Genomic DNA, 56,048 nt, shown 5'->3' with positions numbered 1-56,048 from the left:
CGTACAGAGCCGCGCGGCAGGTGGGGTCTTCCGGGAGGGTTAATGGAGCTTGGAGAATCCCCCGAGGATACAGCTCGGCGTGAGGTGCTAGAGGAAACGGGTATACAGGTGAAACAGCTGCAGCTCATGAATGTCTACTCAGGGCCAAATTATTTTGTGAAGCTGGCTAATGGAGATGAATTTCAAACTGTAACGGCAGCATATTATACGCATGACTATGAAGGAGAGCTTACGGTGAATCAGAATGAGGCATATGCACTGCAATTCTTCGCCATCAACGAGCTGCCGGATGACATGATCGGCTCTCATAAACGAATGGTTGAAGCATATGCCTTGCTAGGAAAGAAGAACGAGTAATCAAAAAAGGTACAACCTATAATATGAAAAACCCACCTTTAATTTATGTATAACCCTAAATAAACATTGAAATCAAAAGCTTGTATCGACAATTACTAAGTAATTATTGATACAAGCTCTTTTTTATTTGGCTATGTTCATCTTATTTCTCGTTTTGCAATGCATCGCACCCTTCTTCACCCGTCCGGATTTTGATTGCATTCGCAATTTCATACACAAAGATTTTCCCATCTCCAGGTTGTCCCGTCTTTAATACTCGGCGAGCAGTATCAATGACTGATTGGACAGGTACTTTACAAACGACAATTTCAAGTTTAATGCGTTCATGCATATCCACTTCACGTTTGACACCACGATATAATTCCGTAAAACCCTTTTGCAAACCACATCCGAGCACATTTGAAACAGTTAAACCACTAACACCAATTTTTGCTAATTCTTGTTTTAATTCATCGAATTTGATAGGGCGTGTAATAATTTCAATTTTTGTTAACTTATCACTCATACAATCACCCTTTTCCTAAAATTTATTCGTGATACGCTTTTTCGCCGTGCAGTGTAATATCAAGTCCGAGCGCTTCTTCCTCATCACTTACACGAATAGGCATAAAAATGCTTACACCTTTAATAATAATATAAGTTACGACTGCAACAAATAGATATGTTGCAATAATTGCAATAATTTGTTTCCAAAGTAAGCTCGCATCACCATAAAATAATCCGTTTGCCCCAGCTGAGTTGACAGATGTAGTAGCAAATAACCCTGTTGCGATGGCGCCCCATGTTCCACCAATACCATGTAGTCCAAATGCATCTAATGCGTCATCATAGCCAAGCTTCGCCTTCAACGAAAAAATAGCCCAGAAACAGATAGCACCGCCAATAAAACCAATTAAAATAGAGGCAAAAGGTGTAACAAATCCACAAGCTGGTGTAATCGCAACCAGACCAGCTAATGCACCCGATACAGCACCTAGCATAGTTGGTTTTTTATTGATGAGCCATTCAACTAGAACCCAACCGACGATACCTGCTGCGGCGGCTGTATTTGTATTTACAAATGCGATCATTGCTACATCGTTTAACGATAACGCACTGCCAACATTAAAGCCAAACCAACCAAACCAAAGGATTCCTGCTCCTAGTACCGTGAGCGGCAAGTTATGTGGAGTTGTTGTGTTTGCATTCTTTCGTTTCCCTAATACGATAGCCAATACTAAACCTGCGACACCAGATGAAATATGAACAACGGCTCCTCCTGCAAAGTCAAGAGCACCTAGTTCACGTAACCACCCCCCTACTCCCCATACCCAATGAGCAACAGGAGCATATACGATGACTGTCCATAGTGATGTAAACAAAATAAAAGCTGAAAAACGCATGCGTTCTGCGAGAGCACCTGACATAATAGCAGGAGTTAAAACCGCAAACATCATTTGAAACATCATAAATAGGTTATGAGGAATCGTTCCGCTATAATCAGGATTTGGTTTAAAGGAAACACCTTTTAACCCTACCCAATCCAAGCCTCCAATCCAAGCATTCCCTCCTGGAGCAAATGAAAGAGAATATCCGACTATAATCCATAAAATAGAAACGATTGCAACGGAGCCATAACTGTGCATAGTTGTACTTAGAACGTTTTTACTTCTCACCATGCCACTATAAAATAAAGCTAAACCTGGTGTCATCAACATAACCATAACTGTTGCAAGAAATACAAAGATCGAATCACCCATTTGCATACTTTATTCCTCCATTTACATAAAAAGAAAATAAATTTTAACATAACTACGTTAGATTTTCTTACACGAAAGATTATATTACATATCATATAATCTTTATTTGTGCCTTTCAATCTTTTTCTAAATGTATATTTTCCCAAATTTATAAGGAGGAATCATCCATTGTTTTATTTTCAATTATACGAAAAGATACAAATTCTTAATTTTTACATTGTAAATTTTTTATTTTAATGCTCCCCCCTCTTTACAACAAAAATGAGGAAGAGTATAGTAACAAACAGAAACCAAATTATACCGCTGCAAAGCAACCTTATATCGCTAAATCCGTAAAGGAACGGGGGACCCAAATTATGTGCATCGTCACTTGGGGTGAATCCTTCTTACTGAAGGTAGGGCTACTCTTTAGGCCCGAATCCGACAGCTAACCTCGTAAGCGTTTGGAGAGGAGGTCTACTTTTGTGTTGCCTTTTTTAAAGGACACTGGGTGATACCTCAGTGTCCTTTTTACATTTAACAATTGGAAAAAAATAACTTTTTTTAAAAAAAGAAGAGAGTCGAATGTCATTCTGGTAGTGCATTCATTAGATTTATGATATCTAGAATCGATCTTAAAAAGTGGTCAGGTGTTGTAATCAAGGAAAATCAAAAACAATGATTGGCATGTGAGAACTTATGACAGCAATCGTCATTTGAGGAGCTTTATATTCTAGAGCTTCCCTCTTGTAATAGTTTTGCTAAAGCACATATTTTATATTCTATTTTTAGAAAATGCCATGTACGAGTTAAATTAAGAAGGATAAACAACAAGGTAATGGAGGATTCCAAAATGAATTATTGGAAAAGGTTGTTGATAGGAGCTCCTGTTCCTACCAAACAACTTTCAGAAGCGAAGCTAACAAAAAAGAAAGCATTAGCTGTATTTTCATCTGATGCACTCTCCTCTGTCGCGTACGCTACGGAAGAAATTTTACTTGTTTTAGTCTTAATTGGTACGCAAGCCTTTATGTATTCTCTTCCTATTGCGCTTGCTATCATATTGCTGCTATTAATTGTTACTCTTTCATATCGCCAGGTGATTCACAGTTTTCCATCTGGCGGGGGAGCCTACATTGTAGCTCGTGAGCATATAGGACGAAATACGAGTCTGACAGCTGGTGCAGCTTTAATGATTGACTATGTATTAACTGTTGCGGTAAGTATTAGTTCTGGAGTGGCTGCTTTGTTGTCAGCTTTTCCTGCTTTACTTCCCTATCGTGTCGAGTTAGCAGTGGTACTTGTCATTGTATTAATGATTATTAACTTGAGAGGGATTCGAGAGTCTGCCAGTATTTTTGCGTTTCCGACATACATCTTTGTAGCGTCAATCCTCATCATGATTGGAGTTGGAATTTGGAAGCTGCAAACGGGAGATTGGCATCATTTATCAGTCCCGCATGAAGCAGAGCACTTTTCCTTATTCTCTTCGCTGGGAACAAGCTTTTTGCTATTACGGGCTTTTGCCTCCGGCTGTTCAGCATTAACAGGTGTAGAGGCCATTAGTAACGGAGTTCCTGCTTTCCGTGAACCTAGCTCTAAAAATGCGATCATTACGATGTTTTGGATGTCATTTCTGTTAGGAATCATGTTCCTGGGGATTACGTTTTTAGCTAATGGATTTGGTGTTACACCAAAAGAAAATGAAACAGTTGTCTCCCAAATTGCGGATCATGTTTTTGGAAAGGGGTTCTTCTACTACTTTGTTCAAATCTTTACCATGATCATTTTATTTCTAGCTGCCAATACCGCTTTTGCTGGATTTCCGCAGCTTGTTTCCATTATTGCACAAGATGGCTATCTCCCAAGAAGTTTGACAACACGAGGAGATCGATTAGTATTCTCCAATGGTATTCTCTTTCTAAGTGTCTTGGCTATCCTTTTAATCATCTTTTTCCAAGGAGATACCCATGCACTCGTACCACTTTATGCCGTTGGTGTATTCTTGTCTTTTACGATTGCGCAATATGGACTGATTAAATACTTTTTAGAACGAAAGTCACAACAGAAGGTTTGGTCCAAAATCCTTGTTGTAGGGATTGGGATGATTATAACTGGAATTGTTACGATCATAACTGGTGTAGCCAAATTTCAAACCGGCGCTTGGATGGTAGTAGTGGCGATTCCATGTATAGTGTTTTTATTTCATAAAGTTCATCAGCACTATTCTGACTTGGCAAGTCAACTTAGTCTTCAAGGACAAGATCCAAAGCAATTGGTGAAGGTTTCTCCTTCTAAGGTGATTATTCCGATTTCCAGTGTAAGCCGTGTAGCCATTAACTCTATTGGCTACGCAAAAAGTATATCGAATGATGTTGTGGCACTGACTGTGTACTTTGATGAACAGCAAAAGGAACGGGCAGAGAAAAAGTGGCAAGAGATGGGACTTGATATTCCCCTCGTCGCTGTTCATTCCCCTTATCGAAGCTTGCTCATGCCGCTGCTTCAGTATATAGATGCACTGGAGGAAAGCGAAAGAGGAAAATATATTACGGTTCTTATCCCACAATTCTTTGTGAAAAAATGGTGGCATGTCTTTCTTCATAACCAAACAGCACTTCTTTTACGCACGGTTCTCTTATGGAGAAAGGATATTGTCATTGCTACAATCCCTTATCACCTAAAAAAATAACAAATCGAGTAAAAAAGTGTAAAAAAGAAGGGGCTCCTTAAATATATTAAGATGGTTAAACACTTATAAAATAAGACCTCTATCTTCGTTTACTAGGTAAGCAAAGATAGAGGTCTATTTTTGCTGCATGCTATGTTTTGCAAAGAGAGTTATTGTGGCAGTAGTCTGCCACAATAGGTCTTTCGTGTGGTCAATCATTAACGTAAGTGACTATATAGTTTATTACTTCTTATAGATAAAAAGGATGGTAAAGAGTATTGTTCTTTACCATCTTTACTGTTTAATTTAATGTAACTTTAAATTAAAGGTGTTTTTTGTATATATCTACATTTATGAAATGTTTCTGCATTATTTTAACACCTCGACAGTTTGAAGCAATTTCTATTTACTACCATACCTATTTTATAATAAACTTTAATTGTTAGATAGTTTTGAAAATTTAATCTCTTTGATTTAGGCTGAGTAAGGACAGACAAAGGGGGCGAAGGGATGGGGAAATGCACGTTCCAAGAGTTTGAGAATGTTAGCTATGAGGCATGGAAGCAGCTTGCCGAAAAAAACTTAAAGGGAAAGCCCTTTGACAGCACTTTTACTGATACGTATGAGAATATTACATTAAAGCCATTGTATACAAAAGAGGATGCGAACTCTGCAAGGCTCGCGCAAGCAGCAAGCTTATTTCCGGTATACAGGGATATGATTGCACAGGAAATTGTTGGGAATAGTCCGTCCGAGATAAATCAAAAGGTGCTGCAGGCGATCGTGCATGGGCAAAGTGTTTTACATTTGCTGCTTGATAAAGCTACGCGGCAAGGAAAGGATTCTGATATGGCCCTTCCAAATGAGGTGCTGCAGGCAGGGATTCCGATCAATTGTGTATCCGATCTTGAACATATTCTACAAGGGGTGCCATTAGAGAGGCATTCATTGCTCCTTTATACAGGCTATTGGGCTGCACCGATGCTTGCGATTGCAGCAGCTTACAGCAAGCAAACCGGCGCAGCGCTTTCGGGAACGATTGGAGCTGACCCGCTCGGCTGTCTTGCTGAGGAAGGAAGTATACCTTTTACACTAGAACAAAGCTTTGATGCAATGGCAGGTACAGTGAGATGGACGAAGCAGCATCTTCCGAATGTTCGAACGATTTTTGTACGTACAGACGGGTATCATAATGCCGGAGCAAACGCTGTTCAAGAATTGGCAGCAGCACTTGCAACTGCTGTCCAATATGTTCGTGAAGGCGTCAAACGAGGTGTAACGGCAGATGATATGTGCCGCCAGCTAACCTTTAGCTTTTCTGTCGGAACACAGCTATTTATGGAAATTGCGAAGCTTCGTGCTATTCGTGTGCTTTGGAAAAAGACGGCGGAGAGCTTCGGAGCAAAGGAAACTACTGTTTATCTTCATACACGCACATCAAGACGTACAAAAACATTGTACGACCACCATGTAAATCTCCTTCGCGCCACAACAGAGGCGTTTTCTGCAATCGTAGGCGGTACAGATACTCTCCATGTTAGTACATACAACGAAGCATACAGCATCTCAGAGGAAAACAGCGAACGCTGGGCAAGGAATATTCAGCACATTTTGTGCGGCGAGTCTCACCTGTTAAAGGTGTTGGATCCTGCGAGCGGTTCTTACTATATTGAGGCATTAACTGAGCAGCTTGCTGAAAAAGCCTGGGGGCTGTTTCAGGAAATCGAAGCAATGGGCGGCATGAGTGCGTCTTTACAGCAAGGCTGGCTGCAAACAAGGATTTCGGAGACAGCGAAGCAGCGTTATCGCAGCATTACGGCGCTTGAGCAAAAAATTGTTGGAACGAACGTCTATGTGAAAAAGGATGAGCCAAGACAAAGCGTAGAGCACGGACAAGGGGTGGAAAAGGTACAGTATCGCATATCCGAGATGATTACATACAAGGAGCAGCGGCTTTTGAAGGAGCATATGCGGCGGGATTTGCTGCTGCGCGATGAGCGAACGCTCACTGAGCTCGTGCACGCATGCTCTCTAGGTGCGACAATTGGTGAAATGACTGCAATGTTTGCCGGAGCAGGGGAAGGTATTGCCCCGCTTCGGGCTATGAGAGATGCAGAGCCGTTTGAGAGAATGCGTGAAGCAGCAGAAAAGTATGAGGAACGAACAGGAATGCGTCCGCAAGCGTTAATCGTACAAATTGAGAAGGAGATGAAAGATCAAGGACTGTCTCCTCTTGTTAAAGCAATGCTGGAGGCATGCGGATATCATGTTTCAACAGAGAGGAAAACAGCGGAGATAGCTATGATGGCCCGAGCGGACCACGCTGCATTATTTCTAGAGGGGGATCAGAGAACAGTAAAGGAAGCGCTTGCAACCGTTAGGCAAGCCGGATATCCTGGGAAAATATTTGTCATCGGGCAGTTTGCGGAAGAGGAAAAGCAATTGCTCTTGGAAAAAGGGGCAAGCGGTTTTTTACAGGAAGCAGAGCAGGTTCTTCCATTGCTATATGAGCTTCAAAATCAGCTGGAGGTGATTGTATGACTATGCCGAAGTTTACCGAAATGGACTTTGCCAGTATATTTGCAAATGAAGACTGGCAGGCAAGAGATGCGGCAGTAGCCTACACATCCAATGAGAAAATTGATATAAAAACGTTCTATACAAAGGAGGATGTCCAAAGCTTCGATTATCTAGATTTTAAGCCGGGTTTTGCTCCGTATCACCGCGGGCCGTATGCGCTGATGTACACCAACCGCCCATGGACCGTTCGGCAATATGCGGGGTTTTCCACTGCAGAGGAAAGCAATGCCTTTTATAAACGAAATCTGGCTGCAGGACAAAAGGGATTATCGGTTGCCTTTGATTTGGCAACGCACCGCGGCTATGATTCGAATCACCCTCGCGTTGTTGGTGATGTCGGCAAAGCGGGCGTAGCCATCGATTCTATTTTAGATATGAAAATTTTGTTTGATGGTATCCCGCTTGATCAAATGTCCGTTTCTATGACGATGAACGGTGCGGTGCTTCCAGTGCTCGCTTTTTACATCGTTACGGCTGAGGAGCAGGGCGTGAGGCAGGAGCAGCTGTCCGGGACGATTCAAAATGATATTTTAAAGGAGTATATGGTACGTAATACGTATATTTACCCGCCGGAAACATCGATGCGTATTATTGCTGATATTTTCTCGTACACGTCTAAGCATATGCCAAAATTCAACAGCATTAGTATTTCGGGCTATCATTTGCAGGAGGCGGGGGCACCAGCTGATTTGGAGCTTGCGTATACACTTTTAAACGGTGTGGAATATGTCCGTACGGGTCTTAAGGCTGGTCTTGCCGTCGATTCGTTTGCGCCGCGCTTATCCTTCTTTTGGGCGATTGGAATGAATTACTTTATGGAAGTCGCAAAAATGCGTGCAGGTCGTTTGCTATGGGCAAAGCTGATGAAGCAATTTAATCCAAAGGACAGCAAGTCGTTAGCATTGCGCACGCACTCGCAAACATCGGGCTGGAGCTTAACGGCGCAGGATCCATTTAATAATGTCGCACGTACGTGCATTGAGGCGCTTGCTGCAGCTCTCGGGCATACGCAGTCCCTGCATACGAACGCTCTAGATGAAGCGATTGCACTGCCGACCGATTTCTCGGCACGCATTGCCCGCAATACGCAATTATATTTACAGGAGGAAACCGGAATTTGTTCGGTAATTGACCCGTGGGGCGGCTCGTATTATGTAGAAACACTCACTGCGCAGCTCATGGAGCGTGCCTTAGAGCATATTGAAGAAATCGAGGCCTTAGGCGGTATGACAAAGGCGATCGAAAAAGGTATTCCAAAGCTTCGCATTGAAGAAGCGGCAGCGCGCCGGCAAGCGCATATTGATTCTGGCAAAGAGCCGATTATCGGCGTGAATAAGTATCGTTTAGAGAATGAGCAGCCGCTTGAAATTTTAAATATTGATAATACGGCTGTACGAAAGAAGCAAGCAGCAAGATTAGAGGAATTAAAACGCTCAAGAGACAAGCGGCGTGTGCAGCTTGCCCTCGAAGCCATTATAAAGGCAGCTGAAACAGGAAAAGGAAATTTGCTTGCTTTATCAATCGAGGCGGCGCGTGCCCGTGCCACACTTGGAGAAATTTCTGATGCGATTGAACGCGTTGCTGGTCGTCATAAAGCGGTCATTCAATCTGTAAGCGGCATATATCGTTCCGAGTATGAAAAGCAGGATGAGATAGAACGAGTCCGTAGGAAAATTGATGCATTTGCCGAGCATGAGGGACGCAGACCGCGCATTCTTATGGTAAAGCTCGGGCAGGATGGTCATGACCGCGGGGCCAAGGTCGTTGCAACTGCCTATGCTGACCTTGGCTTTGATGTAGACATCGGGCCGCTATTTCAAACGCCCGAGGAAGCCGCGCGTCAAGCTGTTGAAAACGATGTGCACTGCGTTGGCATGAGCTCGCTTGCCGGCGGACATAAAACGCTGCTGCCGCAGCTTGTTGAAGAACTGCATCGGCTTGGCCGCGAGGATATCGTTGTGGTTGTTGGAGGCGTCATTCCGGTGCAAGACTATAAGTTCTTATATGAGCATGGAGCTGCGGCTGTATTTGGACCGGGAACAATCATCCCATTAGCGGCTGAGAAAATGCTAGAGGAAATTCAGCAACGTCTTGGCGACGAGGATGTGGAATAGGCGATGGAGCAAAATAAGCGACCAGAACGGGTTCCGGAGGACGGGGACAATCAGGATGCTTTCACGACATCGGTTATGAAGGGAAGCGTGCAGCCGCAGCCGTCAAAGCGGGTATTCCGGAAAAAAACAGTGACGATTGAAGAGCTGGCAGAAGGAGTGAGGCAAAATAATCGCACGCTTTTAGCGCAGGCGATTACGCTTATTGAAAGCAACGCTCCGAGGCATCAGCAAAAGGCGCAGCAGCTAATTCAAAGGCTGCTGCCGCACACCGGACGGTCAATTCGCATCGGCATTACCGGTGTACCCGGCGCTGGAAAGAGCACATTTATTGAAGCGTTTGGAACGATGCTTTGCCAAGCGGGGCAGCGGGTAGCCGTTTTAGCGGTCGACCCAAGCAGTTCGTTAACAGGCGGCAGCATTCTTGGAGATAAAACGCGGATGGAGAGGCTTGTTCAGCAGCCAAACGCATTTGTGCGCCCGTCTCCTTCTAGCGGTGCGCTTGGAGGTGTGAATCGGCGGACCAGGGAAGCAATGCTTGTGTGCGAGGCTGCAGGATATAATGTCATTTTAATTGAAACAGTTGGCGTCGGACAAAGTGAGGGAATCGTTCGCGATATGGTTGATTTTTTTCTATTGCTTACGCTAACAGGCGCTGGGGATGAGCTTCAGGGCATCAAACGAGGCATTCTAGAGCTCGCCGATGGGATTTTAATTAACAAGGCGGATGGAGACAATGCTATTCGCGCGCAGCAAACCGTATCACTGTATAAGCAAATGTCCCGCCTCTTTCTCCCGGTCACAGATGGATGGGAGACGTATGTCGGCTCCTGCTCCGCACTTCACAGCCAAGGGCTTGAGGAGTTTTGGCGCGCTGTTCAGCAATTTAAAGACACAACCAAGGCGGCAGGTATGTTTGAAAAAAGACGAAATGCCCAAAAGCGAAATTGGCTGTACGCATCTATTCGCGAGCAGCTGGAGCAGCGCTTTTTTTCCAATCCATCCATGAAGGAGCGTCTTATATTAGCTGAGCGCGAGATTGCAGATGGAACGCAAACCGTAACGGCAGCTGCTCTGCGGCTGATGGATGAGTATGACGGCATCCAGCGTTCTGTCAACCGTCTGTAAGCTATGTGCGTTAAAGTTGTATTTCTCCTTTTACTATTGGTAATATAAGAAGAAGACCAGATTGTGCAGAGGAGGAAATGCAAATGGTAAATTTCAACTTTTTTATGAATGATGTTGTCCGACAAGCACGAGAAGAAATCGTAGCTGCTGGCTATACAGAATTACATGACGCAGAAGCGGTAGATACAGCATTCGCGCGTCCGGGTGTAACGCTGGTGATGGTGAACTCCGTATGCGGCTGTGCAGGCGGAATTGCTCGTCCTGCAGCAGCGCATTCTGTTCATTATGATAAACGCCCTGATCAGCTTGTAACGGTGTTTGCCGGCCAAGATAAGGAAGCAACAGCGCGTGCGCGCGAATACTTTGAAGGCTATCCGCCGTCTTCTCCGTCGTTTGCGCTGTTAAAGGACGGGAAAATTTTGAAAATGGTTGAGCGTCATGAAATTGAAGGACACTCACCGATGCAGGTGATTGAAAAGCTGCAAGGCTACTTTGATCAATATTGTGAAGAAGTGTAAAAGTCGGCTGTGCCGGCTTTTTTTTTATTCCACAAGAAAAAAGAATTAGAGCGGAACTATACCTTCGTTTATGACATTTCCTTCTCCTTTTTTACAAAATAAAATTCTTTTCGCCACCCCCTTAAAAAAATTGTCGAATCCGAATATGTATAATGACCAAAGCAAATAGGGGGAAGACATGATGAAACAGTGGTTAGTAAAAAGCTCACTTTCTGCGGTGTTAGCTTGCAGTCCGTTTTTGGTAACAACAGCAGCCTTTGCTGAGGAAGGTGTTTTAACAGTAGTTGAGCCAACTGAGCAAACGACAGATGCACCGGCGGAACCAATGCAAACGGTAGAGCCGGCAGAAACAACGGATCAAGCAGAAGTAACGAATGAAACAGAAGCAACGGACGAAGCCGAGAAAGCAGAACAAACAGAGGCAACGAACGAAGCTGAGCAAACAGAGGCGACAGACGAAGCTGCAGAGAAGCCAGCTTTAGTACAAGGTGACTTCTTCTATTTTGTGAAAACAACAGCAGAAAATATTCGCTTAGCGATTGAAACGAATGATTTAGAGAAAGCCAAGCTATTAGCTAAGATGGCGGCAGAGCGTATTGCAGAAGCGAAGGTGCTCATTGAAGAAGGAGAAGATGAGCATACTACTGATACATTAGAGAGAGCCGTAGAGCAAATCAAGCAGGCGGACGAGCTGTCTGAAGAAGCGGAAGGAAGCAAATCAGAGCAAGCCGAAGTGCATGTGAAGCTTGGATATAATGTAGAAGCATTGGCACGAGTGTTAGATAAAGTGAAGAATCCAAAAGCGCAAGCAGCGATTGCAAAGAACCTAGAGAAAAGCTTTACAAAGCTTGCAGCCAAAATTGAAAAAGAACAAGAAGAAAGCCTTACTGTAGTAGAAGGTGAGAAATCTGAGGATACAGCGCCTGAAACGGAAGTCGTGGCAAATACAGAGGCTGAAGCAGCTAATGAAGCAGCACAGACAGAGACTGCTTCGAATGAGGCAGCGACAGCTGCAGTACCTGCGGCAGCTGCTGCGGGCGTGAAACAAACAGAAAAAGCAGCTCCAGCTGTGAAGCACGAACAGAAAAAAGCAGAGCAAAAGGAAAAGCACGAGCAGAAAAAAGCGGAAAAGCAAGAAAGCAGTGAACAAAAAAAGTCTCACAAGGATGAAGAGCACGGTAAATATAAAGGAAAAGATAAAGAGTAAGATAGGCGGCAATGGTCACTTCGCAGCGAGGTGACCGTTCTGCCATTTTTTGAACAAGGGGGCGGTGGGAGCATGCTGAGCTTATTCTGGCAAGCGGTAAAACCGAAACAAACCGCAGAGGATACCGTAGCAGCGTTACAGGAAGGAAAAGGTGATAAGGAATCCTTTCTTCTTCAATATAAGCCGTTCATCCGAAAGTCTGTCTCTTCTGTGTGCAAGCGTTACATTACGGAGCAGGATGACGAATTCAGCATTGGATTGTTCGCATTCCATCAAGCGATTGAGCAGTATTCCTATAAAAAGGGAAAGTCCTTTTTCGCGTTTGCTGATCTTCTTATAAAAAGAGATGTGATTGACTATTTACGAAAAGAAGCTCGTCACAATTTTGTCTTTTTACAAGAAGACCAGCAAGAAGATGTGTACGAAATGCGAACGTCGCTGATGGAGTATCTAAGCAGTATGGAGAATGAAAATCGAAAGGAGGAAATTCTTCATTTTCAGCAAGTGCTAGGTCAATTTCGTATTTCCTTCTCAGACCTTGTAAATGACTCGCCAAAGCATCGTGATACACGCGAGCATCTTGCTGAAATCGCTCGAACGATTGTACGGGAAGAAGGAATGATTGAGGAGCTGTTCCAAAAGAAGCGCCTGCCCTTAAAACAACTAGAAACAAAAGTACGGGTTAGCCGTAAAACGCTTGAGCGGCATAGGAAATATATTATTGCCATGTGTATTGTGCTGCTTAATGATTATGCATATTTAAAGGAATATATAAAAGTGGGGGAATGACTATGAATCGAGGCATAGTTATGGAAGTGCAAAAACGGAGCGTACTTGTTCTAACTCCAGAGGGCGAGTTTGTTAAATGTAAGAAACAGCACAGAGAATATGAGGTCGGGGAGGAGATTTTGTTTCCGCAAGTAGAGAGAATCAAGCAGCGCAGCAAAATCTTGTTTTTTTCCTTGCCGAAGCGATTTGCTCTTGCTGCGAGCAGTGCACTCATCGCATGTTTATTTTTGTTTTTTTATGGCCCTGCCGAAGAAAAGGCAATGGCATATGTAGCTGTTGATATCAATCCGAGCCTTGAAATGAGCGTGGACAGCAAGCTGCATGTGATGAATATTGAGGCATATAATGAAGAGGGCCGGCGAGTACTGAGTAAGCTGCAGACATGGGAGGATGAGCCTTTGTCTGAGGTAATCCGCGCCATTGTCGGGCAATCCAAGCAAGACGGCTACCTAAAAGCGGATAAACAAGTGACAATTACATCCGTGGCGGCGAGTGAGGCGGACGAACAAACCGAGAAACGTATAGACGAGACCGTTACAGAAGTGCAAAAGGCATGCGAGAAAGAAGCGGTGACTGTTGTGTATCAAACGGGCACATTGCAGGTACGTGAGGATGCAAAGCGTGCAGGCATCTCGACCGGTAGATATATGAAGCAGGAAAAGGAACGATTACAGCAAAAGCAAGAGGCGAATCAGAAGCTGGAGCAAGCACCGGCTGCTGAGCAGGAACAGCCGAAGTCTGCACCAGTCCAACCGTCTGCGCCTGTTGAGCAACAAAAGAAGACACCTGCTGCTCCAAAGAATAATTCGGGCAACCATGCTCCGCCGCAGCAAAGGAAAACGGAAAAAGAGGAACAGAAGACGGAAAAGAAAACAAAGCGAGAAGCAAAAGAAGAGAAGAGGAAGGAAGTCTCCAAAAAAGAGGAGCGGAAAGATAAATAAAATAAGCATGACTAATAAGAGATAGAAGCAGATGGCATCTGCGAAAGTTGTCCTTTCGTATTCTAAAAAAGAGCGCAGAAAATAGAATGTTTTGCGCTCTTTTTTATCCTTTTACTTGCGTCGGGCAAAAATATTTATACATATTCAACATGATTGTCCATGAGAATGGAAGCTTATTAATTTCTTGGTAAATAATAAGTTTGATTTAAAACAAGTTTCTACTATAAAGTTCTTACGATTCCTAAAGCAATAAACAAATGAAGCCGAGATTCCTTAGCATACAAAATTCGCATTTTTTGTTTTAGCCTCCAGAAATATCGATACAACACGATAATTTCATTTATGGATTCGTATAAATATAAGTTCAAAAACCAGAACACATAAAAAATTTCAGTATAACCAAAATAAATATATTAATAAAACTCCTTTTATGGAATTTTTTTGTTTGAATGCTAAAAAAACAGTATTATCAGGCTAAAAAAAATTATAATTTAATATTGCATAAATATGTGCATGTGTTAAAATACGTTTTGTCGAATAAAAATAATAAACAACCCCTTTACAAACGAGGATAGATTTCTTTCGATGAAGAACAAGCATATTCAGAAAATTTAAAAGGAAACCGGGAGGAAGCAAAATGAAGAAATTCGTATCTATTTTTCTTGCAAGCTTACTTGTAATTGGCCTTCTTGGAGCTTGCACGAAGAAAGAAGAAACAACAGACAACAAAGAAAAGAAGGTTCTTGTGATGGGAACGTCCGCGGACTATAAGCCATACGAGTTTGTTGATTCAAAAGTAAGCGACGATGTTATCGGCTTCGACGTGGATATCGCGAAATACATTGGAAAAAAATTAGGCTACGAGATCCAAATTAAAGATATGGATTTCAGCGGCTTGCTAGCAGCAATGGAAGCAAAAAAGGTTGACTTTGTCATGGCAGGTATGACACCAACTGAGGACCGTAAGAAGAACGCTGATTTTACAGATATTTATTTCACAGCAAAAAACATTGTAATCTCCAAAGACGGATCAGTGAAGAGCATGGCTGACCTACAAGGCAAAAAGCTAGGCGTACAAACAGGATCCATTCAAGATGGAAAAGCAAAGGATTTACAAAAAACAACACAATTTACAATAGAAGGCCGCAACCGTATCTCCGAGCTATTTGAAGAATTAAAGGTAGGACGTGTTGATGCAATTTTAGTAGAAGATGCTGTTGCAGCTGGCTATTTGAAAAAGATGCCAGAACTAAAAAGCGTAACCATTCCAGAAGCTGCTGATGAAGCTGGCTCTGCAATCGCTCTTCCAAAAGGAAGCGACAAAACAGAACAATTTAACGCCGTGTTGAAAGAAATGAAAGAAAACGGCGAAATGGACAAGCTAGTAAAGAAATGGTTCGAGGGCAACGAATAAGTCTCGCCTAACCTGTAATATTGAGGAATCTCTCGGCAATGCGCTGGGAGATTTCTTTCTGTTGTTATATCGAATCACTTTTCAGCTGGAATTTTATAAATCCTTAAAGTATACAGAAACAATTTTTTGTATGCATAATACTGCCTATTCATGTATCATGTTTTGGTGGATACTAAAGATATTCAGATTTTATTGAAGAGGAGAACGGAACGATGAATCTTGATTTTTCGCAAATTGCTCCGTCTATGCCGTACATTCTAAAAGGTCTGCAAGTGACGCTGCAAATCGTGGCGGTTTCAGCTCTTTTAGGATTTGCGTTAGGGACGCTGCTGGCTTTATGTAAAATTGCGCGTATAAAGGCACTGGGCTTCTTTGCTGATGCATATACGTCCATTTTCCGCGGCACACCGCTTGTGCTGCAATTGATGATTATTTATTATGGCTTTCCGCAAATTACAGGCTATGATATTAGCGCGTTTTTGGCAGCAGTCATCGCGTTTGGATTAAACTCTGGCGCTTATATGTCTGAGATTATCCGTGCGGGCATTCAGGCAGTTGATAAAGGACAAACAGAGGCTTCCATGGCCCTTGGTATTCCATACAGAAAAATGATGAGCGATATTATTTTTCCGCAAGCGTTAAAGAATATTTTACCTGCGCTGATGAACGAGTTTATTACGCTTACGAAGGAATCAGCGGTTGTAACAGTTATCGGTGCTGCCGATTTAATGCGCCGTGCATACATTGTCGGCGGAGAAACGTATTCATACTTTGAGCCGCTTCTATTCGTAGGGCTTGTATATTATCTGCTGGTTATGGTACTCACACTCGTTGGAAAAGCGGTCGAAAGGAGATTGAGCAAAGGTGATTAAGATTGAAGGATTGCAAAAATCATTCGGCAAGCTTGAGGTTTTAAAGGGAATTTCTACAACAATTGAACAAGGACAGGTTGTAGCGATTATCGGTCCGTCCGGTTCCGGTAAATCAACATTTTTACGCTGCATGAACCTTCTTGAACAGCCAACGGGCGGGCGTATTTGGATTGATGGACAGGAAATCACAGATGCAAAAACGGATATTATGAAGGTGCGCCAAAATGTTGGCATGGTGTTTCAGCATTTTCATTTATTTCCTCATAAAACAGTGCTAGAAAATTTAACGTACGCACCGATAACGGTAAAAGGCGTATCTAAGCAAGCAGCAGAGCAAACAGGAAAGGAGCTGCTTCAAAAGGTCGGTTTGCTTGAGAAAGCGAACGAGTATCCGACACGTCTTTCCGGAGGACAAAAGCAGCGCGTTGCTATCGCGAGAGCACTCGCAATGGAGCCGTCTGTAATGCTGTTTGACGAGCCAACCTCAGCATTGGACCCAGAGATGGTAAAAGAGGTGCTGGAGGTTATGAAATCCCTTGCTCATACAGGCATGACGATGGCGATTGTAACGCACGAAATGGGATTTGCAAAGGAAGTCGCAGACCGTGTTATGTTTTTAGATGGGGGCTATCTCGTAGAGGATGCGCCTCCAAATGAGTTCTTCACAGCACCAAAGAGCGCGCGTGCGCAAGAGTTTTTACAAAAGATGCTATAATATAGAAGGGGGTGGCAAAATGCCGCCCCTTTTTTACAAGATAAGAAAGTATGGCTTTTTATAGGGAAAGACCTCCGCCCGCCGGGGCAAAAAGCACCTTTCATGCTGAAAAATAAACGGAATACTTCTTCCGCTAAAGCCGAGCTTTTGTGTCCGGATTGTTTGCCCGCCCTAGCTAAGCAAGGCGCTTGCGCTGAGGCTATAGCTTTTTAGGCAGGTGCCCGTAGCCCGTGCTTGTCCCGTGGCAGCCAGGTCAAAGACAAGGGGAGAAGTCGCTGTGCTGTACATATGTATGATGCTTATTGATTATTAACATTCCTTATTATTTACATATAAATAAATGGAAGAGGGTTAGGCCTATATGTTCAAAATTGGATATCGCACTGTAAAAACAGCTGCGGGAGCTGCGGCAGCCACTTTTTTGGCGCAAGCGCTGCATTTGCAGTTTTATAGCTCGGCCGGTATTCTTGTTATTTTATGCGTCCAAAATACAAAGCGAAAATCGCTAAAGGTTTCGTTGCACCGTCTTGCTGCCTGTCTTTTATCTATTCTGTTTTCATTTGTGATATTTGAAACGATTGGGTATAATGCGATGGCTATTGGTTTGTTGCTTCTATTATTCATTCCAACAGCTGTGATGCTGCGAATTGAGGAGGGGATTGTCACAAGCTCCGTTATTGTCATGCACCTTTACTCCGTAAAAATGGTAACATGGCCGCTTGTTTTAAATGAGGTGCGTATTTTGATTATCGGTATTGGCATTGCCCTTCTTGTGAATTTGTATATGCCTAGCGTGGAACGGGAGCTGCGGAAATATCAACAGCTGGTGGAGGGACACTTTAAAATTTTACTGCATGAGATGGCTGTTTATTTGCGGAGCCGCGAGAGTGATTGGGCCGGAAAAGAGATGATTGAAGCACATGAGCTGCTGCAGCGGGCCAAGGCACTTGCATTTCAAAAGCTGGAGAATCAATTTACAAGAGAAGATGATTATTATTACCGATACTTTACAATGCGCACCCGTCAATTTGAAATCTTGGAGCGTGTCATGCCGCTTGTTGCTTCCCTCTCCTGGACATATGAACAATCGGAAATGATTGCTGAATTTATTGAAAGCGTCGGAGCTGCGATTTGCCCTGAGAGCACTGGGCTCATTTCGCTCCGTTACCTTCACGATCTTAGAGAGCAGTTTCGTGAGATGCCTTTGCCGACAACACGAGAAGAATTTGAAACGAGAGCCATGCTGCTGCAGCTTCTCAATGAAATGGAGCAATATTTAATCATTAAAAGTGAATTTAAAGGGAAGCATACAGACATACAATCGGTATAAGAAAGAGAGGTATGCTATATGCTTCGTATTCTTTCCCTATTGCTTTTTGTTTCGATGTCACCGCTTTGGCCGCTCGGCGATAATCCAAGAGTCGGCGACCCATATATTATCGTCAACAAGCAAACAAATAAGCTCGCCTACATTAATCAAGGCAAAATTCAACGTGTATTCCCGGTTGCAACAGGCAAAACAAATGCTTTAACACCGGAAGGCGAATTTGATGTTGTAAGAAAGGCGAAAAACCCGTATTACATAAAAAAGAACATTCCTGGCGGCTCTCCCAAAAATCCGCTTGGATCGCGCTGGATTGGCTTTAACGCCCGAGGAACGGACGGAAGCAAATACGGGATACACGGTACGAACGATCCAAGCTCCATCGGCAAATATATCTCGCAAGGCTGCATTCGGATGTATAAGCAGGATGTCGAGTACTTGTACGACCGTATTCCAATCGGGACAAAGGTGCTAATTGTAAAGTCCAAACAATCATTTGAACAACTTGCGAAAGAAAAAGGCGCGATCGCAAGAAACGAACAGCCGGTTCCGTAATGGGACCGGCCGTTTGCGTTTTTCTTACATTTTAAGAAAGTATACATTCCCAGCTAGAAGCGAATTCGACGCAGCAGGAAATTTTAAGAATCAAGTGCAGGTGCAGCCGCGCCTCTGTCTTCGCCTAACGGCTCGCCAATCGGCGAGCTTTCTTTATCCGAACATGCTGATGCCAGCTAGAAGTGTTGTAATAATCATCGAAAGCAACATGATGTAGACAACGATTTTTTGCGTTCTTCTATTCATCGCTTGTCCCTCCTTTTACAGCTAATTCTATTTTAAGGGGAAACAGAGGCAAGGGCAAGAGAGACGGAAAATGACAATTTTCGAGGGCTAACATACAGAAAAGAAGGAATATTTTGAATTTACAGGGAATATAAAACATGTATGTCTACTATTTAAACCGTTTTCGCAACTCACGTTTAGTCAAGGAGAGAGGGACATGATTAAGAAAATCGATCATATCGGGATTGCAGTAAAATCTCTTCAGGAAGTCCTTCCCTTTTACACCGAGACGTTGCAGCTTGAGCTTTTAGGGGTGGAAGAAGTTGCTTCACAAAAAGTAAGGGTCGCTTTTTTTAAATTGGGAGAAAGCAAGCTTGAGCTGCTTGAACCAATATCAGCTGATAGTCCTATTGCACAATTTATCGAAAAGCGTGGTGAAGGCATTCATCATGTAGCGTTAGGGGTAAGCAAAATTGAAGAACGCATTCAGGAAATGCAGGAGAAAGGCATTCGCATGATCGATGCTGCTCCGCGTGCTGGGGCTGCCAGTTCGCATATTGCATTTCTGCACCCGAAGTCCGCGCATGGTGTACTGTATGAGCTTTGCGAAAAAAAGGTAGAGGCGGAGGGCTAACAGATGGTAGATATTTATGAAAAGCTAAACGAGCTGTATGACAAACGACGGGAAATTGAGCTTGGCGGCGGTGATGAAAAAATCGAAAAGCAGCATGAGCGCGGCAAGCTAACTGCTCGCGAGCGCATTGAACTGCTGTTGGATGAGGGTACCTTCGTAGAATTGAATCCGTTTATGGAGCATCGCTGTACAGATTTCGGGCTGGCAGCAAAAATTGGACCTGGCGATGGTGTTGTAACAGGTTACGGAAAAGTGAATGGGCGTCCGATTTACTTATTTTCACAGGATTTTACAGTGTTTGGCGGTGCGCTCGGCGAAATGCATGCAAAAAAGATTGCAAACGTAATGGATTTAGCGGCACGAAACGGCGCGCCGATCGTCGGACTAAATGACTCCGGCGGTGCGCGTATTCAAGAAGGTGTCTTATCGCTTGACGGCTACGGTCATATTTTCTATAGAAACGCGATTTACTCAGGTGTTGTTCCGCAAATTTCGGTGATTATGGGCCCATGTGCGGGCGGAGCAGTATACTCCCCAGCTATTACGGATTTTGTTATTATGGTAGAGAACACGAGCCAAATGTTTATTACTGGCCCGAAGGTAATTGAAACGGTAACAGGAGAAAGCATTTCACCTGAAAATCTAGGTGGGGCAAAGGTACATAACTCCATTAGCGGAAATGCCCATTTTGCGGCGGCGAATGAGGCGGAAGCGATGGAGCTGGTGCGCATACTTTTGAGCTATTTACCACAAAGCTGTGAAGAGCGCCCGCTTTTATATGGAATACCGGATGAGGACGATTACCGCCCTGATTTAACGGATGTGATTCCGTTCGATGCGCTCCGTCCATACGATGTGCGCAAAGTCATCGAACAGGTCGTTGATGATGGAACATTCCTTGAGATTCAAAAGGATTTTGCAAAAAATATTGTAATCGGTTTCGCGCGCATAAAAGGGGAGTCTGTCGGATTGGTATGCAACCAACCGAAGGTAATGGCGGGAAGCTTAGATATTGATTCATCCGACAAAGCGGCACGCTTTATTCGTTTGTGCGATTCTTTTAATATTCCGATCATTACGTTTGAGGACGTAACGGGCTTTTTTCCGGGGATTAAGCAAGAGCACGGCGGCATTATTCGTCACGGTGCGAAAATTTTGTATGCGTACTCCGAGGCAACTGTTCCGAAAATTACGGTTATTCTCCGCAAGGCTTACGGCGGGGCGTATGTAGCATTAAACAGTAAAGCAATCGGTGCAGATTTAGTCTTCTCCTGGCCGAACGCTGAAATTGCGGTGATGGGTCCGCAAGGTGCGGTTAATATTATTTTTGCAAAAGAAATCCAAGGAAGCAGGACGCCAGATACAACACGGACGGAGCTCATTGATGAATATCGGGAGAAATTTGCAAATCCATACGTTGCAGCAAAGCATGGCATTGTCGATGATGTAATCGATCCTCGTGAAACAAGGAGAAAGCTGGTTCAGGCACTGGAAATGCTGCGCACGAAAAAAGAGGAACGCCCGAAGAAGAAACATGGAAATATCCCATTATAGCATAAAGAAGCGAACGCTCAGTCGTTCGCTTCTTTATGTTTTTTGTATCCAAATCCCTTTCTTTTAACCGAGGGGAAAAGGGATACAAGCTGATTTGTCCCTCTTGATACTGGGAGGATATACAGTTGTCGAAAAATACAGGTAATTTACTCCTCGGTTATTGAACGTAAGAAACGGGGGTTTTCTTAAGAATTTTTATCTTAGCTGAAAAATAAATTAATAATGGGAATAAGAAATAATTGGAAATTGAATTGACAAAATCAAACATTCGTTCTTATTATTGATATGAGCGAAAAATTGTTTTCAGAAATGATTTTTTGTAACTGAAGAAAGGAATTAGTAGATTATGAAGAGAAAACAAAGTAATTTAAAAGTTGTGCTGGCAGGTCTCTTGTTAGCAATCTTAATGGCATCTATGGATAATACAATTGTCGCTACTGCAATGGGAACAATTGTAGGTGAGCTTGGTGGTCTCGACAAGTTTGTATGGGTTACATCTGCTTATATGGTTGCTGAAATGGCAGGCATGCCGATATTCGGTAAACTATCGGATATGTTCGGACGTAAAAAGTTTTTTATTTTTGGATTAATTGTCTTTTTATTAGGGTCCATTTTGTGCGGAACTGCGACAAGCATTGTCCAGCTTAGTGTATATCGTGCGATTCAAGGAATTGGCGGCGGGGCACTCATTCCAATCGCTTTTACCATTATGTTCGATACTGTACCTGTTGAACAACGCGGTAAGCTGGGAGGCTTATTTGGGGCTGTCTTTGGTTTATCCAGCATTTTTGGCCCGTTATTAGGTGCTTATATTACAGATTATATCAACTGGCGCTGGGTGTTCTATGTAAATATACCTTTAGGTCTACTAGCTTTAGTATTTATCGTCCTCTTCTATAAGGAATCAGCTGTTCACACCAAACAAAAAATTGACTGGTGGGGCGCCTTGACACTAGTTGGAGCTGTAATCAGCTTGATGTTTGCATTAGAGCTGGGCGGTAATGAATATGCTTGGGATTCCGCCTTCATTCTAGGCTTGCTTACTGCTTTCGTCGTATTGTTTGTCGCATTTATCTTAGTTGAACGAAAGGTTACAGATCCGATCATTTCATTTCCCATGTTTAAGGTTCATTTGTTTACCACGAGCAATTGTTTAGGGCTATTGAGCGGCATGGCGTTCGTCACAGCTTCTGTATATATCCCTATTTATATTCAAGGTGTGCTAGGGGGAACAGCGACAAATTCAGGTCTCGTCCTGCTCCCAATGATGTTAGGTTCTGTTGTCTCTGCTACAGCTGGAGGTTTTCTAATGAGCAAATGGAACTATCGCAACATCATGATCTTTTTTACTATTATTTTCACAGCAGGAATGTTCCTATTAACCACATTAAATCCAGACTCTGGACGGCTCTTAGTAACAATCTACATGATTCTAACAGGCTTAGGGATTGGAGCTACCTTCTCTGTACTCAACAATGCAGCAATTCATCATTTTGAGCCGTCACAGCGCGGTTCCGTTAACTCTACTGTATCGTTTATCCGATCATTGGGTATGGCGCTTGGAATTACTGTTTTCGGTATTATTCAAAGAAATGATTTTTCTTCTAAACTGAATGATATTTTTGCAGGCGCAGGACAGGGGCAAGAAAAAATGGCAGGAAATCCAGTATTCCAAGACCCTCGCGTACTACTTGCTCCTGAAACTCGTACTCATATACCGGCACCGATTTTAGATAAAATTACGGCAGCACTATCTTCCTCTATCACACATACATTTATGTGGGCGCTTATTCCGACGGTGCTGGCGTTTATTGCAGCGATAATGATGAGCAAGGAACGGTTGGATTCATCTATCGAATATCAGCAGGCTAGAGGGAACATTAAGTTGGGTCATGCGCGCAAATAGGGATAACTATACTTTTCTGCAGAAAACACAGACCGAGGATTAATTCATATTGAAAAACTTAGGAAGAATAAAAAAGCTTCAGCGAAAGTTGAAGCCTTTTTTCATCTTAGAGAAAACTGCCTCGGTTAAAGGACGGATAGCGCCATACTTTAAACTGCCTCAGCTACTTGCTACATTCGTTGCACATAATTGAAGTAGGGGCACTCTTTCGGTAAAATCAGATAGAAGAGTGATTGTAGTCTATTTGTGAGAAAATTTTCTGCATAGACAAGATTTCGGCTAAGTGAGAGCGAAATAGGAAGTATACATAATTTTTTGGAGGTAATAGAATGATTAATCAAGAGCGTTTGTTAAATGAGTTTTTAGAGCTTGTACAGGTAGATTCCGAAACAAAGTTTGAAGCGGAGATTTGCAAAGTATTAAAGGAGAAGTTTTCCGCTCTTGGTGTAGAGGTATTTGAGGATGACACAACTGCCGAAACAGGGCACGGTGCAGGCAATTTAGTATGCACGCTTTCAGGGACAAAGGAAGGTGTTGATACGATTTATTTTACGTCTCATATGGATACCGTTGTTCCTGGAAAAGGAATCAAGCCTTCTGTTAAGGATGGTTATGTTGTAACGGACGGTACAACAATTTTAGGAGCGGATGACAAAGCCGGCCTTGCGGCGATGCTAGAAGCGATTCGTGTGTTAAAGGAACAAAACATAGCGCATGGAAAGATAGAATTTATCATTACAGTCGGAGAGGAATCCGGTCTGGTTGGGGCAAAGGCACTAGACCGCTCTCTCATTACTGCTAAGTACGGCTACGCACTTGACAGTGATGGTAAGGTTGGCGACATTATTGTGGCAGCTCCAACGCAGGCGAAAATTAAAACGATTATTCGCGGAAAAACAGCGCATGCGGGTGTAGCACCTGAGAAGGGCGTCTCTGCCATCACAATTGCGGCAAAGGCGATTGCCAGAATGCCGTTAGGCCGTATTGATGAGGAGACAACTGCAAATATCGGTCGTTTTGAGGGCGGCACGCAAACAAATATCGTATGTGACTATGTTTCGATTCTAGCAGAGGCCCGTTCTCTTGTGGGAGAAAAAATGCAGCAGCAGGTTAACAAAATGAAGGAGGCATTTGAAGCGGTAGCTGAGGAGATGGGCGGACAAGCCGAGGTTGAGGTAGAAGTGATGTATCCGGGCTTTAAGTTTACAGACGGCGATTATGTCGTTGAGGTAGCAAAACGCGCGGTGACAAGTATTGGACGTACGCCGGCACTTCACCAAAGCGGCGGCGGCAGCGACGCAAACGTAATCGCCGGCCACGGCATTCCAACGGTAAATCTCGCTGTTGGCTATGAGGACATTCATACAACAAATGAGAAAATGCCAATTGAAGAACTAGCTAAAACAGCTGAGCTGGTTGTTGCGATTATTCAAGAGGCTGCAAAATAAGAAAAGCAGGGAGGGGACAAGGATACTCGTCCTCTTTTTCTGTTTGTTGAGGCTGTTAATCAGGGCGCTTGCGCCTTTCTTATGAGAAACATTTGCCAATCTGCCCAACATTCCGTAAGATGAACGATATATACTATGATATTTGGAGGAAGCTGTGTGGAATTATTGTTTTTAGGAACAGGTGCAGGCGTTCCGGCAAAAGAACGAAATGTGTCTGCTGCAGCGCTGCAGCTATTGGAGGAGCGGGGTGCAACATGGCTGTTTGATTGCGGTGAAGCGACGCAGCATCAAATTTTACATACATCTATTCGGCCGCGCCGGATTGAAAAGATTTTTATTACCCATTTGCACGGGGATCATATTTTTGGGTTGCCTGGACTGCTTGGCAGCCGTTCGTTTCAAGGCGGGGATACGCCCCTGACTGTATACGGACCAAAGGGGATTCGTTCCTTTATCGAAGTGTCGCTTGCGGTGAGTACAACGCATGTGAAATATCCGCTTCACATTGTTGAAATCGAGGAAGAGGGCATTGTATTTGAGGATGAGCAGTTTACGGTCGAAGCAGCACGGCTATCTCACGGAATAGAGTGCTTTGGCTATCGCATTACAGAGCATGACATTCCCGGACCGCTGCTTGTTGACAAGTTGCTTGAACTCGGTGTGAAGCCGGGACCTATGTTTAAGCGTTTAAAGAACGGAGAAAGCGTTGAGCTTGAGGATGGAACGGTGCTGCATGGCACAGATTTTATTGGGCCGCCGCAAAAGGGGCGGATTGTCACAATTTTAGGCGATACGCGCTACTGCGACACAAGCATCCGCTTGGCGCAGGATGCAGATGTGCTTGTGCATGAAGCAACGCTTGCGGCTGCCGAAGAGAAGCAGGCTTATGAATATTATCACTCTACAACGCACCAGGCTGCCCGTGTCGCGATGCTGGCAGGAGCAAAGCGGCTGATTTTGACGCATATCAGCTCACGTTATCAAGGGGCGCAGTGTGCTCAGCTGTTAGAGGAAGCACAGGAGATTTTTCCCCATACAGAAATGGCTGATGATTTAAAACGGTTTTTGATTGGGAAATAAATAACTATCGAAGTCCGTCATCTTCGTCTTTTAGCACTACAGGGGGGAGTTTTGTAATACCACGCCGGAAGCTTTTTGGAACCTTAGGCCTAGCCCAAGGTTTCCTTTTCTATAAAAAGAGAACACAATTGATACGCGTGTTCTCTTTTTTCTCTATAAATCTCGTCGTAGCGCCGATAGCACATTTGTGCGCGTTGCTTTAGCGGCCGGACGGACACCAGAGAGGAGTGCGACCGTAAGACTAATAGCGACCGCAATCAGCACGAGCGATGGCGGAATGGATGAGAACATAAAATCCTTAGGTGCTTCTGTATTCGCAAATTGCTTCAGTAAAAGAGGGATGAGCGCATTTGCCGCAAAACTGAATGCGTAGGATATGAGTATAGCAAACACTGCGCCGACAAGTCCGATCCAAGCACTTTCTAATATAAAAATGGTACGGATGACACTAGGCTGGGCACCAATGGCTTTCATAATGCCGATCTCTTGTGTTCGTTCCGTAACCGCCATCGTCATCGTATTGAAAATACCAATCGAAGCAATCAGAACAGCAATCGTGCCGACAAAAATTAATCCAATTTTCACAAGCAGAAAAAATGTATTAAATTCCTCTAATTCATCGGTAACGGAGTAGACCATATAGCCCTGTTTCTTGAGGGTACTGCTAATTCCTTTTACCTTTTCAACAGATGTGGCATATACTTGCACCTCTGGGGAGGAAACTTCCCCCATTTGTTTTGCTTCATCACTGTCCTTTAAAAATAACTCAAGGCTGCTTTCGATTTGCTCGCCCATATACACCGTTTGATCCTGCGCCCATTCGCGCGAAGGCTTAGGACCAACACCGACGATTTGAACAGTGTAATCCTTTTTCTCCTCTTCACCGTCCTTTAGCTTGCTCACCGTCAATGTAATTGTTTTCGATAGGAGGTCGCCCTTATAGCCTTCAGGCTGCGGCAGATCTTCTCCTTCCTTTACCTCCTCGGAGAGCTTTTTTTGCTCTTCCTCTGTAAGTAACGCTTTGGCAAAGCTATATCCCACTATAACTTCATTCTCAGCTTGCGGCATACGACCCTGCGACAGCTTAAAGCCTGCCGCTTTCTCTTCCTTGCTATTCATCGTAATAAACTGAACATTACCAGTGCGATTTTCTAGAGAAACTGCAAACGGGACATTCCAATGTTTTTGGTAAGACACTGCTTTAACATCCGCTATGTCTTTCATCTTTGCTGCTTCATCCTCCGCAACAGGCTGCTCACCCTCTTTTTTGCCGTGCACCTGTATTTTTGTTACGTCATTATCCATTAAAATATTTTTTTGAATACTCGCCTGTAAACCGAAGCCAAGGGAGGCAAGAATAATTAAAAAAGCACAGCCTATCGTTGTGGCAAGAATTGTCATAAATAGTCGCAGCTTGTTTTTCTTCATATTCTTTCGAACAAATGAAAGTTGATCTTTAAACTTCATGAAGCATACCTCCTTGTAGAAGGACTCCATCTGCAAGTCGAAATTGCTGGTTGGCGATAGAAGCGACCTGCTCATCATGTGTAATGATGACAAAGGTAATGCCATGTTCTCTATGTAATGACTGAATAAACTCGAGAATTTCTTGCTCGGTTTCCGAATCTAAGCTGCCAGTCGGCTCATCTGCTAGAATCAGCTGCGGCTTTGTAACAAGAGCGCGTGCAATGCTTACCCGTTGCTGCTGACCGCCTGAGAGCTCGTTTGGATAATGATCAGCATACGGCTCAAGTCCGACTTCTTGCAATACAGCTGTTACCCGCTCTTCCCGCTCTTGCTTTTCTATGCCATTTAAGGTTAATGGCAATTCAATATTTTCAAAGGTTGTTAGACTTGGAATAAGCTGAAAGCTTTGAAAAATAAAACCGATTGTGTCTAGGCGGAATTTTGCCCATTGCTTTTCCGTAAATGACGTGACATCAGTCCCGTTGATGCGAATCCGTCCGCTGTCCGGCGTAATATAACCGGATAATAGATTGAGCAGCGTTGATTTACCTGATCCGCTTCGTCCAACAACGGCGACAATTTCACCCCTCTTTATCGAAAATGATACGTCCTTTAGCACAGGCAACGTCTGTTCCTTTCCTTTTCTTCCAATTCGAAAGGCATGGGACAACTCTTGTACCTCAATCATAGCTTTTCTCCCTTCTTCTCCTGCTGTAGATAAAAATATATCACAAATATCCAATATAACATGTTTTTTACAATAATCATATATCTTGGATAAATAGGGAAATTATTGAAATTGGTTATATAGTTTTATATCAAGTATGCTTTCTTAAATATACACAAAAAAGGCTGGCATTTGGCCACCCTTTCTAATCTGGATACAGTATTCAAATTGCTGGCATTCTATAAACAAGTACACTGTTATTTGATTTTGTTCACTGTTTTGGGATCTAGGAAAAAACTTACTTTTGCTTCATCAACGCTCTTAACGTTTCACCTAGCTCATGGGAGCGTTCTGTTGCCCGCTTGATGCATTTCATAACCGCGTCTGAGAAGCCATTGCTTTGCAGTGTTTCAATCCCAGCTTGCGTTGTGCCGTTCGGCGATGTAATTTCCGCACGCAGAACAGACGGATGCTTCCCTGTTGTGAGCAGCATGTCTGCTGCTCCGGATAATGTTTGTAAAATCAGCGATTTGGCAACCGCGTCGTCAAGACCAGCCTCGCGCGCTGCCTGCTCCATTGCTTCGACCATATAATAAATATAAGCTGGTCCGCTGCCAGCTAAAGCTGTGACTGCATGCATTTGCTCTTCATCCACAACCGAAACGCTGCCGATTGCTTCGAATAGCTGCCTTGCAATGTTAAGATGCTCCTCTGTTGCGTGAGCAGATGCACAAATTGCTGTTGCAGATTTTAAAACGGCTGCCGATGTATTTGGCATAGAACGGACAATCGGTATGTGTTTTCCAAGCAATCCTGTCATGGAAGATGTTGAAACACCAGCGAGCAGGGAAATAATGAAATGCTGCTCTGTGATGTAGTCCTTCACCTCAGCGATTGCTTCTACTACGTCCTTTGGCTTCATAGCAAAAAAGACGATATCAGCGCCACGCAGAAGTTCCTTTTTATCGTGCGTTCCATTTACGTCATATTTGCTTTTGAAATAAGCAAGCCGGTCCGCATTAGAACGGTTGCTCACTGTAATATCTTGTCCCTCAACTAAATTTGCTTCTAATAATCCAGCAATCACGGCCTCCGCAATGGAGCCGGCCCCTAAAAAGGCGATTTTATAGCTTTGCATGATAAGCCCCCTGATAAAATGTACTTCCATATCGCATGGCATGTTTTCTGATTGTTTCGCATTTTTATCACTATACTTCAGAATGTGTTTCCATGTAAAGAGTATATGTCGCTCGGAAAAGAATGACAAAATTTTACTCAGCGTGTAAACTGAAGGGAGATTCATTTTTTATGATGCAGGAGGATAAGGGGGCTGAGCAATGGATACGATTTACCGATTGGAGATTCCGGTTCCGTTTGCGGTGGAGATAGTGAATGTGTTTTTGATAAAAGGCGATTCATTGACGCTCATAGATACAGGCACAAATACAGCAGAGGCCCGCGCTGCTTTACAGGCTGGGCTTGGTGAGCTTGGCTATCGTTTGTCTGATATTGAAACGGTAATCATTACACATCACCACGTCGATCATTCTGGGCTGCTGAATGATTTTTCTGACGATGTTGCGATTATCGGGCATCCGCGAAATGAGCCGTGGATTAGTCAAAATCCGGACTTTTTAACATGCTATGAACAATTTTTTCAGGATATTGTACCGCAGTTTGGCATCCCGGAAACGATCGCTAAGTATGGACCTCCTATGAAACGGACTCTTGCTTATTCGAGCAAGCGCTCGTTAAGCGCATCTGTCCAAGAGGGAGATCGTCTGAAATCCTTGCCGGAGTTTACCATTATTGAGACACCAGGACATGCTTCTACTCATATTGCGTTATTTCGGGAGCGGGACGGCTTGATGATTGGCGGAGATGCCTTACTTGGCCATATTTCCTCGAATCCATTGTTAGAGCCGCCTTATTTCGGAGAGACAGAGCGAAGAAAACCGCTTCTGGAATATAATGGTACATTACGGAGACTTGCGGAGATGCCGATTTCACGTATTTTGCCGGGGCATGGCAGCGACGTAACACATGTAAGAGAGCTTGTAGCGGAGCGGCTGAAAAAACAGGAGGCTCGTTCGCAAAAGGTTCTGGATATGCTGAAGGAAAAGCCGATGACCGCGTTTGAAGTATGCGTACAGCTGTTTCCGGCACTTTATATGAAGCAGTTTGCGCTTACCTTGTCTGAAACGGTTGGACAATTGGACTTTTTAGAATATAATCAACAAGTAATATTAGATACATCTTCAGCAGAGTGGATGTATTATGCGAAATAGGTGGAAATATGAAGCTTAGCGGAAAAGTTATTGTCATTACAGGTGCCTCAAGCGGCATCGGTGCGGAGCTCGCCTTGCAGGCTGCAGCTCTTGGAGCAGTGCTTGTCGTAATGGCGCGCACGAAAAGCAAGCTTGAGGAGCTAAAGGAGCAAATTGAAGCCCAGTACCGTACACCATGTCATGTTTACGTGCTTGACGTGAGTGACGAACGGATGGTGGAAGAAACATTTGCGTGTGTTGAGCGGGAAGTCGGTTCTGTGGATGTTCTTGTGAACAATGCGGGTTTTGGTATTTTCAAAACATTTCAGGATGCCTCCATGGCAGAGGTCAAAGAAATGTTTAATGTAAATGTATTCGGTCTCGTTGCTTGTACAAAGGCAGTTCTTCCAAGCATGCTTCGGCGTAACAGCGGACATATTGTCAATATTGCCTCGCTTGCTGGGAAAATTGCAACACCAAAATCAAGCGCATATGCGGCAACAAAGCATGCGGTGCTCGGTTTTACAAACAGTCTGCGCATGGAGCTGAGGAATACAAATATTCACGTCACAGCTGTAAATCCAGGTCCTATTGAAACGAACTTTCTCAACATTGCTGATCAATCCGGTACGTACGCCAAGAGCGTGCAACGATATATATTGAAAGCTGACTATGTAGCAAAGGAAACGATAAAAGCGATTGAAACCGGAAAACGGGAGTTGAATCTTCCGCGATGGATGGGCATGGGTCCCGTGTTTTTTTCCTTATTTCCTGGTTTGTTTGAGCATGTGGCGGGAAAATCGCTTAGTAAAAAATAAACGGGAAGGCTTAAAGCCTTCCCGTTTATTTTTTACTGTCTTATTCATTTGACTTTGTTATCCACTCGTATACAGCATCCTCTATCATTTCGTATAGCTCCCCGCCAGGCTGCTCCCGCTGCATCCTCCGTATTTCCTCGAGAAGCTGCTCATAATCGGACTCCGAGAGCGGCAGCGTCTCTTTTGTGTAATGATATTGATAAAAGCAATTGCGAATCATATTTCTTATCAGTGCTTTATTCATCTTTTTAGTCCCTTTTTGCATCATTTTCTAACAGTATACAGCAGAAGAGAGGAAGGATAAAGAGAAATAGGCTGCTTCTTTTTGGCCTCTCATAATTATAATTTTCATGCAATCGGATGAATAAAAACACCTCTTTCATTGAAACTGCGTTCTAAAATAGCTGAGGATACATAGCTTTATGCTATTGTGCCAAAAAGGAGTATGCTTTATAGGTCTCTTTTTAGGGCATTATTAAGAAAGAAAGGTTTCCTGATTCCTGCTCTATCTTCTAGTTAGACGTCCTCATATTATGAGAACATGAAAAAAATTCGGTCATTTATAAATATTTAATTGACGTCATAAATATACAATATTATAATCAGAGATACATTGATTTGATGAGCGGAGGGAACATATGAAAACATCTGTTATCGGTGCTACGGGATACGGAGGAGTGGAGTTGCTGCGATTGCTTGCTCACCACCCTGAGCTTGAGATTGCTTCGATTCACTCATTTTCGCAAACGGGGGAACCGATTAGCAATCAGTATCCGCACCTAAACTCGATCGTAACTGATACATTACAAGAAGTAGACGTAGATAATATTGCCAATACAAGCGAGCTTGTATTTCTAGCAACGCCTCCTGGGGTTTCTAAAGAGCTAACTCCAGAGCTATTGCGAAAAGGATTGAAAGTGATTGACTTATCTGGGGATTTCCGGATGAAAAATCCAGATGCATATGAACAATGGTATAAACGGCCGGCTGCGGGGCGAGAGGATTTAGCAAAAGCAGTTTACGGATTATCAGAATGGAAGAGGGACAGCATTTACGGGGCAGACTTAATCTCAAATCCGGGATGCTATGCAACAGCTGCATTGCTTGCGGCGGCGCCTCTTATGAAGGAACAATTAATTGAAGAGAATTCTCTTATTATTGACGCAAAATCAGGTGTATCGGGAGCGGGTAAATCACCGAACGCGATGACGCATTTCCCCGAAATTCACGATAACCTTAGAATATATAAAGTAAATGAGCATCAGCACGTTCCGGAAATTGAGCAAATGCTGACAGAATGGAATGAAAATACGAGGCCTATTACATTTAGCACGCATCTCATTCCAATCACACGCGGTATTATGGTAACAATGTACGGGCAGGCGAAGCATGAAATGACGGCAGAGCAGCTAAAGCAAATCTATGAGGAAAGCTATGCAGGAGCTTCATTCGTACGGATCCGTCAAAACGGATATCCAAGTCCGAAAGAGGTGTGCGGCTCAAACTATTGCGATATAGCTGTAACATATGATGAGCGAACAGGACGGATTACAGTTGTGTCTGTTATTGATAATTTAATGAAGGGCGCTGCGGGGCAAGCGGTGCAAAACGCAAATATTTTATTAGGATTGAATGAACGAACAGGGCTTGATATCGTGCCTTTGTATCCATAGAGGAGGAAAAAATCATGATTGAAACATCAGTGTGCGTAAAATTAGCAAATGGATCCATTGTTACTCCAAAAGGCTTTAAGGCAACAGGAGTGCATGCCGGAATTCGAAAAGCGAGAAAAGATCTCGGAGCGATTTTGTGTGAGGTGCCGGCAAGCTGCGCAGCTGTGTATACACGAAATCAATTTCAGGCAGCACCGATTGTTGTCACGAAAGATAGCATTGCCGCGCACGGAAAGCTTCAAGCAATTGTAGTAAACAGCGGGAACGCGAATGCATGTACAGGAGAGCAAGGAGAACAGGATGCTTTTGAGATGCGCACGCTGACAGCGCAGCAGTTCGGTTTAGAGGAACACCTTGTAGCGGTTGCTTCAACGGGAGTAATCGGTGAAATGCTTCCTATGGAGAATGTGCGCGAGGGAATTACGCAGCTTTCTCCTACGGAGGATGAGCAGAATGCGTTTGGCTTTTATGAAGCGATTTTAACAACAGACTTAGTTGTGAAGAAAACATGCCACCAAACAGTCATTGACGGCAAAACTGTAACAGTAGCAGGTGCGGCAAAGGGTTCTGGGATGATCCATCCGAATATGGCAACAATGCTAGGCTTTCTTACAACGGATGCAAATATTGACAGCGAGGTTCTGCAGCAGGCCCTGCGCGAGGTAACAAACCGCACATTCAATCAAATTACAGTAGACGGCGAAACATCTACAAATGATATGGTCGTTGTAATGGCGAGCGGATTGGCAGAAAACGAACCGCTTCATCCGGGACATCCAGATTGGGATAAATTTTTCGAAGCATTTAAAAATGCGTGCGAGGATTTAGCAAAGGCGATTGCAAAAGACGGCGAAGGTGCAACAAAGCTGATTGAAGTGAATGTGCACGGCGCGACTTCAGAGGACGATGCGCGTATGGCGGCGAAGAAAATCGTTGGCTCTAGCTTAGTGAAAACAGCAGTTTATGGCGAGGATGCAAACTGGGGTCGAATCATCGGTGCATTAGGTCATAGTGAGGCGCCTGTAAATCCGCGTACGGTGGATATTTCATTAGGAGATATCCTTGTACTGAAACAAAGTGAACCGCAGCCTTTCTCAGAGGAAGAAGCAAAGCGTTATTTACAGCAGGATACAATTGTAATTAATGTTAACTTGAACATTGGGGACTTTAGCGGAACGGCATGGGGCTGTGATTTAAGCTATGATTACGTGAAAATTAATGCGAGCTATCGCACGTAAGGGGAGACGGAAATGAAAGAGGCAATTGTAGTAAAGTGCGGCGGAAGCGTATTAGCACGTCTGTCGGACACTTTCTTTTCGAGCCTGCAAAAGCTGAAAGCAGAGCACGACCTTGTTGTTGTCCATGGGGGCGGGCCCGAAATCGATGAAATGTTGACGAAGCTGAACATTCCGGTAGAAAAAAAGAACGGATTGCGCGTCACAACAAAGGATGTACTGCAGGTTGTAGAAATGATTTTATGCGGCATGGTAAATAAAAATCTCGTAGCGCGCTTTGAGAAGAACGGTGCGTCAGCTGTCGGATTATCCGGCTGTGATGGCAAGCTTCTTGAAGCGGCCGCTTTAAATGAAGAGCTTGGATATGTTGGCGATGTGAAAGCTGTAAATGTGAAGCTGCTTCAAAGCCTGTTGTCACAGGAGCTCGTTCCAGTGGTGTCTCCAGTAGGCATGGATACAAGCGGTCAGCTTTACAACATTAACGGTGATACAGCAGCGGGAGCGATTGCTTCTTCGCTTGGAGCAAAGCAGCTTTTATTTGTAACGGACGTTCCAGGTGTGCTTCATAATGGCGAGCTCATTCGCGAGGCGAACGAAGAGCTGTTGTCAAGCCTCATTGAAGAGGGTGTTATTACGGGCGGCATGATTCCAAAGGTGAAGGCAGCTTTAGCTTCCCTGCAAGGTGAAGTAGAACAGGTTATTATTGTAGATGGACTTAAAGGCTTTATCGATGAAAATGGAGAAATTATTGGAACAACTGTTACAAAAGGAGTGAAGGCAGGATGAGCAGCGCATTATTTCCGAATTACAAACGTTGGGAATTGGAAATCGTAGAAGGCAAGGGCGCAAAGGTAATCGATGCGAACGGAACAGAATACTTAGACTTTGTCTCTGGCATCGCTGTATGTAATCTAGGGCATTGTCATCCTGCCGTGGTTGAAGCAGTGCAGGCACAATTACAAAAGCTATGGCATGTTTCAAATCTTTTTGAAAACTCCTTACAGGAGGAAGTTGCGTCTCTTCTCGTTGCAAATAGTGACGGACAGCGCGTATTTTTCTGTAATAGCGGAGCAGAAGCGAATGAAGCAGCTATTAAGCTAGCTCGTAAATATACAGGAAAAAGCAAAATCTTAACGTTCCATCAGTCGTTCCACGGCCGTACATTTGCGACAATGACGGCGACAGGACAAGAGAAAATTCACAGCGGCTTCGGTCCGCTGCTGCCAACATTCTCTTATTTACCATTTAACGATGCAGCAGCGCTTGAGCAGGCGATGGACCATGAAGTAGCAGCTGTTATGGTAGAGGCTGTGCAAGGAGAAGGCGGCGTAACGCCGGCACAAGCAGAATTCCTGCAGGCAGCAGAAAAGCTTTGCAAGCAATATGGGGCATTGCTAATCATTGATGAGGTGCAAACGGGAATCGGACGGACAGGAAAAGCATTCGCTTACCAACACTACGGCATTTCCCCTGATATCATTACTATTGCGAAGGGACTTGGAAACGGTATTCCAGTTGGGGCGCTTGTTGGAAAAGAGGAGCTTGCTGATACGTTCAGTGCAGGTACGCACGGCACAACGTTTGGCGGAAACATGATTGCCATGTCTGCTGCGAAGGCAGTATTAGAGAACGTAATGCAGCCGGAATTCCTAGATAGCGTGACGGACAAAGCAGCGTATTTCATGGAGCTTCTGCAAGATGCAACAACTCTTCCAGTCGTCAAGGAAGTACGCGGAAAAGGATTAATGATCGGGATAGAATGTAATGGAGAAGCGGCTCCTTTTGTAACAGAGCTGCAAAAGAAAGGCTTGCTCGTATTGGTGGCAGGACCAAATGTCGTGCGTCTGTTGCCTCCTTTAACGGTAACAAAGGAAGAGCTGGAAACAGCGGCTCACATGATCAAAGAAGTGCTGAGTAAAACAAGTGTTATCTCATTATAATAAAAGTAGAAATAGATAGATTTGCTCACATAGTGAAATATTCCTCACCATGAAAGATTCGTATTTGCCTTTTATGGTGAGTGTTGTTTTTCATAAGGGAGCAAGACAATCAAAGGGAGGCGTACTTACATGAGTGTATTACAACAAACGATAGATATAAAATTAAACGCAAAGGATGTATTAACATTAGAAGAGCTTAGCTCAGAGGAGATTTTATCCTTGATTCAGCTGGCTGTGCAGCTGAAGAAGCAGCGTGCTGAAACGGGAAGCAATCCAAATGTATTGCAAGGAAAGGTATTAGCGATGATTTTCGATAAAAGTTCTACGCGTACACGTGTTTCCTTTGAGGCGGGCATGCTGCAGCTTGGCGGACACGGTATGTTTTTAAGCGGAAAAGAACTGCAGCTTGGCCGCGGCGAAACAATTGAAGATACAGCAAAAGTATTATCGCAGTATGTAGATGCAATTATGATTCGTACATTTGAGCACGAGAAAGTAGCAGAGCTTGCGAAGCATGCGACAATTCCTGTGATTAACGGCTTAACAGATGGTCATCACCCTTGCCAAGCTCTAGCAGATTTGCAGACAATTTATGAGGAAAAAGGAACGTTCCAAGGTGTGAAGCTTGCTTATGTTGGAGACGGCAACAATGTACTTCATTCCTTATTAATTGGAGGCGCAAAGGTTGGCTTGCATGTAGCGGCTGCTTGTCCGGCTGGTTATGAGCCAAATGAGGAAATCGTAAATACAGCGAAGGAAATTGCCAAGGAAACAGGCGCTGTGATTGAGATTATGGAAAATCCACAAGCAGCTGTGCAGGGAGCGGATTTCCTATACACAGATGTCTGGACTAGCATGGGGCAAGAAGAGGAAGCGGCAAAGCGTCTACAAGATTTTGCGGCATATCAGGTAAATGAGCAATTGGTACAATGGGCTAAGCAAGATTACAAATTTTTGCATTGCTTGCCGGCACACCGCGGTGAAGAAGTGACGGCAGAAATTATCGATGGTCCACAGTCCGCCGTATTTGAGCAGGCTGGAAATCGTCTTCACGCGCAAAAAGCAGTACTTGCTGCTTTATTACAATAGCTATGAAGCAAGCGGTCTTCTAAAGGAGGCTGCTTGTTTTATTTATACTTTAAGAAAGCATAAATTTCCAGCTAGGAGCTAATTCGGCATAGTAGGAAATTTTAGGAATAAAGTATAAATGCAACTACGCCTCTGTCTTCGCCTAAAAGCTCGCCAATCGGCGAGTTTTCTTTATTGAGATAAGAAAGTATAGCTTTCGGAGAATTGTCCAGCTGGCAAATCGCAGTCAAATAGCCTTCCACGCACAGAGCAAACAGTGCCTTTCATAGTAAAAGGAGCTAAGTAGAACAGGGCGTTTAGTGCTTTGTTAAAATATGTATTACTATTTTAAATATTTACTATCTTTTTTAACTCTTCTTTATACATTATAATAGTATATACAAGGAGAAATATATGTTTCGGGAAACTTGTGAAGGATAAAACGGGAGAGATGCATGTGAAAAGGGAAAGAAGGAAATACGGCTTTTGGAGAAAGATACAACGTGCGTTTAAGCTTAATTTTTATAAATTATTTCGATCTCCTGGCGGTGCCAAAAAGGTTGCGCTTGGATTCGCACTTGGCTTTGGTATGGAGATGATTGTTCTTTCTACTGCTTCTTTAATTTACTTACTGTTTTACCCAATTGTCCGTCTATTCCGCGGATCTCTTCCGGCAGCGATTATTGGAAACGTTATCGGGAAGCTAACGTTTTTGCCTGTTGTTTTACTCCCGTTTGCTCATGCGCTCGGTAAGTTTATTTATCCAGTTAAAATAAATGATAAACCGTTGAAGGAGCACTCGCTTTTAGAGGTATTTTCGGGGAACTTTCTAGATATCGCTAAGGAACTGCTGCATAGCGGGTTATACACATTGATTGGAATGACGGTTTTTGGAACATTGCTTGGTTTCGCTTCGTATTTTATCATTTACCGTCTGTATGAAAAGGAACGGCAACGCCGTATGGAGAAAAAAAAAACAACGGCAGTGGCGCTGATGCGTACGTAACGAATAAACGGGATCCTGCGTAGATTCCGTTTATTTTTCACTTTAAGAAAGTATAAATTTCCAGCTAGAAGCGTATTCGACGTATCAGGAAATTTTAGGAATAAAGTATAAGTGCAACTACGCCTCTGTCTTCGCCTAAAAGCTCGCCAATCGGCGAATTTTCTTTAATATATGGCAAAATCGCCCACCCAAACAGCTTGTGTAATGCATATTGTTCAATATATGCATAGGAGGGATTCTATATGTTTTGGTTATACCCTGTTGTTCCGCCGTATTATTATGCTCCGACATATGCTCCTGTCTTAGAGGAGCGATTTATGCCATTCCGCCAAAACGAGCAGGTGCAGATTCAGCCGTATTTGCAAACATGGCCGTATTCGAATACGTATTACGGCAATTATTATGAATCATGAAGCTGCCCTAGGGCAGCTTTTATCATTATTAAAATAGAGAAATTGGGCTTTTTTTCGTTACTCCATTAAAGTGCCCTTTTGTGGAATAACACCAAATTTACTTTCTTTAAATTATTATTAATAGTTACTTATACTCTCCTATAAGCTTTCATTCCAAATATATATGAAATCATTATGATTAGCACCATCCAACCAATAGACACCCACAAATCATTTCCAGCAGCATGTGAATTTAATAGATTTCTGATTGTTTGAATAATTGGTGTCATTGGTTGATTTTCTGCGAAGAGGCGAACTACCTTTGGCATTCCATCCACAGGAACAAATGCGGAACTGACAAAAAGCATCATCAACAAGATGTAAGAGAAGGAACTAGCTCCTTCAATACTCCCAGCAGCCAATCCAAAAGGTACTGAAAGCCATGTTACTGTAAGAGAAAAAAGAATAATTATTAACCCCGCAAGAAGCCATTCAGAAAATGTTGCCTCACTTCTAAATCCAGCTAGGAATCCTACTAACAAAACTGCAATAATAGAAACTAACATAAAGACAACTGAAGCGAAAACCTGACCACCTAATACGGATGATTTTGATATAGGCATTGACTTAAATCTATCAAACATCCCTGCTGTTTTATCTAAGTTAATCCGTAATGAGGTATAAGCTGATCCGGTGGCAATCGTCATTAATAAGATTCCAGGAAGCACATAATTAATATAGTCCTCTTGAGACACTCCTTGAATTTGGATTGCTCCTCCAAATATATAAACCATACCTAATAACATCATAACAGGCATAGCAATAACGGTAATAAGAGTGTCGATACTTCGCATATTGTGTTTAATAATTCTATTGGCAAGTGCTAATGTATCTCCAAAATTTTGTCTGATTTTCATTATTTTCCTCCTTTTGTAAGTGTAATAAACACATCATCAAGGGTTGGAGTAATCATTTTGAAAGTCTTTAGTTCAAGTTTTTCAGTTGTTAGAGCATTCAACACGTTTAAAGTAGTTGTTATATCCTCTGTTAAATCAATGGAAATCTCACAATCGTCTTTTTTTACAGGAGAATATGGTTCTAAAAGTTTTAAAGCTATCCCGGTGTCTTGATTACTATTAAATACAAGAAGTAATTTATCTGCTCCAGCAATACGTTTCATTTCATCTGGGGTTCCACTGGCAACAATTTTCCCTTCACGTAAAAAGCCTATCTGATCAGCTAAATAATCTGCTTCCTCTAAGTATTGGGTCGTTAAGAAGATTGTTTTCCCTTGCGACTTCATTTCTTTAATAGTATTCCAAAGATCCTGCCTACTTCTAGGGTCCAATCCAGTGGTAGGTTCATCTAGAAAAATGATTTCTGGATTCCCAACTAAACTCATTGCTAAGTCAAGACGCCGTCGCATTCCTCCTGAATAATTTGAAACAGCTTTATCTTTGGCCTCAGTCAGATCAAACTTATCTAACAAACTTTCGGCAACTTTTCTCGGATTGCGTTCATGTCGCAATTTTGCAATCAATTTAAGGTTTTCGTATCCAGTCAGTACACCGTCAACAGTGGTATTCTGTGAACTAAAACTAAATAGCTTTTGTGCCGCCATAGGATTGTCAGCAACATTAATATCATGAATTGTCACCTTTCCACCATCGCTATTAAGTAACCCCGTAACGATTTTTAATAGGGTACTTTTCCCAGCTCCGTTAGCCCCTAATAAGGCATAAACGGAACCTTGTTTCACAGTGATATTTACATCTTTTAAAACCTTATTCCCTTTAAAACTCTTTTTTACATTTTTGATTTCAAGAACAGTTGAATTCATGGCTCGCTCCTTTATTTAATAGAATCTCTTAATTTATTTCTTAGTTTGTCAATCCATGTTTCTTCCGGAAACTCAGCTAAGAATGAGTCGGCAAATTCTGCTATATCATTTCCTACTACATCTCGTATACTTAAACCATCACTGGCACTACTCTCGAACATCTCTAAAATATTGTTTAAAACCTCCAACATACCCGATCCCTTAGCAAAGTTCCACATATAATTTTCAATTGCTTTCATTGTTTTTCTGTACTCTTCAGGTAATTCATTCACTCTTTTTTTATATGCACGATATTCTCGTTTTTCTTGAATTATCTTTTTAAACATCTCTTTGCTCCTTTATTTCATTCATTTTTTCTTCTAAGAATGACCAGCGTTTCCAAAAATCATTTAATTCTTGTTCTCCTTTAGCATTCAGTGTGTAGAATTTTCTCGCGGGTCCAAGCTCAGATTTTTTCTTCTCAATCTCCACGAGCCCTTTTTTCTCTATTCGAACAAGAATGGTATAGACAGTTCCTTCCACAATATCATCAAAACCTAACTCATTTAGGTACTTAGTAATTTCATAACCATAGGTTTCGCCTGTTTGAATCTTTTGAAGCACCACACCTTCAAGAACTCCCTTAAGCATTTCAGTTAAATCTTTCATATATCCTCCTTACAACTACTCAGCAATACTTAGTACTACTACATAGTATTACAAAGTAGTGGATGTGTCAAATATTTTTCTTTTTATTTTAATAAATCCCTTTTAAGTTATCAGACGTTATATTGTACACAGGGTGTGTATTTATGGAGGAAATAAATTTTATCATTGCCAAAAATTTAAAAGCCTCTAGAGAAAGGGAAAAGTTCAGCCTTGAAAAGGTCGCTGAGCTGACTGGAGTAAGTAAAACTATGATTGGTCAAATTGAAAGAGGAGAATCGAGCCCAACTATTACAACTATATGGAAAATTGCAAATGGCCTAAAGATTTCTTTTACTCCTCTAATACATAATCCGTAACCAGATACCAAAGTTGTTTTAAAAAGTGAGGTTCAAACATTAACTGAAGATAACGGAAAGTATCGAGTTCACCCCTACTTTCCTTTCCAAGATGACAGACGCTTCGAAGTTTATTCAGTCGAAATAGAAAAAGGTGGTTTCTAAGTTCGGATGCGCACAAAGGGGGAACAGAGGAATTTTTAACTGTGTTTGATGGGGAATTAACTGTTCGTGTAAATAACATTGAGTATACAATAAGAAGTGGGGATTCTATCAGATTCAAAGCTGACAGACCCCATACCTACCATAATTCAGGAAACACATTAACTCGATTAAGTTTGGTCATATACCATCCAGCTTAAAAACCCCGTTCTACGAGCGGGGTTTTATTTGGGACTTTGTAATAATGCCAATATCAAATTAAACTTCCGCCTTGTTACTTTGTTTCAACAATCCGAAGCGTCGGAAGAAATGTTTTCATATGCTGTATGATGTTTTGATATCGCTCCTTTGCAAGCGGATATTGTTCTTTTGTAACCTGCGCAAGCGGTATGACCTGATAGTGCGATTGATTGCGAGAGTACGTGAAGGTTGGAAGAAAGGACGGGTCTTCCAATACAATGCGTCCATCCTTCTCTTTTTTTATAGAAATCTCTGTAATGCCGCCAAAGTGTGTTTCTTCATTTTCCTGTCCGGCAAGAAAATTGCCGAGCGAGTAGGCAACAAAGGTTTGATTTCCTTGTTTTCCGGTCACGAATTCAGGAGGCTGCAGTACATGTGGATGGTGTCCGAAAATGACAGAAACACCGAGGTCTGCTAAAAATTGTACAATTTCCTTTTGGCTGCTGTTGGGCAGCGTCTCATATTCGGTTCCAAAATGAAGGATGACAATGACTGCATCTGCAAGCTGCTTTGCCTGTTCCACATCTTGTTTCATTTGTTCGGTTTGCATTAGGTTCACCAGATGGGGCTTTTGCAGCACTTCGATCCCATTTAAACCGTATGTATAAGATAAGACGGCGCATGTAATGCCATTTTTAGAAAAGGTGCGAATCGTATTTCTATCCTCCTGTGACGTGTATGCGCCTGTTCGGATCATGCCGAGCTGATCCCAATAGGAAATGCTGCGCTGCAAGGCTTGTTCGCCGCGGTCCAGCGTATGATTATTCGCAAGGCTAATCACATCAAATCCGGCAAAAGCAAGGGCATCAGCGATTTCAATCGGACTGTTAAAGGAAGGGTATGTGGATAAACCGATTTCTACGCCTCCCATTACCGATTCCTGATTTGCGAAGGCAAAATCAGCCTTCTCAATATAAGGCTTTACAGCAGCAAACATAGGCTGAAAATCAAATTGGTTTTCACCGGTGCGGGCATCATTATAAACAACGTCGTGAAGGAGAATATCACCAACTGCTGCGAGCCGCACCGCAGCTTCTTCAGATTGATTCGTTTGTTCAGCCATCTCCTTCGCCTGCGGCCGATTCTTAATCTGAAGAAGAAAAATGAGGCTGATGCAAGCTGCAGTAAGTAAAATGAGTATGATGGGTGAGCGTACATATTTCATTGCTGCATGACTTCCTTTATCAAAAAATAGAGTATAGAAGCTAGTATCTCCAACAGTGATTTGTGTAAAACAGCAGTAAAGGCTATTTGAAGCATGATGAGTAGGCAGCATAGGATGTGTGTTATACTAACTTGACATACAATTTATTTGAACTGCTCGCTAACGCTCTTTTCCTACAAAAGGAGTTCCTTTGGGAGCAGGGCAGATCGCATCCGCTTTTCTTACACTTTAAGAAAGTATAAGTTTCCAGCTGGGAGCCAATTCGACGTAGTAGGAAACTTTAGGAATAAAGTGCAGCTGCGCCTCCGTCTTCGCCTAACGGCTCGCCAATTGCCGAGTTTTCTTTATGATAAAATGATGAAGATGGGTAGCAGCCAAGTCTAGGATAAAGGGGAATGACACCATGAAAAATAAGAAAATGGCATCAGATGCTGCTTTGACGCTTGGCTCCGTCAGTCCGCAAACTACAAGGGAGCATGTGGTAAAATTAAAAATTTTAGAAACCTCTGATATCCATATGAACCTTGCGGATTATGATTATTATCAAGTAAAAATGGATGAAAAGGTCGGGTTGGCCCGCATAGCCACCTTCATTCGGCAAATACGCAGCAGCGAGAAAAACACGCTGTTGTTTGATAATGGTGATGCAATACAAGGAACACCGCTCGGCGATTATATGTATAAGTCCAACCGTTTGTCACAGGATCACCCTGTATACCGCGTGATGAATCTGTTGAAGTATGATGCAGCAGCACTCGGAAACCATGAGTTTAATTACGGATTGTCTTTTCTGAAGCAAGCGCTGGAGGGAGCAGATTTTCCCATCGTGAACGCGAATGTGTATCAAGATAATGGAAACAGCATCCAATCTTTAAACTGCTTTACGCCATATATAATATTGGACAAAGAAGTAATGGATGAAAGCGGGGAAATACATACAATCAAAGTTGGGGTGATCGGCTTTGTTCCGCCGCAAATTATGATTTGGGATAAAGGAAACCTCGAAGGAAAAGTCATTGTGCAGGATATCATTCAATCAGCTAAGAGGTTTATTCCAAAAATGAAGCGGGAGGGGGCTGACATCATCATCGCCCTTTCTCACTCTGGTATGGGGGATGCATCCGTATATGTAGAAAACGCCGAGAATACATCAGCCTTTTTAACAACCATTCCTGATATTGATGCGATATTGGCGGGACACTCTCATGATTATCGAGCAGAGGTGATAGATGGCATTCCGATCACGATGCCGGGATGCTTCGGAAGCGCGCTTGGTGTCATCGACTTAGAGCTTCGCAATGAAAAGGGTGCGTGGATCGTCAACAAGGAGAACTCAGAAGCAAGCCTGCTTCATATTTACGATAAAACGGCGCAGGTATCACTTGCGGCTGCAGATTCGCAAGTATTAGCTGCCATTCGGGAGGAGCATGAAGAAACAATCCGTTACGTCAATCAAGAGATAGGCATCTCTACAGCGCCGATTAACAGCTACTTTGCTTTAGTGCAGGACGACCCTTCCATACAACTCGTCACAAATGCACAAAAGGAATATGTAGAGGAATGGCTGAAGCTTCCTGAGAATAGCCAGTATGCGAATATTCCTGTATTATCTGCAGGAGCCCCGTTTAAAGCTGGCGGCCGGGGCGGCGTGCATTATTATACAGATATTGCAGCAGGAACATTAATGATTCGAAGTATTGCAGACTTATACGTCTATCCGAATATGCTAGCGGCAGTGCTGCTAACAGGTGCAGATGTAAAGGAGTGGCTGGAAATGTCAGCCGGGCAATTTCATCAAATCGATCCAGAAAACACAGGAGAGCAGGAGCTCATCAATCTAGAGTATCCAACCTACAACTTCGATGTTCTAGACGGTGTGTACTATCAAATTGATGTAACGCAGCCTGCAAAGTATGACAAGGATGGAAATATCGTGAATGCCGATGCGCAGCGCATTGTAAACCTAACATATGACGGAAAACCGGTAACTGCTGAGCAGAAGTTTATTGTAGCAACCAATCATTATCGGGGAAGCAGTCCGACGTTCCCGGGTGCGAAGAATAGCACAGTTATTTTACAAGCACCGGATGAGAATCGCCAAATTGTTGTGAACTATATCCAAAAGAAGAAAATCGTTGATCCTACTGCAGATGGTAACTGGTCCTTTAAACCGATTTACGGAAAAGCACTGCAAATTGTATTTGACTGCTCGCCAAACGCTCAAAAATACTTGGAAGGCCAAGAACGTATTCAATATGTTGGTGATTCTGTGAATCCCGGTTTTGCGAAGTATACTATCAACATGGCATATGAAGCGGCATTTTCATAATTGATGCAATTCTGCATCTGTTTTATGATACTGATAAGGAAAAGATTATAAAGGATGTTGCAAGAGGATGAGAAAATATGTTGCAGCTTTGCTATTTATAACAGGAATAGCGCTAGTAAGTATAAATGGATGGCAGTTTATTGATGCAAAGCGGCAGCAGAAGCAATCAACAGCGGAGGCACAAGAGGTGTTGGGAAAAGCAAAGGACACAAAGCCGAGCCGTGCTGCATTTCAGCCGAAAAAGAATGAAACAATCGGCATGCTTCGGATTCCGAAAATTAACGCTGCTCTTCCTATTATAGAAGGAACAGACCCAGATGACTTAAAAAAGGGAGTCGGACATTATACCGGTACAGCATTTCCAGGGGACAGCAACCAAATTTTGCTTTCCGGTCATCGCGATACAGTATTTCGGAGATTTGGTGAAATAGAAAAAGGGGATGAGTTGATTCTAGAGCTGCCGTACGGCACATTTCGTTATGTAATGGATCACGCAAAAATTGTCCCGGCAAACGATACGACAGTGATTGGTTCAACCGCACCAAATGAAGTTTTAAATGTGTCAACCTGCTATCCATTCCGATTTATCGGCTCAGCACCAGATCGTTATGTTATATATGCCTATCCTGAAGTAAAACAGCCGTAAGCAGGCTGTTTTTTTATTATAACTTTTAGAGAGATTGGCTCACTCCCGCAGCCTGCTTCCGTCCCCAAAATAACCTCCGGAACAAAAGGAAAAGAGCGCCTGTATACTGGAGAACACCCTTTTACAGGTCAAGGGCAGACCATTTCTGCTTTTCTTATATAGTTAACTATCTTGAATATTCTGCAAAAATAAAATATGATTAGGAAGGTAAAAAGGAGGAGAAGGAGAGGTACATCAATGTCACTGCTCGGAACACTCGTAAACGCTGTTGCTATCATTGCCGGCAGTTTACTCGGACTTATTTTTCGAAACATTCCTGAAAAAATGAAGGACACTGTATTGCAGTCTATCGGCTTAGCTGTTGTTATTCTGGGAGTAGGAATGGGGCTTAAAAGCAAGGAATTTCTAATCGTTATCAGCAGTCTTGCCGTTGGTTCGGCACTTGGGGAAATGTGGGCGCTCGAAGACAAGCTGAATGCGCTTGGACTTTGGCTAGAAAGAAAGGTTGGTGCAAAAGAGAAGGGAAATATCGCCCGCGGCTTTGTAACCGCTACGCTTGTCTATGTAATCGGAGCAATGGCCATTATCGGGGCGCTTGACAGCGGTTTACGCCACGATCATACTGTCTTGTATACAAAATCGCTTCTTGACGGCATATCCGCTATTATTTTCAGCTCGGCGCTCGGTATCGGGGTCGCATTTTCTGCTGGTCCCGTTTTTTTATATCAAGGCGCAATTGCGCTGTTAGCGACACAAATCCATACATTTGTACCAACGGAAATTATGGATCAGCTTATTATCGAGCTGACAGCTACAGGCGGTGCTCTTATCATCGCTATTGGACTGAATATTTTAAAAATCACGTCTATTCGTGTCGCAAATATGCTGCCAAGCCTATTGTGCACGATTATACTTGTGCTTGTCATGCAGTATATGTAAAGAAGCAGGGGGAGAAATTCCCCTGTTTTTTTATACAATTTTTTATAAAAACATGAGGAAAAAACAACCAATTGGGTAAAATAACGGTAATCTTCCATAATAAAAGGAGTGAACACACAATGAAAAAACAGGTAATAGCATGGACAATGGCTGGTTTATTGGCAGTAGGTGGAGCAGGGATGCTGCCAGCAGTAAAAGCGGAAGCGATGCATGGGCAGCTTTGGAAGGACGGCTCGCAGCATGAGCATTTGCTTAGAATGGCAAGGCATTTTGGAATTGCAACAGAAGGAAAAAGCGATGAGCAGATAAAGGCGGAGCTGCATCAAGTGCTTGAGAAAAAGCATCGGGAGCGTCTACTGCAAAAAGCAAAGGAATTTGGGATTCAAACAGAAGGAAAGACAGTCGAACAAATCCATAATGAAATTCGTAAGCTGCACGAGTCGGACTTAAAAGAGGAAGCAAAGCGCTTTGGCATTGCAACAGAAGGAAAATCGCTGTTTCAGTTAAGAGAAGAGGTACAAAAAGCACGGTATGAGCAGGAGCATGAGCAGCTCGTACAATCGGCGAAAAAACTTGGGATCCAATCAGAAGAAAAAACGAACTACCAGCTGCGTAAGGAAATTATGAAAAAAGAAGAAGCACAAGTCATGGAAGAAGCAAAAAAGCTTGGAATTCAAACGGATGGGAAATCGTACGAGGATATTAAAGGGGCAGTAGAAAAAGCAAAGAAGCAGTAAAACACAGCAGTCGGGCTCATGTTGAGTCCGGCTATTTTAGTGCGTAAAAAATGGACTCATTCTCTTATTTCCAAGAAGTTTTCTCCTCATGGGCGAATTTTCCTTTCCCCTCCTGCGCATAGTAACAATGAGAGTAAGGTCAGGAGGGTTGATATGTGCAGATATATATTAGCAACAATGACTTTTTTGATTTTATTTAAGGCGCTCAGCGCAGACCCCGTGAAGGCTGCGACGGAGCCGACGCAGCAGGAAATGCATATGCGTATTGAACAGCATTTCCGTCAAAAGGCCGAGCATTTTGGGATTGAAACAGAGGGAAAAGAGCTCAAGCAGGTGCGCGAGGAACTGCATGATGCCCAGGAGGCGAAGCGTTTAGAGATGATTCAGCGTGCAGCGGCGCGGTACGGAATTGAAACGGAAGGAAAGAGCATGCATACGATTGTTGAGGGCATTCGAGCAGCTAGAGAAAAAGAGGTACATGAGCTTGCCAAGAAGCTTGGGATTCAAACAGAAGGAAAAACGATGCAGCAGCTTACAGCTGAAGTGGGGGAAAAGCAAGAGGCTGCAAAATAAGCGATGCTGCTTACAACAAAAGAAAAGAGGTTTTAGACAATGGCGCTCAACCGGCATATTCTGCTAAATCATTGGACGCTTGTCATGCATGATGGATGCAAACTGTATTCGAGTGAAAATGATTACGTTGTATTTGATTGGGAGGGGGATATGCTGGTCGGATTAACTGTACAGGAAGATATTCTAGAGGTGTATAAGTCCTCTTGGCATTTGAAATATCGGCTGGACATTCATAGGAAGGAAATTGTCATTACAAATGAACCAAATGAAGAGTAAAAACGAGACCCGATGGCAGGTCTCGTTTTTATGTTTGAAAAAGGATAGCGTTCTTTTGTTATCCTTGCAATTGTCTGCCCAGGTTTGCCATTTCAATCGCAGAAACAGCAGCCTCCCAGCCTTTGTTGCCAGCTTTTGTGCCAGCGCGTTCGATTGCTTGCTCGATTGTTTCTGTTGTTAGTACACCGAAAATAACTGGTACTTCCGTTTGTAATGAGATCGCAGCAACACCTTTTGCTACTTCGTTGCACACGTAATCATAATGCGTTGTTGCGCCGCGGATTACTGTGCCAAGTGTAATAACCGCATCATATTTGCCGCTTGTCGCCATTTTCTTTGCGACTAATGGAAGCTCAAACGCGCCTGGTACCCAAGCTACGTCTACGTTTGCATCAGCAACGCCGTGACGCTTTAAGCCGTCTTGGGCACCGCTGAGCAGCTTGCTTGTAATGAATTCGTTAAAACGTGCTACTACAATTCCTATCTTTAAATCCGTACCAACTAAATGTCCTTCAAATATCATTGTTTTCGTCTCCTTTTATAAATAAAGTATAACTTTTTTGCATTGCCCAGCCCCTTGCTGTCAAACAAGCCTCACCACAAAAGGCAAAAGCGCCTTCCATGTGCGGGTTGTTTGCCTGTCCCAGCTAAGCAGGGCGCTTGCGCTTTTCTTACAGGCGCAGCATGTGCCCTAATTTTTCGTATTTTGTTTTGAGATATTCTTGATTTTCTCGCTTCGCTGGCAGCTGCAGCGGAACGCGTTCTACTACCTGTAAATCATGCCCCTGAAGGCCCGCGATTTTACGAGGATTGTTTGTCAGCAATTTAATATCGCGCACACCTAAATCCTTTAGAATTTGCGCACCAATGCCATAATCGCGAAGGTCTGCATCAAAGCCGAGCTTATGGTTCGCCTCGACAGTGTCATAGCCCTCTTCTTGAAGCTTATAGGCGCGCAGCTTGTTGATCAAACCAATGCCGCGGCCTTCCTGACGCATATATAGCAATACTCCGCTGCCTGCCTCTTCAATTTGAGCGAGTGCTGCATGCAGCTGCGGTCCGCAATCGCAGCGGTATGACCCTAGTACATCTCCTGTTAAGCATTCGGAATGTACGCGTACTAATACAGGCTCATTTGGATTGATTTCACCTTTTATGATTGCAATATGCTCTTTGTCGTCAAGAGAGTTTGTATAGCCGATGGCACGGAATGTTCCGAATTCTGTTGGAAGCGTAATTTCCACCTCGCGTTTTATGAGCTTTTCGTTGCGGCGCCGATATTCAATTAACGCTTCAATCGTAATCATTTTTAAATCAAATTGCTCCGCAACCTTTTCTAAGTCCCCAACGCGTGCCATTGTGCCGTCTTCGTTGATAATTTCACAAATGACCCCGGCTGGCTCCGATCCGCATAAAATCGCAAGATCCACGGCAGCTTCTGTGTGACCGGCGCGACGCAGCACACCGCCTTTTTTCGCGATAAGCGGGAAAATATGCCCTGGCCGCTTAAAATCGCTTCCTTTTGCTTTTGGGTCCAGCATTTTTTGGATGGTAAGGGAGCGCTCATAAGCGCTAATGCCAGTTGTTGTTTCCTTATGGTCAATGCTCACTGTAAAGGCAGTGCCGTGCGCATCTGTATTGTTTGTTACCATTGGTTCAAGCGATAGGCGCTTTGCATGCTCCTCCGTAATTGGTACGCACACAAGGCCGCGTCCGTGCGTGATCATAAAGTTAATCACTTCCGGCGTTGTTTGGTCGGCAAGCGATACGAAGTCACCTTCATTTTCACGATTTTCATCATCGCATACGATAATCGGCTTTCCAGCCTTTAAATCGCGTAACGCCTCTTCCACTGTATGAAACATAGCGTTCTCTCCTTTCTTACATATATCCGTGCTCTTGTAAAAAACTTGCAGTAAGCGAGGATTTTGGTGCTTCCTCCCGGCGTGTAAACCGTTCAATATATTTGCCGATCATATCACATTCAATATTTACGATATCACCGACTCCTTTATGCCCGACAACAGAATAATCGACCGTATGCGGAATTAAGGAAATCGTCACCGATGTATCGTCTAGACCGAAAATCGTAAGGCTTGTGCCGTCGATTGTAATGGATCCTTTAAAAATGCAGTAACGCAGCAAATTTCTTGGAAGCTCAATTCGGTAATAGATGGCGTTGTGGCTTTTTTTCTTCTCTACAATCGTTCCAAGGCCATCAACGTGACCGCTCACAAAATGACCGCCGAATCGTCCTCCTGCGCTCATCGCACGCTCTAAATTAACAGAGGAGCCGCGTCCTAACGCCTGCAGCGATGTTGCTTTTACCGTTTCCGGCATCACATCAACCGTAAAGGAGGAGGATGTGAAGGATGTAACGGTTAGACAGACGCCGTTCACAGCGATGCTGTCGCCAAGATGCACATCCGATAAAACGCGGGAGGCTGAAATGGTCATCGTAATGGCCTGCCCAGTTTGCTGCATCCGTTCAATTTTTCCGATTTCTTCAATAATGCCTGTAAACATGCTGCACCTCCTATTTCGGAATTGCGACGATTTTAATATCGTCTCCGATGTTCTCGATGGACTGAATGGAAAGAGAAGCAGCATCAGCGAGCGAGGAAAATCCGCTGCCGCCAAAAATAGTCGGCGCCGTCCTGCCGCCAATCAGCTTCGGGCTGATATACACAATGAGCTGCTGAAAGCATTTCGCTTGCAAGAAGCTTGCATTCACTTGCTGCCCGCCCTCTACAAAGAGAGAAAGAATTCCTTTTTCTCCTAAGATGGCAAGTACTTCATCTATCTCAATACGGTTTGTGCTTGCCCCGATAACCGTTACCATATCAGATGTATATTGTTCCCTTTTTTCCTGGGGTACATGTGAACCAACGATAATCCATGTCGGTGCCAAGCTGTCCGTTACAACAAGAGAGTCTAAAGGTGTACGCAAATTTGTATCTAAAATAACGCGAATCGGATTCTTCCCGCCATTGGGCAAACGTGTCGTTAAACTTGGATTGTCAGCAAGAACGGTATTGACGCCAACAAGAATGGCGTCATGCTCGTGTCTGTAGCGATGCACATCCAGCCGAGCCTTTTCTCCTGTAATCCATTTGCTCTCTCCTGTTACAGTCGCAATTTTGCCATCAAGGCTCATTGCTGTTTTAATGGTGACATATGGCTTATGCTCTGCCATGTAATGAAAAAAAACGGTATTGAGCTCGCGCGCTTCTTTCTCAAGTACGCCGACCTCCACCTCGATGCCTGCATCCTTTAGGCGCTGTATACCTCTGCCAGATACAAGCGGATTGTTATCTAGCGAAGCTACAACAACGCGTTTTACTTTCTTCTCAATGAGCAGATTGCTGCAAGGCGGTGTTTTGCCAAAATGGCTGCATGGCTCGAGCGTGACATATGCAGTCGCACCTTCTGCTTTATCTCCCGCCATTTTGAGCGCATGTACCTCGGCGTGGCCTTCTCCCGCCTTTAAATGGGCACCGAGGCCGACAATAACACCATCCTTCACCACAACAGCACCAACGGTTGGGTTCGGACTTGTTTGCCCCTGCGCGGCCTTCGCAAGATCGAGCGCGAGCCGCATATATTCCTGATCTGTCATAGCAAGACCACCTCTCCTAAAAAATCAAAAACCCCAAGGAAGCTCCTTGGGGTTGGGAGAGACGTTTGTTTTCAGCGGTCACAAGGATACAAAAGCACGGAGAAATAAGCCTAGCCGCATCATTTTGAAAAACGAGCAACTAGAACAAGTGTTCTTAAAAAAGAAATACACTTGCCCTTATGTAGGCATATCCTTATGCACAGCCTGAAAACGCAATCCTTCTCCCATCCAGACTATACTGTCGGCCCTAGATTCTCACTAGATCCACCGCTTTGCGAGTGCAAAGGCGGGTCACGGGCTTAGAAGACAAGGCTTCATCACCGCCGGTTGGGATTTTCACCCGACCCCGAAGGATATTGTTTTCTGAAATTATAGCACAAATTAGAAAAAAAGGTACAATAATTTGATTGTGATGAATGTAAATGGTTTATTCTTCGTTATTTTTATAAATTTTTGTGTTCTTTATTAGTATATTTGGAAAAAAATAAGGACTGATAGAAATGCTCAAAGGCAAAAGACCTTATACATGATACATATTGTGCTCTTGCTCATGTTTGCTATAATGTGAGAAAGCTGCTGCCTTATGTAACAAAAGAGAGCTTGCTATTTTATAGGGGGGAGAACATGACATATATAGCAGTAGGAATGGGGGGAGTCGTTGGCGCGCTGCTCCGGTACTGTCTTGGAATTTTTATAAAGGAAACAGCTCCAGGCATATTTCCGCTTGCGACGCTAATAGCTAATGTAACAGGCAGCTTTTTGCTTTCGTTTTTAACAATGCATCTATTTCGTCTTGGGAGGCTGCATCCTCGTTTCGCAACTGCAATCGGAACAGGTATTATTGGCTCTTTTACAACGTTTTCCACGTTTAGTGTAGAAACCGTGCGCTTGCTTCAGACAGGTGAAACAATGGCGGCGGCTTTCTATGTTGGGTGCAGTCTGTTCGGCGGTTTGTTGGCGGCTCGTTTTGGCTTTGATGCCGGAGATGCATTATTTCGCCGTTTTGCTAAGGGAAAGGAGACAGCATGAGCTTTTTATTGGTTGCGGTTGGCGGTTTTTTCGGGGCGATTGCTCGTTTTGCCGTAAGCAATTATGTGAAAGCCCGTTATGGCGGGACGTTTCCATACGGTACATTTTTCATTAACGTGCTGGGCTCATTTTTGCTCGGCTTGCTTGTTGGAGCAAGCGTGGATAATCGTGTCCTTCTGCTTTGTGGAACGGGTTTTATGGGGGCGTTTACGACGTTTTCTACCTTTAAGCTCGAGCTTATACAGCTTAGGGGAAAGGGGAATGTCTTTCTTTCATACATAACAGCGAGCTATATATGCGGGATTGCCGCAGCGTTTTTTGGTTTTTTTGTTGCTGGTATGTAAAAAGACCCTGCTCGCACAGGGCCTTTTTTCTTACTCTATGTCTGTTTCCTCCGGCTGCGGCGCTCTTACGACAGATTGGAACTTTCCTTTATGTGCACCGCTGCAATATGGCATATTTGTTGATAAACCGCAGCGGCAAAGAGAGAAGGCAGGTTTTGCTGGAAACGCATTTCCTTGTGAATCCACCAATTCTACATCACCTGTTATGCGGAATGAACCATTATCATTGACTTTAATTTGTACCTTTGTCATTCGTTCAGCCTCCTGTTTTTCATTTATTTCCATAATATAGACATTTTTCCGCCTTTTCAATCTTCCCCGTATATGTATGTTTAGAAAGGTGCTTTCTTTCCAAAAACTTAGGATGATATAATAAGCTTTACAAGAAAAAGGACATAGGTGAAAATGGATGAGCAAAAAACTACATACGATTCAAGCGATTGCGAAAGATAGAAAGTGGGTTTCCTTTTTACATGATAATCAGCCGTACAGCCTGCTGCATTGGTCAGAAGCTGGCATGGAGGATGAAGTAAAAGACGCTTGGCTGCTGCAGGATGAAATGACATTTGAAACGCAGGAGTTTGCGACGCTTGAGGAAGCGATGAATTGGATTTCTGAACATCTGAAGGATGTTACAGATGTGCTGGCATAAGGTAAAACAAGCATAAGCCGATAATGAAGGGAAGAATCGTATAACGGATTCTTCCCTAATTTTATGCCTGCTGCTTTCCCTTTCATAACAAATGAAGAAGCAAACATCGAGGGTATTATAGCTTATACCGTTCTAAGAAGCTGTCGATTGCCCTCTCATACGCTTCCTTATTTTCCACATACGACATTGCATGAGCGCCCCGCTCTGCAATAAACAGCTGCTTCGGTCCGATCTTTTGCTCATACAGCTCCTCTGTCATTTTAGATAAAATATAATCGTCATCCTTGCTGTGGATGAACAAAATCGGGCTTTTAATATGCTTCACACATTGAATGGGGGATACATCCCGCACCTTATACCCATCCCGCAGCTTTAAAATTGTGTTTGCAAGAGGAAGCATTGGCCACTTCGGCAGCCTGAATTCAACTTTAAGCCGATAGGAAAGCTGTTCGTAAAAGTCGGAAAATGGACAATCGGCAATGTAAAAGTCCGCTCCATCCTCGACCATTCCCGCATACTGCAAAAGTATGGCGGCTCCCATCGATTCCCCATGAATGCCAAGGGTAATATCTGAACCAAATCTTTTCTTGATATACTGGACAACCGCTTGTAAATCATACTTTTCATAATAGCCATAGCTCGTTGTTTTCCCGCCTGTTCTGCCGTGACGGCGGTGATCATAGATCAGAACATTGAAGCCGCGTTCTAAAAAGAGATTGCCGTATTTCACCGAATTCAGCTTATTCACTGTGACGCCGTGGCAAAAAATCATAAATCGTTTGGAATGCCCTGATGGAATGTAGTATCCATGAATTTGATAGCCAAACGGTGATTCGATCCAAATATCTTCCTTCTGGATCGACTGAAACTTCCTCAGATCAAAGTTTGTATTTGCTTCGCGCCGCATAATTTCCTCATCTGTTTTCTTTTTCAGATACATGATTTTGTTTGTGAAAAATATGCCGGCTCCAAATAACACTGCAATGAAGGTGCCCATTAAGGCGAAAAACGCTCTCATAATAATCCTCCAATAATTATGCTAGAAGATATTGTATCACACAGCCAAAAAAAGCGGGAGAAGGGATCGTATGCTGCATCCGGTTTGATCGGATATGTAACAAACGTTACATATTGCAAATTATGACCAAAATAGGGAAATAACTTCAGATTATTCCTTTTTTTTCATATTCATCTTGACGGCTCGCCTCGTTTGTTTTACGGTAAAACTGTAACGCATTACCGCAAAGAGGTGGAAAAGGTGGCAACAATTCGTGATGTCGCAAAGTTAGCTGGTGTTTCGGTAGCAACCGTGTCCCGCGTTTTAAATAAAAAGGGATACGTTCATGAAGAGACGGTGAAGCAAGTAGAAGAAGCAATAGAAAAGCTGCAATATAAACCAAATGCAGTAGCAAAGTCGCTTTTTAAGAAATCCTCTACCATGATCGCGCTTCTTGTATCTGACGATTCCGCTCCTTCCTTTTTTGAGCTGTTTTCTTCTATTGAGCAAGCAGCATATGAGGCTGGGTATCAAATTGTAATGGGAAGAGCAAATGGAAAATCATCCTATGTAGACACACTGCTGCAAAATAATGTGGCGGGCTTTCTCGTTATGAATGAAGTGTATGAGCAGGTCAAGAAGCAAATTTCCTCTACCCCGTTTGTTGTGTTGGATGGTGAAGTACATAACGCGTATGCTGCTGTAAAGTGCTGCGACTATGAGGGAGCAAAATTGGCAACGGAGCAGCTTGTGAAAAAAGGCTGCAGTTTTCTGGCTCACCTTCGCGGTCCAGAGCATAATGAGGCGATGAATGAGAGGCTGGAAGGTTTCGTCGATACTGCTGAGTACTACGGTATCCCGTACCGAATCGTAACGAGCGGTTTATCTGTTAGGGAAGGGGAACAAGAGACGATTGCGCTGCTGCAAAATGCGCCTTACATAGATGGAATTGTTGCTTGCAGCGATATGGTGGCAATCGGAGCTTTGCGCGCGGCGCATCGCCTTCACCTGTCTGTTCCCGATCAGCTTCAGCTTATTGGGATTGATGGAATAGCGGAGGGAGAATTTTTATACCCGTCCCTTACAACGGTCGGGCAGCCTCATGGGGACAAAGGGACGATTGCCGTTCACATGCTTCTTCAGCAAATGAAAGAGAAAACGAATGCAGTTCGCCGTTTACGCCCTGTTCTCATTGAGCGAGAAACAACAAGCTAAGCAATTTATATAAATACAATAG

56 protein-coding genes, 1 pseudogene and 2 riboswitches (1 of these 59 only partly in view) are annotated in these 56,048 nt (G+C 43.4%); of the genes and pseudogenes, 39 read left to right on the top strand and 18 right to left on the bottom strand.

The window, feature by feature from the left end; translation table 11 throughout:
• Positions 1 to 357 carry the 3' portion of an NUDIX hydrolase gene (locus AC6HZ4_RS20505; RefSeq protein WP_497491556.1) on the top strand. 108 nt of this gene lie to the left of the window's left edge, so 357 of the gene's 465 nt are visible here — the last part of the coding sequence; its start codon lies off the left edge, out of view; it ends in the stop codon at positions 355 to 357.
• A 142-nt stretch (positions 358 to 499) separates the two neighbouring features.
• Here AC6HZ4_RS20505 and AC6HZ4_RS20500 read toward each other — a convergent pair whose 3' ends face one another.
• Positions 500 to 862 carry a P-II family nitrogen regulator gene (locus AC6HZ4_RS20500; protein ID WP_497491555.1) on the bottom strand — a complete coding sequence of 121 codons (363 nt, stop codon included), beginning with the start codon at positions 860 to 862 and terminating at the stop codon, positions 500 to 502.
• A 22-nt stretch (positions 863 to 884) separates the two neighbouring features.
• Positions 885 to 2,102, bottom strand: coding sequence for an ammonium transporter (locus AC6HZ4_RS20495; protein WP_497491554.1), 1,218 nt, complete (start codon positions 2,100 to 2,102; stop codon positions 885 to 887).
• A 306-nt stretch (positions 2,103 to 2,408) separates the two neighbouring features.
• Positions 2,409 to 2,552: riboswitch (cyclic di-AMP (ydaO/yuaA leader) on the top strand.
• Between the two features lie 376 nt (positions 2,553 to 2,928).
• Between AC6HZ4_RS20495 and AC6HZ4_RS20490 the strand changes: the two genes are divergently transcribed.
• The 13 genes from AC6HZ4_RS20490 (at position 2,929) to AC6HZ4_RS20430 (ending at position 18,900) form a co-directional block, all read left to right on the top strand.
• Positions 2,929 to 4,767 (top strand): APC family permease, encoded by a 1,839-nt coding sequence (locus AC6HZ4_RS20490; RefSeq protein ID WP_497491553.1) that lies wholly within the window; start codon positions 2,929 to 2,931, stop codon positions 4,765 to 4,767.
• Positions 4,768 to 5,256: 489 nt separating this feature from the next.
• On the top strand, positions 5,257 to 7,287 hold the full coding sequence (locus AC6HZ4_RS20485) for a methylmalonyl-CoA mutase subunit beta (RefSeq protein WP_497491551.1): 2,031 nt from the start codon (positions 5,257 to 5,259) through the stop codon (positions 7,285 to 7,287).
• Positions 7,284 to 9,440: a methylmalonyl-CoA mutase gene (gene scpA, locus AC6HZ4_RS20480; RefSeq protein ID WP_497491550.1), complete on the top strand. Its 2,157-nt coding sequence runs from the start codon at positions 7,284 to 7,286 to the stop codon at positions 9,438 to 9,440. Before AC6HZ4_RS20485 ends, scpA begins: the two co-directional genes overlap by 4 nt.
• Positions 9,441 to 9,443: 3 nt before the next feature.
• Positions 9,444 to 10,565: a methylmalonyl Co-A mutase-associated GTPase MeaB gene (gene meaB / locus AC6HZ4_RS20475; RefSeq protein WP_497491549.1), complete on the top strand. Its 1,122-nt coding sequence runs from the start codon at positions 9,444 to 9,446 to the stop codon at positions 10,563 to 10,565.
• Positions 10,566 to 10,648: 83 nt separating this feature from the next.
• A complete protein-coding gene (locus AC6HZ4_RS20470; RefSeq protein WP_497491548.1) occupies positions 10,649 to 11,083 on the top strand; it encodes a BrxA/BrxB family bacilliredoxin in 435 nt (144 codons plus the stop codon).
• 178 nt (positions 11,084 to 11,261) lie between these two features.
• Positions 11,262 to 12,290: a DUF5667 domain-containing protein gene (locus tag AC6HZ4_RS20465; RefSeq protein ID WP_497491547.1), complete on the top strand. Its 1,029-nt coding sequence runs from the start codon at positions 11,262 to 11,264 to the stop codon at positions 12,288 to 12,290.
• A gap of 72 nt (positions 12,291 to 12,362) precedes the next feature.
• The gene (sigI, locus tag AC6HZ4_RS20460; protein ID WP_497491546.1) at positions 12,363 to 13,079 is read left to right on the top strand and encodes an RNA polymerase sigma-I factor; all 717 of its coding nucleotides are present in this window, start codon (positions 12,363 to 12,365) and stop codon (positions 13,077 to 13,079) included.
• Positions 13,080 to 13,081: 2 nt separating this feature from the next.
• Complete coding sequence (locus AC6HZ4_RS20455) at positions 13,082 to 14,020, top strand: anti-sigma factor domain-containing protein (protein WP_497491545.1); 939 nt, start codon at positions 13,082 to 13,084, stop codon at positions 14,018 to 14,020.
• 637 nt (positions 14,021 to 14,657) lie between these two features.
• The gene (locus AC6HZ4_RS20450) at positions 14,658 to 15,434 is read left to right on the top strand and encodes a transporter substrate-binding domain-containing protein (RefSeq protein WP_497491544.1); all 777 of its coding nucleotides are present in this window, start codon (positions 14,658 to 14,660) and stop codon (positions 15,432 to 15,434) included.
• A 212-nt stretch (positions 15,435 to 15,646) separates the two neighbouring features.
• Positions 15,647 to 16,306 carry an amino acid ABC transporter permease gene (locus AC6HZ4_RS20445; protein WP_497491543.1) on the top strand — a complete coding sequence of 220 codons (660 nt, stop codon included), beginning with the start codon at positions 15,647 to 15,649 and terminating at the stop codon, positions 16,304 to 16,306.
• Positions 16,299 to 17,021, top strand: coding sequence for an amino acid ABC transporter ATP-binding protein (locus tag AC6HZ4_RS20440; RefSeq protein WP_497491542.1), 723 nt, complete (start codon positions 16,299 to 16,301; stop codon positions 17,019 to 17,021). Before AC6HZ4_RS20445 ends, AC6HZ4_RS20440 begins: the two co-directional genes overlap by 8 nt.
• A gap of 361 nt (positions 17,022 to 17,382) precedes the next feature.
• Positions 17,383 to 18,351, top strand: coding sequence for an aromatic acid exporter family protein (locus AC6HZ4_RS20435; protein WP_497491541.1), 969 nt, complete (start codon positions 17,383 to 17,385; stop codon positions 18,349 to 18,351).
• Between the two features lie 18 nt (positions 18,352 to 18,369).
• Positions 18,370 to 18,900: a L,D-transpeptidase gene (locus AC6HZ4_RS20430; RefSeq protein WP_497491540.1), complete on the top strand. Its 531-nt coding sequence runs from the start codon at positions 18,370 to 18,372 to the stop codon at positions 18,898 to 18,900.
• Positions 18,901 to 19,053: 153 nt separating this feature from the next.
• Here the strand turns inward: AC6HZ4_RS20430 and prli42 are convergent, their stop codons facing one another.
• Positions 19,054 to 19,146: a stressosome-associated protein Prli42 gene (gene prli42 / locus AC6HZ4_RS20425; RefSeq protein ID WP_497491539.1), complete on the bottom strand. Its 93-nt coding sequence runs from the start codon at positions 19,144 to 19,146 to the stop codon at positions 19,054 to 19,056.
• 196 nt (positions 19,147 to 19,342) lie between these two features.
• On the opposite strand from prli42, the gene mce reads away from it, so the two are divergent.
• The 5 genes from mce (at position 19,343) to rnz (ending at position 25,747) form a co-directional block, all read left to right on the top strand.
• Positions 19,343 to 19,759, top strand: coding sequence for a methylmalonyl-CoA epimerase (gene mce / locus AC6HZ4_RS20420; RefSeq protein WP_497491538.1), 417 nt, complete (start codon positions 19,343 to 19,345; stop codon positions 19,757 to 19,759).
• Positions 19,760 to 19,762: 3 nt separating this feature from the next.
• Positions 19,763 to 21,313 carry an acyl-CoA carboxylase subunit beta gene (locus AC6HZ4_RS20415; protein WP_497491537.1) on the top strand — a complete coding sequence of 517 codons (1,551 nt, stop codon included), beginning with the start codon at positions 19,763 to 19,765 and terminating at the stop codon, positions 21,311 to 21,313.
• A gap of 346 nt (positions 21,314 to 21,659) precedes the next feature.
• A complete protein-coding gene (locus AC6HZ4_RS20410) occupies positions 21,660 to 23,219 on the top strand; it encodes an MDR family MFS transporter (RefSeq protein WP_497491536.1) in 1,560 nt (519 codons plus the stop codon).
• 329 nt (positions 23,220 to 23,548) lie between these two features.
• Positions 23,549 to 24,667: a M20/M25/M40 family metallo-hydrolase gene (locus AC6HZ4_RS20405; protein WP_497491535.1), complete on the top strand. Its 1,119-nt coding sequence runs from the start codon at positions 23,549 to 23,551 to the stop codon at positions 24,665 to 24,667.
• A 156-nt stretch (positions 24,668 to 24,823) separates the two neighbouring features.
• Positions 24,824 to 25,747, top strand: a complete 924-nt coding sequence (gene rnz / locus AC6HZ4_RS20400; protein ID WP_497491534.1) for a ribonuclease Z — start codon at positions 24,824 to 24,826, stop codon at positions 25,745 to 25,747.
• A 153-nt stretch (positions 25,748 to 25,900) separates the two neighbouring features.
• Here rnz and AC6HZ4_RS20395 read toward each other — a convergent pair whose 3' ends face one another.
• The 3 genes from AC6HZ4_RS20395 to proI form a co-directional block, all read right to left on the bottom strand.
• Positions 25,901 to 27,214 carry an ABC transporter permease gene (locus AC6HZ4_RS20395; RefSeq protein WP_497491533.1) on the bottom strand — a complete coding sequence of 438 codons (1,314 nt, stop codon included), beginning with the start codon at positions 27,212 to 27,214 and terminating at the stop codon, positions 25,901 to 25,903.
• Complete coding sequence (locus AC6HZ4_RS20390) at positions 27,204 to 27,902, bottom strand: ABC transporter ATP-binding protein (protein WP_497491532.1); 699 nt, start codon at positions 27,900 to 27,902, stop codon at positions 27,204 to 27,206. The genes AC6HZ4_RS20395 and AC6HZ4_RS20390 overlap by 11 nt, the downstream gene beginning before the upstream one ends.
• Positions 27,903 to 28,179: 277 nt before the next feature.
• The gene (proI, locus tag AC6HZ4_RS20385) at positions 28,180 to 29,019 is read right to left on the bottom strand and encodes a pyrroline-5-carboxylate reductase ProI (protein ID WP_497491531.1); all 840 of its coding nucleotides are present in this window, start codon (positions 29,017 to 29,019) and stop codon (positions 28,180 to 28,182) included.
• 199 nt (positions 29,020 to 29,218) lie between these two features.
• On the opposite strand from proI, the gene AC6HZ4_RS20380 reads away from it, so the two are divergent.
• Both AC6HZ4_RS20380 and AC6HZ4_RS20375 read left to right on the top strand, forming a co-directional pair.
• Positions 29,219 to 30,169 (top strand): MBL fold metallo-hydrolase, encoded by a 951-nt coding sequence (locus AC6HZ4_RS20380; protein ID WP_497491530.1) that lies wholly within the window; start codon positions 29,219 to 29,221, stop codon positions 30,167 to 30,169.
• An 8-nt stretch (positions 30,170 to 30,177) separates the two neighbouring features.
• Positions 30,178 to 30,966: an SDR family NAD(P)-dependent oxidoreductase gene (locus AC6HZ4_RS20375; protein ID WP_497491529.1), complete on the top strand. Its 789-nt coding sequence runs from the start codon at positions 30,178 to 30,180 to the stop codon at positions 30,964 to 30,966.
• Between the two features lie 40 nt (positions 30,967 to 31,006).
• On the opposite strand, the gene AC6HZ4_RS20370 is transcribed toward AC6HZ4_RS20375, so the two are convergent.
• Complete coding sequence (locus AC6HZ4_RS20370; protein WP_497491528.1) at positions 31,007 to 31,210, bottom strand: YqzH family protein; 204 nt, start codon at positions 31,208 to 31,210, stop codon at positions 31,007 to 31,009.
• Between the two features lie 394 nt (positions 31,211 to 31,604).
• On the opposite strand from AC6HZ4_RS20370, the gene argC reads away from it, so the two are divergent.
• From argC to AC6HZ4_RS20335, 7 genes are all read left to right on the top strand, one after another.
• Positions 31,605 to 32,639 (top strand): N-acetyl-gamma-glutamyl-phosphate reductase, encoded by a 1,035-nt coding sequence (argC, locus tag AC6HZ4_RS20365; protein WP_497491527.1) that lies wholly within the window; start codon positions 31,605 to 31,607, stop codon positions 32,637 to 32,639.
• A gap of 14 nt (positions 32,640 to 32,653) precedes the next feature.
• Entirely contained in the window at positions 32,654 to 33,877 is a 1,224-nt protein-coding gene (gene argJ / locus AC6HZ4_RS20360) for a bifunctional ornithine acetyltransferase/N-acetylglutamate synthase (protein ID WP_497491526.1), read from the top strand.
• A gap of 12 nt (positions 33,878 to 33,889) precedes the next feature.
• On the top strand, positions 33,890 to 34,660 hold the full coding sequence (gene argB / locus AC6HZ4_RS20355) for an acetylglutamate kinase (RefSeq protein ID WP_497491525.1): 771 nt from the start codon (positions 33,890 to 33,892) through the stop codon (positions 34,658 to 34,660).
• Positions 34,657 to 35,814 (top strand): acetylornithine transaminase, encoded by a 1,158-nt coding sequence (gene argD / locus AC6HZ4_RS20350; RefSeq protein WP_497491524.1) that lies wholly within the window; start codon positions 34,657 to 34,659, stop codon positions 35,812 to 35,814. Before argB ends, argD begins: the two co-directional genes overlap by 4 nt.
• 129 nt (positions 35,815 to 35,943) lie before the next feature.
• Positions 35,944 to 36,903 carry an ornithine carbamoyltransferase gene (gene argF / locus AC6HZ4_RS20345; RefSeq protein ID WP_497491523.1) on the top strand — a complete coding sequence of 320 codons (960 nt, stop codon included), beginning with the start codon at positions 35,944 to 35,946 and terminating at the stop codon, positions 36,901 to 36,903.
• A gap of 430 nt (positions 36,904 to 37,333) precedes the next feature.
• Entirely contained in the window at positions 37,334 to 37,888 is a 555-nt protein-coding gene (locus AC6HZ4_RS20340) for a DUF2062 domain-containing protein (protein WP_497495789.1), read from the top strand.
• Between the two features lie 242 nt (positions 37,889 to 38,130).
• Positions 38,131 to 38,301 (top strand): hypothetical protein, encoded by a 171-nt coding sequence (locus tag AC6HZ4_RS20335; protein ID WP_497491522.1) that lies wholly within the window; start codon positions 38,131 to 38,133, stop codon positions 38,299 to 38,301.
• Positions 38,302 to 38,429: 128 nt separating this feature from the next.
• On the opposite strand, the gene AC6HZ4_RS20330 is transcribed toward AC6HZ4_RS20335, so the two are convergent.
• Genes AC6HZ4_RS20330 through AC6HZ4_RS20315 form a run of 4 tightly spaced genes read right to left on the bottom strand, consistent with a single transcriptional unit; the run spans position 38,430 to position 40,768 of the window.
• On the bottom strand, positions 38,430 to 39,197 hold the full coding sequence (locus tag AC6HZ4_RS20330; protein ID WP_497491521.1) for an ABC transporter permease: 768 nt from the start codon (positions 39,195 to 39,197) through the stop codon (positions 38,430 to 38,432).
• Positions 39,197 to 40,120, bottom strand: a complete 924-nt coding sequence (locus tag AC6HZ4_RS20325) for an ABC transporter ATP-binding protein (RefSeq protein WP_497491520.1) — start codon at positions 40,118 to 40,120, stop codon at positions 39,197 to 39,199. Before AC6HZ4_RS20325 ends, AC6HZ4_RS20330 begins: the two co-directional genes overlap by 1 nt.
• 11 nt (positions 40,121 to 40,131) lie before the next feature.
• On the bottom strand, positions 40,132 to 40,446 hold the full coding sequence (locus AC6HZ4_RS20320) for a DUF1048 domain-containing protein (protein ID WP_497491519.1): 315 nt from the start codon (positions 40,444 to 40,446) through the stop codon (positions 40,132 to 40,134).
• Positions 40,439 to 40,768 carry a PadR family transcriptional regulator gene (locus tag AC6HZ4_RS20315; RefSeq protein ID WP_497491518.1) on the bottom strand — a complete coding sequence of 110 codons (330 nt, stop codon included), beginning with the start codon at positions 40,766 to 40,768 and terminating at the stop codon, positions 40,439 to 40,441. The genes AC6HZ4_RS20320 and AC6HZ4_RS20315 overlap by 8 nt, the downstream gene beginning before the upstream one ends.
• A gap of 143 nt (positions 40,769 to 40,911) precedes the next feature.
• Here AC6HZ4_RS20315 and AC6HZ4_RS20310 point away from each other — a divergent pair.
• A pseudogene (locus AC6HZ4_RS20310) lies at positions 40,912 to 41,465 on the top strand (helix-turn-helix domain-containing protein).
• 74 nt (positions 41,466 to 41,539) lie between these two features.
• Here the strand turns inward: AC6HZ4_RS20310 and AC6HZ4_RS20305 are convergent.
• A complete protein-coding gene (locus AC6HZ4_RS20305; protein ID WP_497491517.1) occupies positions 41,540 to 42,670 on the bottom strand; it encodes a CapA family protein in 1,131 nt (376 codons plus the stop codon).
• Between the two features lie 403 nt (positions 42,671 to 43,073).
• Here AC6HZ4_RS20305 and AC6HZ4_RS20300 point away from each other — a divergent pair, with 403 nt between their 5' ends.
• From AC6HZ4_RS20300 to AC6HZ4_RS20275, 6 genes are all read left to right on the top strand, one after another.
• Positions 43,074 to 44,999, top strand: a complete 1,926-nt coding sequence (locus AC6HZ4_RS20300) for a bifunctional 2',3'-cyclic-nucleotide 2'-phosphodiesterase/3'-nucleotidase (protein WP_497491516.1) — start codon at positions 43,074 to 43,076, stop codon at positions 44,997 to 44,999.
• Between the two features lie 67 nt (positions 45,000 to 45,066).
• A complete protein-coding gene (gene srtD / locus AC6HZ4_RS20295; protein ID WP_497491515.1) occupies positions 45,067 to 45,645 on the top strand; it encodes a class D sortase, LPxTATN-specific in 579 nt (192 codons plus the stop codon).
• A 237-nt stretch (positions 45,646 to 45,882) separates the two neighbouring features.
• A complete protein-coding gene (locus AC6HZ4_RS20290; RefSeq protein ID WP_497491514.1) occupies positions 45,883 to 46,584 on the top strand; it encodes a DUF554 domain-containing protein in 702 nt (233 codons plus the stop codon).
• A 119-nt stretch (positions 46,585 to 46,703) separates the two neighbouring features.
• Positions 46,704 to 47,321 (top strand): hypothetical protein, encoded by a 618-nt coding sequence (locus AC6HZ4_RS20285; protein ID WP_497491513.1) that lies wholly within the window; start codon positions 46,704 to 46,706, stop codon positions 47,319 to 47,321.
• A 153-nt stretch (positions 47,322 to 47,474) separates the two neighbouring features.
• Positions 47,475 to 47,894 carry a hypothetical protein gene (locus AC6HZ4_RS20280; protein ID WP_497491512.1) on the top strand — a complete coding sequence of 140 codons (420 nt, stop codon included), beginning with the start codon at positions 47,475 to 47,477 and terminating at the stop codon, positions 47,892 to 47,894.
• A 39-nt stretch (positions 47,895 to 47,933) separates the two neighbouring features.
• Positions 47,934 to 48,170 carry a hypothetical protein gene (locus AC6HZ4_RS20275; protein WP_497491511.1) on the top strand — a complete coding sequence of 79 codons (237 nt, stop codon included), beginning with the start codon at positions 47,934 to 47,936 and terminating at the stop codon, positions 48,168 to 48,170.
• A gap of 58 nt (positions 48,171 to 48,228) precedes the next feature.
• Here the strand turns inward: AC6HZ4_RS20275 and ribH are convergent, their stop codons facing one another.
• The 4 genes from ribH to ribD form a co-directional block, all read right to left on the bottom strand.
• Entirely contained in the window at positions 48,229 to 48,693 is a 465-nt protein-coding gene (ribH, locus tag AC6HZ4_RS20270; RefSeq protein WP_497491510.1) for a 6,7-dimethyl-8-ribityllumazine synthase, read from the bottom strand.
• Positions 48,694 to 48,841: 148 nt separating this feature from the next.
• A complete protein-coding gene (locus tag AC6HZ4_RS20265; protein ID WP_497491509.1) occupies positions 48,842 to 50,035 on the bottom strand; it encodes a bifunctional 3,4-dihydroxy-2-butanone-4-phosphate synthase/GTP cyclohydrolase II in 1,194 nt (397 codons plus the stop codon).
• 16 nt (positions 50,036 to 50,051) lie between these two features.
• Positions 50,052 to 50,696 carry a riboflavin synthase gene (gene ribE, locus AC6HZ4_RS20260; RefSeq protein ID WP_497491508.1) on the bottom strand — a complete coding sequence of 215 codons (645 nt, stop codon included), beginning with the start codon at positions 50,694 to 50,696 and terminating at the stop codon, positions 50,052 to 50,054.
• Positions 50,697 to 50,706: 10 nt separating this feature from the next.
• Positions 50,707 to 51,789: a bifunctional diaminohydroxyphosphoribosylaminopyrimidine deaminase/5-amino-6-(5-phosphoribosylamino)uracil reductase RibD gene (gene ribD, locus AC6HZ4_RS20255; RefSeq protein ID WP_497491507.1), complete on the bottom strand. Its 1,083-nt coding sequence runs from the start codon at positions 51,787 to 51,789 to the stop codon at positions 50,707 to 50,709.
• Positions 51,790 to 52,001: 212 nt separating this feature from the next.
• Positions 52,002 to 52,147: riboswitch (FMN riboswitch) on the bottom strand.
• A gap of 266 nt (positions 52,148 to 52,413) precedes the next feature.
• Here ribD and crcB (AC6HZ4_RS20250) point away from each other — a divergent pair.
• Positions 52,414 to 52,818: a fluoride efflux transporter CrcB gene (gene crcB, locus AC6HZ4_RS20250; protein ID WP_497491506.1), complete on the top strand. Its 405-nt coding sequence runs from the start codon at positions 52,414 to 52,416 to the stop codon at positions 52,816 to 52,818.
• Positions 52,815 to 53,162 (top strand): fluoride efflux transporter CrcB, encoded by a 348-nt coding sequence (crcB, locus tag AC6HZ4_RS20245; RefSeq protein ID WP_497491505.1) that lies wholly within the window; start codon positions 52,815 to 52,817, stop codon positions 53,160 to 53,162. The genes crcB (AC6HZ4_RS20250) and crcB (AC6HZ4_RS20245) overlap by 4 nt, the downstream gene beginning before the upstream one ends.
• A 30-nt stretch (positions 53,163 to 53,192) precedes the next feature.
• Here crcB (AC6HZ4_RS20245) and AC6HZ4_RS20240 read toward each other — a convergent pair whose 3' ends face one another.
• Entirely contained in the window at positions 53,193 to 53,414 is a 222-nt protein-coding gene (locus AC6HZ4_RS20240; RefSeq protein ID WP_497491503.1) for a CDGSH iron-sulfur domain-containing protein, read from the bottom strand.
• 157 nt (positions 53,415 to 53,571) lie between these two features.
• Here AC6HZ4_RS20240 and AC6HZ4_RS20235 point away from each other — a divergent pair, with 157 nt between their 5' ends.
• Complete coding sequence (locus AC6HZ4_RS20235; protein WP_497491502.1) at positions 53,572 to 53,814, top strand: DUF2552 family protein; 243 nt, start codon at positions 53,572 to 53,574, stop codon at positions 53,812 to 53,814.
• A gap of 115 nt (positions 53,815 to 53,929) precedes the next feature.
• Here AC6HZ4_RS20235 and AC6HZ4_RS20230 read toward each other — a convergent pair whose 3' ends face one another.
• Positions 53,930 to 54,832, bottom strand: coding sequence for an alpha/beta hydrolase (locus tag AC6HZ4_RS20230; protein ID WP_497491501.1), 903 nt, complete (start codon positions 54,830 to 54,832; stop codon positions 53,930 to 53,932).
• A gap of 240 nt (positions 54,833 to 55,072) precedes the next feature.
• On the opposite strand from AC6HZ4_RS20230, the gene AC6HZ4_RS20225 reads away from it, so the two are divergent.
• A complete protein-coding gene (locus AC6HZ4_RS20225; protein ID WP_497491500.1) occupies positions 55,073 to 56,026 on the top strand; it encodes a LacI family DNA-binding transcriptional regulator in 954 nt (317 codons plus the stop codon).
• Positions 56,027 to 56,048 lie beyond the last annotated feature (22 nt).

It is taken from the genome of Ectobacillus sp. OTK (assembly GCF_059698935.1).
This window is presented reverse-complemented; position numbering and strand designations above follow the sequence as displayed.

Excerpts from the sequence above, each read along its gene's own strand:
- crcB (WP_497491505.1), top strand. The coding sequence starts at position 52,815 with ATGAGCTTTTTATTGGTTGCGGTTGGCGGTTTTTTCGGGGCGATTGCT.
- AC6HZ4_RS20235 (WP_497491502.1), top strand. The coding sequence starts at position 53,572 with ATGAGCAAAAAACTACATACGATTCAAGCGATTGCGAAAGATAGAAAG.
- AC6HZ4_RS20325 (WP_497491520.1), bottom strand. The coding sequence starts at position 40,120 with ATGAATTCAACTGTTCTTGAAATCAAAAATGTAAAAAAGAGTTTTAAA.
- mce (WP_497491538.1), top strand. The coding sequence starts at position 19,343 with ATGATTAAGAAAATCGATCATATCGGGATTGCAGTAAAATCTCTTCAG.
- meaB (WP_497491549.1), top strand. The coding sequence starts at position 9,444 with ATGGAGCAAAATAAGCGACCAGAACGGGTTCCGGAGGACGGGGACAAT.
- AC6HZ4_RS20280 (WP_497491512.1), top strand. The coding sequence starts at position 47,475 with ATGTGCAGATATATATTAGCAACAATGACTTTTTTGATTTTATTTAAG.
- AC6HZ4_RS20370 (WP_497491528.1), bottom strand. The coding sequence starts at position 31,210 with ATGAATAAAGCACTGATAAGAAATATGATTCGCAATTGCTTTTATCAA.
- AC6HZ4_RS20465 (WP_497491547.1), top strand. The coding sequence starts at position 11,262 with ATGATGAAACAGTGGTTAGTAAAAAGCTCACTTTCTGCGGTGTTAGCT.
- AC6HZ4_RS20395 (WP_497491533.1), bottom strand. The coding sequence starts at position 27,214 with ATGAAGTTTAAAGATCAACTTTCATTTGTTCGAAAGAATATGAAGAAA.
- AC6HZ4_RS20435 (WP_497491541.1), top strand. The coding sequence starts at position 17,383 with ATGTTCAAAATTGGATATCGCACTGTAAAAACAGCTGCGGGAGCTGCG.
- AC6HZ4_RS20390 (WP_497491532.1), bottom strand. The coding sequence starts at position 27,902 with ATGATTGAGGTACAAGAGTTGTCCCATGCCTTTCGAATTGGAAGAAAA.
- AC6HZ4_RS20485 (WP_497491551.1), top strand. The coding sequence starts at position 5,257 with ATGGGGAAATGCACGTTCCAAGAGTTTGAGAATGTTAGCTATGAGGCA.
- AC6HZ4_RS20305 (WP_497491517.1), bottom strand. The coding sequence starts at position 42,670 with ATGAAATATGTACGCTCACCCATCATACTCATTTTACTTACTGCAGCT.
- AC6HZ4_RS20430 (WP_497491540.1), top strand. The coding sequence starts at position 18,370 with ATGCTTCGTATTCTTTCCCTATTGCTTTTTGTTTCGATGTCACCGCTT.
- AC6HZ4_RS20290 (WP_497491514.1), top strand. The coding sequence starts at position 45,883 with ATGTCACTGCTCGGAACACTCGTAAACGCTGTTGCTATCATTGCCGGC.
- srtD (WP_497491515.1), top strand. The coding sequence starts at position 45,067 with ATGAGAAAATATGTTGCAGCTTTGCTATTTATAACAGGAATAGCGCTA.
- AC6HZ4_RS20240 (WP_497491503.1), bottom strand. The coding sequence starts at position 53,414 with ATGACAAAGGTACAAATTAAAGTCAATGATAATGGTTCATTCCGCATA.
- argJ (WP_497491526.1), top strand. The coding sequence starts at position 32,654 with ATGATTGAAACATCAGTGTGCGTAAAATTAGCAAATGGATCCATTGTT.
- AC6HZ4_RS20500 (WP_497491555.1), bottom strand. The coding sequence starts at position 862 with ATGAGTGATAAGTTAACAAAAATTGAAATTATTACACGCCCTATCAAA.
- ribD (WP_497491507.1), bottom strand. The coding sequence starts at position 51,789 with ATGACAGATCAGGAATATATGCGGCTCGCGCTCGATCTTGCGAAGGCC.
- ribH (WP_497491510.1), bottom strand. The coding sequence starts at position 48,693 with ATGATATTTGAAGGACATTTAGTTGGTACGGATTTAAAGATAGGAATT.
- AC6HZ4_RS20470 (WP_497491548.1), top strand. The coding sequence starts at position 10,649 with ATGGTAAATTTCAACTTTTTTATGAATGATGTTGTCCGACAAGCACGA.
- AC6HZ4_RS20415 (WP_497491537.1), top strand. The coding sequence starts at position 19,763 with ATGGTAGATATTTATGAAAAGCTAAACGAGCTGTATGACAAACGACGG.
- AC6HZ4_RS20375 (WP_497491529.1), top strand. The coding sequence starts at position 30,178 with ATGAAGCTTAGCGGAAAAGTTATTGTCATTACAGGTGCCTCAAGCGGC.
- AC6HZ4_RS20285 (WP_497491513.1), top strand. The coding sequence starts at position 46,704 with ATGAAAAAACAGGTAATAGCATGGACAATGGCTGGTTTATTGGCAGTA.
- scpA (WP_497491550.1), top strand. The coding sequence starts at position 7,284 with ATGACTATGCCGAAGTTTACCGAAATGGACTTTGCCAGTATATTTGCA.
- AC6HZ4_RS20445 (WP_497491543.1), top strand. The coding sequence starts at position 15,647 with ATGAATCTTGATTTTTCGCAAATTGCTCCGTCTATGCCGTACATTCTA.
- prli42 (WP_497491539.1), bottom strand. The coding sequence starts at position 19,146 with ATGAATAGAAGAACGCAAAAAATCGTTGTCTACATCATGTTGCTTTCG.
- AC6HZ4_RS20455 (WP_497491545.1), top strand. The coding sequence starts at position 13,082 with ATGAATCGAGGCATAGTTATGGAAGTGCAAAAACGGAGCGTACTTGTT.
- AC6HZ4_RS20320 (WP_497491519.1), bottom strand. The coding sequence starts at position 40,446 with ATGTTTAAAAAGATAATTCAAGAAAAACGAGAATATCGTGCATATAAA.
- argC (WP_497491527.1), top strand. The coding sequence starts at position 31,605 with ATGAAAACATCTGTTATCGGTGCTACGGGATACGGAGGAGTGGAGTTG.
- AC6HZ4_RS20300 (WP_497491516.1), top strand. The coding sequence starts at position 43,074 with ATGAAAAATAAGAAAATGGCATCAGATGCTGCTTTGACGCTTGGCTCC.
- AC6HZ4_RS20330 (WP_497491521.1), bottom strand. The coding sequence starts at position 39,197 with ATGAAAATCAGACAAAATTTTGGAGATACATTAGCACTTGCCAATAGA.
- proI (WP_497491531.1), bottom strand. The coding sequence starts at position 29,019 with ATGCAAAGCTATAAAATCGCCTTTTTAGGGGCCGGCTCCATTGCGGAG.
- crcB (WP_497491506.1), top strand. The coding sequence starts at position 52,414 with ATGACATATATAGCAGTAGGAATGGGGGGAGTCGTTGGCGCGCTGCTC.
- AC6HZ4_RS20230 (WP_497491501.1), bottom strand. The coding sequence starts at position 54,832 with ATGAGAGCGTTTTTCGCCTTAATGGGCACCTTCATTGCAGTGTTATTT.
- AC6HZ4_RS20340 (WP_497495789.1), top strand. The coding sequence starts at position 37,334 with ATGCATGTGAAAAGGGAAAGAAGGAAATACGGCTTTTGGAGAAAGATA.
- AC6HZ4_RS20490 (WP_497491553.1), top strand. The coding sequence starts at position 2,929 with ATGAATTATTGGAAAAGGTTGTTGATAGGAGCTCCTGTTCCTACCAAA.
- AC6HZ4_RS20275 (WP_497491511.1), top strand. The coding sequence starts at position 47,934 with ATGGCGCTCAACCGGCATATTCTGCTAAATCATTGGACGCTTGTCATG.
- AC6HZ4_RS20335 (WP_497491522.1), top strand. The coding sequence starts at position 38,131 with ATGTTTTGGTTATACCCTGTTGTTCCGCCGTATTATTATGCTCCGACA.
- AC6HZ4_RS20380 (WP_497491530.1), top strand. The coding sequence starts at position 29,219 with ATGGATACGATTTACCGATTGGAGATTCCGGTTCCGTTTGCGGTGGAG.
- sigI (WP_497491546.1), top strand. The coding sequence starts at position 12,363 with ATGCTGAGCTTATTCTGGCAAGCGGTAAAACCGAAACAAACCGCAGAG.
- argF (WP_497491523.1), top strand. The coding sequence starts at position 35,944 with ATGAGTGTATTACAACAAACGATAGATATAAAATTAAACGCAAAGGAT.
- AC6HZ4_RS20495 (WP_497491554.1), bottom strand. The coding sequence starts at position 2,102 with ATGCAAATGGGTGATTCGATCTTTGTATTTCTTGCAACAGTTATGGTT.
- argD (WP_497491524.1), top strand. The coding sequence starts at position 34,657 with ATGAGCAGCGCATTATTTCCGAATTACAAACGTTGGGAATTGGAAATC.
- argB (WP_497491525.1), top strand. The coding sequence starts at position 33,890 with ATGAAAGAGGCAATTGTAGTAAAGTGCGGCGGAAGCGTATTAGCACGT.
- AC6HZ4_RS20410 (WP_497491536.1), top strand. The coding sequence starts at position 21,660 with ATGAAGAGAAAACAAAGTAATTTAAAAGTTGTGCTGGCAGGTCTCTTG.
- ribE (WP_497491508.1), bottom strand. The coding sequence starts at position 50,696 with ATGTTTACAGGCATTATTGAAGAAATCGGAAAAATTGAACGGATGCAG.
- AC6HZ4_RS20405 (WP_497491535.1), top strand. The coding sequence starts at position 23,549 with ATGATTAATCAAGAGCGTTTGTTAAATGAGTTTTTAGAGCTTGTACAG.
- AC6HZ4_RS20315 (WP_497491518.1), bottom strand. The coding sequence starts at position 40,768 with ATGAAAGATTTAACTGAAATGCTTAAGGGAGTTCTTGAAGGTGTGGTG.
- AC6HZ4_RS20265 (WP_497491509.1), bottom strand. The coding sequence starts at position 50,035 with ATGTTTCATACAGTGGAAGAGGCGTTACGCGATTTAAAGGCTGGAAAG.
- AC6HZ4_RS20450 (WP_497491544.1), top strand. The coding sequence starts at position 14,658 with ATGAAGAAATTCGTATCTATTTTTCTTGCAAGCTTACTTGTAATTGGC.